A 57,671-nucleotide genomic window follows, 5' to 3' on the forward strand; every position below is an offset into this window, starting at 1 on the left:
TATTCATCCTCCTTGAATGGGAGGAAGTATGTCATATGAGAAAATTAATGGAAGATGCAGCCGTCTGGACGGTTACTTTTATTCTTTCAAGGTCAGGGGCTGAAACGTTGGCAAAAGGGCATTCGCCTATGGCCGGTGAAATCCATATACGGTAGAGGCTTTCTTCTCTTTTCCATGATTTTGCAGATTTATTGGATTCTGCTTGTGGTCGATAGAATTGTGTCCATATTTCATCAAAAGTAATGCCTTTATCTTTCTCTGCCTTTTCGCGGGTTTCTTTTTCCTTGAGGGCGGCGGTGGCCATTTCTTTTTTCTGTTTCAGGGTCTGTGGAAATTTACCTTGGGCCTGACTGACTTTAAGCTCACTCAGAATATTAGCTGCATCCTGAGCTTTGAACCCATTGCTTGCCCAACCTATGGGCTCGGTTTTGGTCTTGCCATCCTTACCTCCATTTTCTGTACAACTCCTGTACAACTTTTTTAAGAGATGGATAATGATCACAAGTGATAATAAGTGAAACTTATCCAGTTAAAAAGTTAGTTAAAACAATGGTTAACTGAATTTTTGAGAAGATGTGTGATTTCTTCTGAAACCCAATAAAACGGACTAAAAACCCGCCGGTAGTAATACCATGAGAGTTCAATTCTCTCTCCCGGTAACAGATAAATCAAGGGTTTACAGTTTAACGACTGTAAACCCTTTTTTTGTGCGTGGTGTTCTGTAGGGTCTACACCAAACAAAGGGGCAGTTGCCTAGTTAGTTATGTTGTATTTCATTTGCTGAAAGAGACCGAAAGCGAACTGAATACCATCACCAGCGATATGGGCAGCCATCTTTAGAAGCGCAGGAACAAAGATTGAAGCAGCAATATCAGAGAATCGCCGAACAAGGGCAAAGGATAGCCGAGTTGGAAAAGGAAGTGCAAGGTTGCCTAGACTTGCAGAGCGGATTGGATGGTGCGTTGAAGGAGTTGGGGCGGTTGTGCGGGCGGTGAGGAAGTCTGTTCGGAGAGGGATGGGGATGTAAGTTGCCGATGATACAGGGCTTCGAAGGTTTTCTATGATTTATCGGCGTTATCTTTAAAAGTTGAAAATAGTTTAATACGTGGACAGTAGAATGGGAGACAGAGTAAAGAATGGCATCATATGGATTTGATTTGAATTTTAAACACAATTTCGGAGATTCTGAGGATGAAAATATTTCTTGTTTCGTGTGTTAAGATAAAACAAAGTGTTCCCTGTGAAGCTGGAAAAATGTACACATCAGACTGGTTTAAGAAAGCCAAAGCGTATACAAAAAAACATTGTGATGAATGGTATATTTTGTCTGCAAAGTATGGCCTTTTGCGTCCTGATGAGATTGTAACGCCGTATGAAGAAACTCTATTAAAGAAAAGGAAAGTAGAACGCTTGAAGTGGGCTGATATGGTAATTACTGACCTTTATAAAATTATATCACCGCAGGATGAAGTAACAATTCTCGCTGGTCTTAACTATCGAGAATTTCTGACTCCATGGCTTGAAGAACGTGGAAACAAAGTTATTATTCCTTTAGAGGGTCTTGCCATTGGGAAACAAAAGAGGTGGTTTAATGAAAATAAATGATCGTGTGGAAGACATTTCAAGACTTTACGGAATTCTTGATGAGCTTGAGGGACGTCTCGGAGGAAAGCAAGAACTTTCAGTATGTAATGGGCGTATGAAGTGGCCGAGACAAGGTGTTTATCTCTTCTTTGAAAAAGGAGAAGAAAGGACGGGCAGTGGGAGCGGGCTCCGGGTTGTTCGTGTAGGTACTCATGCTGTTTCTATCGGTTCAAAATCAAAACTCTGGAATCGTTTGAAACAGCATAAAGGCAATACTGGGAATGGTGGCGGTAATCACCGGGGTTCTATATTCAGATTGAATATTGGAATGGCTCTTCAAAAAACTGGAAGAATAGCTTCTACCTGTTCATGGGGAAAAGGTTTATCTTGCAGCTCAGAAGTGAGGGGTGTTGAACTTGGGGCAGAGAAGATTGTTTCTGAGTACATGGGAGAGATGCCATTTTTGTATGTCTGCGTCGAGGATGAACCCAGCAAAAACAGCGATCGAGCTATTCTTGAAAAGAATCTAATAGGTTTGCTCAGTAATTACGAACATTCGCCAATTGATCCACCAAACAAAACTTGGCTTGGCAGTAGCTGTCCCAAGCCTGAAATTCGTTTGTCTGGGCTTTGGAATTCTAATTATGTCGAATCGGATTACGATCCACTTTTTCTTGATTTGTTGGAGCGTTATGTTAAGGCGATGTAAAACAAGTTTTAGGGGCTGTACCAGATAACTCCTCTAGGTTATCTTTATGGCAATGAGAAAAAGCCGGTGAAAGAAAGAAAAGCAGCTTCGTTTAATAGAGCATTTCGTTGCTGGAACTACAGATCGTTGTGCTGCTGATCTTGTCGGCGTGAACGTTAAAACTGCTGCTTACTATTTTCACATGCTCCGAGAAATCATCACCGAAGAGTCCAAGAATGAAGGATTACTTTCTGGTGAATTCGAGGTGGATGAAAGCTATTTTGGTGGTAGGCGAAAGGGCAAGAGAGGACGAGGCTCAGCAGGAAAAGTTCAGCCTGATAGCATCAGTTTACTCTGACTACTGGCGAGGATATAATGTTTTGGATGTTTCTGAGTTCAAGCACTTTAGAATCAACCACTCAAAACTGTTCGCTGACAGTCACAACCATATCAATGGAATTGAGAAATTTTGGAACCAGGCCAAGCGTCACATGAGAAAATTTAATGGTATCCCAGCCAAACATTTTCCTTTATTTTTAAAGGAATGTGAGTGGTGTTTTAACAACAGTAATTCGCTAAGTTCGTTTAACCAATTGAAACAGTGGCTTAAGATGTATATGGACTAGTTGTCTGGTACAGCCTCAAGTTTTATTATGAGCGGACCTAATTAAAATGTTAAACAAAAAACGGATCGTTTGTTTTTCGTTTAACATTTTAGCATTGTATAGTAATTAAGACTTAGCTAAAATAATAAATATGCCAACCTATCACCCACCCCACACAATAACCCCAACCATCGTAAATCTGATATCCCAGATAAGCGAGGTAGTAGGGCGTTTGACCGTCCTTACCGATAATTCAAAGGAATTGCGGCTAAGGCGCATCAATCGAGTGCGCACTATTCGCGGTTCTTTAGCTATTGAAGGGAACAACCTAAGCGAAGAGCAGATTACTGCGATTCTGGACGGCAAAAGGGTAATAGCCCCGCCCCGTGAAATTCAGGAAGTTCGTAACGCCATTGCTGCTTATGATCAGTTCGGTAGTTGGTCGGTGGAGCGGGAAGCTGACTTGCTTGAGGCACATAGCGTGCTTATGTCCGGACTGATAGATGAGGCTGGTGCTTATCGTCACTCCGGTGTCGGCGTGATTGCGGGTGAAAGGGTAATTCACATGGCCCCGCCTGCGAAGCGAGTTTCTATTTTAATGCAGGATCTTTTTGGATGGCTTGCCGCTACTGACGATCATCCGCTAATAGCAAGCTCAGTTTTTCATTACGAATTTGAATTCATACATCCTTTCGCAGACGGCAACGGTCGTATGGGCCGTTTGTGGCAGACACTTATTTTGAACCGCTGGAATCCTTTGTTTGCAGATATCCCGGTCGAAAGTCTGATCTATGAGCACCAAGAAGAATATTACGACGCTCTACAACAGAGCACAGATAAAGCTGATTCAGCTCCATTCATCGAGTTCATGCTCAGGATGATTTTGGATGCTATTGCATCTGCGACCCCCCAAGTTGGCCCCCAAGTTACCCCCCAAGTTAAGGCGTTGGTAGAAGCCATTTCAGGCGAAATGAGCCGTGATGAGATTCAAGCTGTTTTGGGTCTGAAAGATCGTAAGTCATTTAGAGAGCTTTATCTCAAGCCAGCTCTAGAAGAAGGGCTTATTGAAATGACTATTCCTAGTAAGCCTAATAGTAAGTTGCAGAAGTACCGTTTGACTGAGAAGGGGCAGCGGGCATTTCGTGGTCTATAGTTGCCTCACCATGTGTTATGGCTTTTTCTTGACTTCAAAGTGCTTTCCTCCGAGGTAGATAATTTCATATTTGTAAGTTTTATAGGGAGGCCAGTTTAATTGTCTTATCTGCTGAAAATATGCTTTTATATTATTCCCTCTAACTTCTGGGCATTTTCGCCAAAAAGATGGCGTAATATTGAAATTTGATTGTTCTTCTGTTTCATTGAAAATTAAGGTTATTTTTCCTGCATATTCCGGGTCTATATTCTCAGCTATACATTTGCGTAGTTCAGGAGAGCGAAAGCCATATGTAATGTCTTTTGCTGCTGTTTTCCATGAGGATGCGATCATTTTATTCTCCGTGTAGTGGTTTTCAGTGTTTCTTAGGTGCGAGAAGTTTTTTCTCGTAGAGAGTTTGTACCTTTAATTTGCATCTTTTGATACATATCCCCCACAACCTCACTTGCCTTCATCATGGCATCATCACGCAGGTGTGCATATCTTTGAACCATTGACGGTGTTTTATGGGTGAGCAGTTTTTGCAGAGTGTACATGTCTACTTGTCCCGAACTGGCGAGGGTAGAGGCAAAGAAGTGTCGCAGTCCGTGCATAGGACGAAAATCTTTGGCCAGTCCTGCATTGTCAGATATACGCCGAAAGGGAATACGCATTTCTTTTGTTGGGCCGTTATCTCTACCGGGGAAAATGTATTCGCTGATCAGTTCCATCTTTTGGGTCTTTGAGTGTGATGAAGCCACGATTAAAATCAATGTCATTCCATCTCAGCTTAAATATTTCGCCTTTTCTCATGCCTGTATAGAGGGCCATAAGCGTCATGTTCGCCGCAGGTTTATTCGATGAGGTTTCAATGGCTTCCATGAGTGATGAAAGCTGTCTGGGCGTGAGTTCTTCAGTTTTGATGTTCCGGGAACAGGCCGCGATCCTGTGCTTGCGGCTTTGTTTCCGTTTAAGATAATTAAATTTTATTATGATTGTATTTAGCACTATACCTCTTTAATCTCTCCCATAATGCTTTTTTGTTTGAGAAAGGCTGAAATTAACTTTTATCATGGGGTCGTGAGCTATGAAAAACAGTTTCCGTATACTTGCATCTGTCTTTTTATTTATGTTTTTACTTTCCATTTCAACCATATCTACTGCAACCGCCAAAATGTCCATTCCTGACGATTGCCCATGCAAAGGGTCGATTACAAATCTTATTGATGCGTACAATAGTGATAAGGTCTTTAAGGTGCATATTGATGAAGCATTCAAAAATATGCAGCCCGTCCCGGAAGGATACAGGAAAGGTGGAAATCCTTGGATCGGAAAATCTTTTGCCGACCTGATTCCGTTTTTTGTGGAGTGGAGTTCATTTCTACCGGAAGCAAAAGGCAGTGAGGATAACGCACTTAAATATATCGAACAGATGGATCTGTTTGCGTATAAAAATCCATTTGGCAGAGTGGCTTTCCAGACTTCGCCGGGAGTTGAGATTTTTAACCGCTTTGCGAGTGAACGCGGTGATTTTTTATCCAGCAGTGCTTCTACAAAAAAAGTAGCTAAATGGCTTGCTGATCCCCGCATTGAAAGTGAAGAATACGTTTTGCCTGATCCCGCAGCCGCTGACGGCGGGTTTAAGTCTTATAATGAATTTTTTTCCCGCAAGTTTAAAGATATCAATAAGGTTCGTCCGCAGACTATGCCGGACCGGGATTATATCATTTCTTCACCGACCGATGCTACTGTGAATTCCATCCCTGTAAAAATTGTAGACGGAACCACTAAGCTTAGTACTAAAGGTACTCAGGAACTGAATATTAAGGAACTGCTGGACGGATCACGCTATTGGAAGAAGTTTGTAGGTGGCACGGCTCTGTCTTGTGTCCTGATGCCTAATACTTACCATTATTACCATGCTCCAGTCGGCGGTCAGGTTCTTGAAACCCGTCTTGTGGATGGAGCATTGGTGGGTATGGAAGAGTTTGTTAAATTCGCTCCGGCTCATGGTAATGTAGGGGCTCCCGGAGCAAGTTTCGGTGCGTTTGAAAGCTATGCGCGCGGTTATTTTATCATAGATACCGGAAAATACGGTTTGGTAGGAGTTATTCCGGTAGGACTCAGCACTGTTGGATCAGTTGTGTTCGAAGATAAGTTCCTCAAAGCGGACGGTCCAGTCGCCATCAACCGCGGTGATGAACTGGGACATTTTCTTTATGGTGGGTCTCTGGTCATTTTGGTTTTTGAACCCGGACAATATGGTTCCGATGCTATTAAGGTTCGTTTGGGAAATCAGATCGGTATTTTTGATACCAGCTCAAATAAATAGTGTTTGAGAAATCAAAAACCGAGTACAATAATAAAAAAGCCACTTTCCATACCGGAAAGTGGCTTTAAATAAGAACTATACAGCTAAATACTACATACCTGTCATCGCTTTTACTTCTTCAAGCGATTTTTCCATTTTCTGAAGACCGTCATTCATCATCTGCATGCCGCCGGCAGTACCATTTTTCATCATGCCCATACCTTTCATCATTTCCATCATGCCTTTGTTGGCGTTACCCATGGAATTTTTTATCATGGACTGGTGAGGGTCGCCTTCAGCTCCTGTTTCAATCATTTTCATACCGTTGTGCATCGGCATCATTTCTTTATTCATCATCCCCATACCTTCATTCATTGTGGCAGGATCGTTCATGAGTTTGGCTCCATGTTTCATATGAGCAATCCCTTTTTCCATCATGCCGATTCCGTCATGCATTGAACCTTTCATCTCTTTTTTTCCGTGGTTGGAATGGTCCATATTCATATCCATGGCAAAGGCTGCTGTGGACATCGCAATAATGAATGCTACCAATATGCTGATGTTTAAAATCTTTTTCATTGTTAACTCCCTTAGCGTGTTGAGTTGTTATTTGTTTATTTTTTTGACGACCACAACAGTGAGATCATCTTCTTGTTTGTCTCTTCCCGTAAACGTATGCACAGCTTCGAAAATGCTATTCACAAGTACTTCTGCAGGTGAATTCTTTTCAGAATCAATTACTTCCAAAAGCCTCTGTTTTCCGAAAAAATCTCCCTTTTCATTAGAAGCTTCCCAAATACCATCTGTTCCAAGAATGAGAATCTGTCCTTCCTTCAAATCGGCACAGTAATTCTCCATATAAGTAGCTTCTTCAACAGCTCCGAGGGCTATTCCCTGTCCCTCAAGCTTAATAAAATCATCTTTGCCGGGATCAAATATCAAAGCCGGTTCGTGCCCGGCCCGTACCCAGCGCAATTCGTTCTTGTCAGGGTCCAGTTCAACCATGATCATGGTCATGAATTGTCCCGTTTTATAAGTATCTTCCGCAACCAGCTTGTTAACATCGGTTAAAACTTCTCCAAGAGTTCCGCCGCTTAAAGTCCTTGCGCGCACATAGCCTCGTATGGAGCCCATAAGCATTGCCGCCGGAACACCGTGACCGCTGACATCACCCACGGCAAATCGAATACTCTCTCCAGCTGTGTGGGGCATGATGTAGTCGAAGTAATCACCACCGAGTTCATCACAATATCTGCTTTCACCGAAAATTTCATAAGTCGGGATATTCGGAGAGGTTTGCGGTAGCAAATTTGTTTGTACCTCCATCGCAACATCAAGAGCACTTTTAATTTCAATATGCTCCTGAAGTGCCGGAACCATTTTATTAAAATCTTTTGCGAGTTCACCAACTTCATCTGAACTGGTAAGTTCAACATGGGCTGAAAAATCACCTGAGGCTATACGCTTAACCCCTTTGGCGAGAGTTAAAATGTTTTTCGTGAAACGGCGCGAGAACAGAAAAGCAAGGGCCGATACCAGCAACACAACAGCCACCAAGACATAAGTTGTATTTTTGTATTGTTCCCCGATTGTAAAATTCACAAACGATTTTGTCTTTTCCGCAGGTTCCACAACATCATCATGAGGTAGAATTAAGACTAAAGAAATCCCTCTTTTATCAGGCGCAGAAAAGGCCCATATACTATCGCGCCCCTTATAGGGCATGCTCATCACGCCGGACTTGCCATCTACCAGAAAATTTTTGAAGTTAGAGAACAAAACGGTATCTGTGGATGAAAGCAAAGTCTGCTTTGTGGAAGGTTCCCACATATGCATCATGTGATTTTGTCCGGCAGAAGAAATCTGCTCTGCAATCACCTCAATCCCACTGCTTTCAGTGTTTCCCTCACGACGAACCAGCAAGGAATCTATATTATCTGAAAAAGCACCAAGATGATTATAACCATGTAAAATAGTATCCAGCGGAATATCTATGGACGCTGCCCCGACAGCTTTTCCCCGCACCATTATTCCCAAGGATGCAGTAAGAACGGTCTTTCCTGTTATTGGGTCTTTTTGCGGAAGCGACCAGATAGGGGACAAGTTTCCATTGATAACCGGTACAGTCTGATGCATTGCCATCTTTTTTGAACGGGCTGGATAAGCAAGAGATTCTCCGGAAATAAAAATAGCCTTAATCCATAATGTCAGGTCAGGATTTTTCTTTTCAATTGATTTGAAAAGAGGAGAAATAATATTCACGGACTCTTGAGGAAGGAGTCTGTCTGTTTTTCCCTGATACCCTGCGCTATAGCTTACAGAATTAAAATCGATACTGCCTTTGCCGTGCATACCTGAATTTTGCAGCTTATATTTCTGTTGAAGGCGCTTGCTATTATCTTCTCTCGTAAGTTCTTCGACTCCGATAAAAATCTCGGGCAGCAGAAACTGATCTCCTTCTTCAATCCATGTCGAAAGTTCAGCTGAAAGTTGTTGTAGATTGAGTTCTACAATTCTGCGCTGCTTGGAAAGAACTCTTGCGTGATCCTCCACCAACCTTTTTAATTCAACACTACTTTTATTGACCAGCTCCTTGCGAACCTCTTCGCCGATTTCACCGGAGAGCGAACGCAATGATTCAAGTACCCCGGCCTGAACTATGACCAGTGGGATGATCGAAACCGCCAACAGCAGCAAAAGTAATTTGAATCTTATTTTCATAACCATCCTGTTTTGACAAAACATACCCTTTTTCACCGTCTTCGCCCAACTATTTCATAGGAAGTGATTACATTTAACATTCCAAATGAATATTATACAAATATGTTAGTAGTTTAACAAGTAAACATACCTGCTCATCAGTCGAATTAACAATATATGTGTAAAAACCTGCACTTAGTTTCTATGTTCACTCTCGAACCAGCCAATCCATACCGTTTTAGTATGAATTAGCGGGCGCTTGCATTAAATTTTATTGTGCAAAAAGTGCAAAAGGTTGTTGTAAGTGTCTGAAATAATGATTTTGAACGCGACAAAAATTGCACAAATTATATTATTTAAGACTGGCAGTAGAGGGTAATAATAGGATATGCTCAATTTTAACCGTCTTATCCGGCCCAATAAAGGGCATGGAATAGTAATTGCTCACAGCAAAGACAGCAGCTTTCAATATAAATATATGCAGGAGAATCAATGTCTCGAAAATATACATACACATTACTTATGTTCATAGCTTCGTTATTCCTTTTTCCACTTCATGGAAAAGCACAAGAGGGGGGAAATGAAACGATCGCTGAATACAAAACCAGACAAGGCGAAATAAAAGAACTGACTCAGTACCTTGTTGAGGCTGCGCGTAATAATGATGATCTGTATTCTGCATTCTACGGCTGGAAAGCAGCTTTGCAGCGGGAGACAAGTGTTTCAAGCCTGCCTGACCCCAGATTTAGCTTTGCATGGTTTATTCAGCCGGTAGAAACAAGAACAGGACCGCAAGAATTTAAATACGGTCTGAGTCAAACTCTTCCATGGTTCGGTAAACTGGACCTTAAAGGCGAACAGGCTTTGCGTGATGCAGACATTAAAAAAGCAAAATTCGATGCCTTGAAACTTAAAATATTTTATCAAGTTAAAAGAATATACTACGATTACGCATACCTTGCGCAAGCAATCCGCATTACCCGTGAAAATATCGAGCTTATGAAGTATCTCGAAAACGTGGCCCGCTCCAGATATTCCACAGGGGCAGGTACATATGATGGAGTTATTAAAACTCAGGTAGAACTGGGCAAGCTAGAAGACAGACTTCGTTCGCTGGAGGAGCGCAAAAGACCCACCGTTGCCAAACTTCTTGCCGCTATAAACAGGCCGGACGGACAAACTCTGCCTTTGCCTGCATCTATTCCGGTTATGAAAATAGAAGCTGATCCTCAGCAACTCAAAAAGGATTTTAAAGAAGCCAACCCCAATTTGCTGGCTTTGACCCATAAAATTGATAAAGAAAAACTTTCTGTGGAACTGGCTGAAAAAGATTATTTCCCCGATTTTTCTTTCGGCGTTGAGTACATCCAGACTGGAAAATCCAGATCCCCCAATGTGACTAATCAAGACAGTGATCCTGTTGTTGCAGGTATGTCTATAAACCTGCCCATTTGGCTGGATAAACAGGAAGCCCAGCTCCTTGAGGCTCAGCATAAAGTTAAATCAGCCAGCCGTGAACGGGCAGGACTTGAACGTAACCTTTCTGCCGACCTTGAACTGGAAATCTACCGTTATGAAGATGCCATCCGCAAAATCAGCTTATATCGCGATTCACTTACCCCCAAAGCCGAGCAGTCACTTAGTGTCTCTATCGAAGCTTTCCAAGCAGGCACCGCGTCATCAAGCGATCTGATTGATGCGGAAAGAACTCTGATTGAATTTCAACTCGTTTATTATCAAGCTCTTGCAGAACAAGCCAAAAGGGTTGCCGCCATTGAATATCTGGTGGGCCGTGAAATACCTTGTACTGTTCACGGGTTGGTGGAGAAACCATAATGAATATATTTAAAAGTAAAAAATCAGCATTGACCTCGATCATTATTGTGGCCCTTCTTGCTTTCGGAGCAGGTTACTGGTTTTCCGGTCCGGCTGACCACAGCGCGGGGAAAAACATAGTTGACGAGCATGCTGAACACGGATTGGATGCTGACGTTACTGATGCCGGCGAAGTGGTCTGGACGTGCTCTATGCATCCGCAGATTCAGTTGCCTAAGCCGGGCAAATGTCCCTTGTGTTTCATGGATCTGATCCCTCTTGAAAAAGGGGGGAAATCCGGTGATGAAGCTATAAGTCTCAGGCAGATAAGTTTGACCAGCCAGTCCCGCAAACTTGCCGGAATTGCCACCTCTATAGTTGAAAAACGAAATGTAAGCGTGGAAACCCGTATGGTGGGAAAGGTTGATTATGATGAAACCCGCATCGGTACGATCACCGCATGGACCGGGGGGCGCATAGATAAACTTTACATCGACTACACCGGAAGCTCAGTACGCAAAGGACAGGCAATGGCTTCCATATACAGCCCCGAACTTCTTACTGCTCAGGCGGAACTGATTCAGGCGGTAAAAGCGAAAGAATCTCTGCGTGGAAGTTCCATGAAGGTTGTCAAAGATACTGCCATGCGCACAGAAAAAGCTTCGCGTGAAAAGCTCCGGTTGCTTGGTCTTTCAAAAACTCAGATCGCAAATATCATCAAAAAAGGTAAAGCAGCCCAGCACATGACTCTCTATTCCCCCATGAGCGGAATAGTTATAAAAAAAGATGTTGTTGAAGGGGTTTATGTAAAAACAGGAACTCCCATATACACTATTGCCGACCTTTCAAGAGTATGGGTTATTCTGGAAGCGTATGAATCTGATCTGCCATGGATCAAAATGGGAATGCTCGTAAATTTCACAACTGAAGCCTATCCCGGCAAATCATTTGAAGGGAAAGTTGTTTATATCGATCCGGTTGTTAATGAAAAAACCAGAACAATCAGAATCCGTCTTGAAGTCCCCAACAGGGGGCTTAAGCTCAAACCCGGCATGTTCGTGCGCGGAGTTAGTCAGGTTGATAAAAACGCTGAAAATCAATTGGTTATCCCTGCTTCCGCTCCGCTTATTACCGGTAAACGGGCCGTAGTTTATATTGCCGTGCCTGGAAAAGAAGGAGTCTATGAAGGACGTGAAATCGTTCTCGGACCCAAAGCCGGAGATTTCTACGTTGTTAAATACGGACTGAGCGCAGGTGAGCAGGTCGTTACCAAAGGTAATTTCAAAATAGACAGTGCACTTCAGATTATTGCCAAGCCAAGTATGATGAATCCGGAAAGCGGCGTAAAAACCGTTGTTAATGACCATGGTGAAACTCCCGCCGCACATACGCTGCCCCCGATGTTTGTGTCCAAGCTGGTTTACCTGAAACAGGACTTCAACAAACTTATGGAAACGGCAGAATCCGGCAATGTTGAAGAATCCCGCACATTTTACTCTAAACTTTTTGAAAATATTAAAGAAATAAATAGTTCCGGACTCAAAGGAGATTCCTCACTGGTCTGGAAAGAATTGTCCATGCTCCTTGTTAACGATTCAGTGCTGGGTAGCGGAGTTCAGGATGGGCTCAGGTTAAAATCCATCACAGCTGAAACAGCGAAACATTTTATGCGTCTTGATATGGCATTTGATATTTCAGCTCTTGCCAAGCAGGCTGGAACCACTGTGGAAACACCTGATGTGTTCAAAACTCAATTGGGAAAAGTTTATTCCTCCTATTCAGCGTTTACCGAAGCCCTTGCAGCGGACAATTTGCAAGGAGCGCAAAAACAGGCCGCACTTATGGCGGAGGAACTTAAAAAAATTGATCACGCCTCGTTGAGTGGAGATGCCCATAAGGTTTGGATGAATGCCCTTAAAAATATCAATGACGGAATTGATGCCATACGCGGAGCAAAAGATATTGTCGGCGTTCGCGCGGGGCTTGAGCCGCTTTCGTACGGCATGACCGATGCTATTGAAAAACTGGGAATCAATTCAAAACAGCCTGTTTACGAAATATTCTGCCCCATGGCTTTTGACTTTAAGGGAGCCAAATGGCTGCAAAGTGACGAAAAAGTCCGCAACCCTTACTTCGGGGAAGCCATGCTCCAATGCGGCGAAGTGGAACGTCAGCTCAAAGGCAAGGAATAGGGCGGGATAACCATGAGCGATAACTCCACACCTGAAAAACAGCGTCCCATTCCTCGTACCCTTACGGAAAAGACAATCCTGTTCTGCCTTGAGCAAAAATTGATTGTCGGTATTCTTCTGCTTCTGGTCATCTGCGGTGGTATATTTACCGCACCTTTTGACTGGAAAATTGAAGGTATCGACAGATCTCCTGTCCCTGTGGATGCAATCCCTGATATCGGTGAAAATCAGCAAATTATCTTCACCAAATGGATGGGCCGTTCACCGCAGGATGTGGAGGATCAGATCAGTTATCCGCTGACTGTTGCCTTGCTGGGTGTTCCCGGAGTTAAAACAGTCCGTAGCTATTCCATGTTCGGTTTCTCAACTATTTACGTTATTTTTAATGAAGATATCGATTTTTACTGGTCCCGTTCGCGGCTGCTTGAAAAGCTGAACAGTCTCCCGGCAGGAACTCTGCCTGAAGGGATAAAACCGTCTCTTGGACCTGACGCAACCGCCCTCGGGCAGGTGTACTGGTACACCATTGAAGGACGAGATCCGCAAGGTAACCCCACCGGAGGATGGAACCTTGATGAAATTCGCTCGGTACAGGACTGGTACGTCCGCTATGCCCTGCTGGCTGCCGACGGAGTAAGTGAAGTCGCCTCAGTCGGCGGTTTTGTAAAAGAGTATCAGATTGATGTTGATCCTGATGCCATGCGGGCTGCCAATGTCACACTAAGCGATGTTTACCGGGCTGTTAAAATGTCCAACCTCGATGTTGGTGCGCGGACCATTGAAATTAACAACGCGGAATATGTCATCAGGGGCATCGGTTTTATCAAAGAACTTTCTGACATTGAAAGCTCGGTTGTTAAAGTTGTTAATAACATCCCCATCCATGTCCGCGATGTTGCACGCGTATCAGAAGGTCCGGCCCTTAGACGCGGCGCATTGGATAAAGGCGGAGCAGAAGTCGTCGGCGGTGTGGCAGTCGTGCGTTACGGTGAGAATCCGTTGAAGGTAATTGAAAATATCAAGGATAAAATCAAAGATATTTCACCGGGTCTACCATCTAAAATTCTGCCCGACGGCACCGAAAGCAAGCTTACTATTGTGCCGTTTTATGACCGCTCCGGCCTGATTCATGAAACCCTTGGCACGCTCAATACAGCTCTGACCGAAGAAATATTGATCACCATCATTGTTGTACTTATTGCGGTCATTCATCTCAAAAGCTCACTGCTTATTTCGTCGCTGCTGCCTCTTGCCGTGCTAATGTGTTTCATCGGTATGAGAGTTTTCAAAGTTGATGCAAATATTGTCGCTCTTTCAGGGATAGCCATCGCCATCGGAACCATGGTCGACATGGGAATTATCATTTGCGAAAATATCCTTAAAAAGCTTGAAAAAGCCAAGGAGGGCGTCAGCAGGCTTAAACTTATTTATGATGGAACAACCGAAGTCGGCAGCGCTGTAATGACAGCTGTAGCTACTACAATTGTAAGTTTTATGCCTGTTTTTGCTATGGACGGGGCTGAAGGGAAGCTCTTCAAACCGTTGGCGTATACCAAGTCTTTTGCATTGCTGGCTTCTATTATTGTAGCCCTGACTATTTTGCCGCCCATGGCCCATCTTTTGTTTACTGCACGCAAAAAGTTTCTCAAAAGCAAACAGACATATATCCGCGCAACTCTATATTTTATTTCAGGAATTGCTCTTTCTGTAATTGTAAAGTGGTGGGTAGGACTGTTCTTCATCTACCTTGGTATAAAGCATTTTGTATTGCCCTTTATTCCCGAAAAGGTGCACAAATTTATAGACTATGCGGAGACATGGACAATTGTTGCCATGGTCGCGTGGGTTCTCACTAGTTCATGGCTTCCGCTGGGACCGGAAAAAGGCATGAGCAACAACTATCTTTTTGTAGCTGTAGTCATCGGCGGATTGATGCTCTTCTTTGATATTTTCCGTCGCAATTATACCAGAATGCTGGGCTGGTGTTTGAATCATAAAGTGCTGTTTTTGTCACTGCCTACTTTTATCATTATTTTGGGAATGTCCATCTGGCTGGGATTCGGCAATCTAACTTCATTTTTGCCTGAAACAATCAAAACTTCATCGCCCTATGTAAAATTGTCTCACGCTTTTCCCGGACTCGGTAAGGAATTTATGCCGGACCTTGATGAAGGTGCATTCCTGTTCATGCCGACCACAATGCCCCACGCATCCATCGGGGAAGCGCAGGATGTGCTTCGTAAGCAGGACATGATGATTCAAGCCATTCCCGAAGTTGACTCGGCAGTAGGCAAACTCGGGCGCGCAGAAACTCCTCTTGATCCCGCACCCATATCCATGATCGAGACGGTCATTAATTATAAACCTGAATATGTGATCGATAAATCTGGTGAACGGTTACGCTTCAAATTTGACTCCGATCAAAAAGATTTTTTCCGCAATGTTAAAGGAGACCTCGTTCCGGCACAGGATGGATATCCGTATCTGGTGCAGGGCTATTACGAGCGGGATGAAAATGGAAAATTAATTTCTGATGAAGACGGGAAACCTTTCAGAATATGGCGTTCAGCGCTTAATCCCGGTCTGAATCCGGATCGTAAAAGCTGGAAAGGAATAACTTCTCCGGATGATATCTGGGATGAAATCATCAAAGCCGCAGCAATGCCCGGCGTCACCTCCGCTCCTAAATTGCAACCCATAGCCGCCCGAATTGTCATGCTGCAATCCGGCATGCGTGCGCCTATGGGCATCAAGGTAAAAGGCCCGAACCTCGAAATATTGGAAAAGGTTGCTCTTGATCTTGAAAGATTGCTTAAACAAGTAGGTTCGGTGCAACCGGAAGCTGTCATCGCTGACCGCATTGTGGGTAAGCCTTACCTTGAAATCATTATTGACCGTGAAGCAATTGCAAGACATGGAATAATGCTTTCACAGGTGCAGGATGTCATTGAAGTTGCGGTGGGCGGAAAGGTTGTAACCACAAAAGTTGAAGGGCGTGAACGCTATCCCGTCCGTGTTCGTTATTTGCGGGAACTCAGAGATAATATAGACGACCTTGGCAATATCCTCGTCAGCGCCCCGGCAGGTGAACAGATCCCGCTCAGCCAGCTAACCGAGATAAAATACATTCGCGGACCGCAGGTCATTAAAAGTGAAGATACCTTTTTGGTGGGTTACGTACTTTTCGACAAGAAACCCGGCTTTGCCGAAGTGGATGTAGTTGAACAGGCGCAGGCTTTCTTGGATTCAAAAATAGAATCAGGGGAGCTGATTATTCCTGCCGGAGTCTCGTACGAATTTGCCGGAAGTTATGAAAATCAAATCAGAGCACAAAAGAAACTTGCGGTAATTCTGCCGCTGGCCCTGCTGTTTATCGTGCTCATTCTTTACATGCAGTTCAAATCAATGGCGACAACGCTGATGGTTTTTTCAGGTATTTTCGTTGCATGGTCCGGCGGTTTTCTCATGGTCTGGCTGTATGGTCAGCCGTGGTTTTTAGATTTCAGCATGTTCGGAACAGACATGCGAGAACTCTTTCAAGTTGCGCCTATCAACTTAAGTGTAGCCATCTGGGTAGGTTTCCTAGCCTTGTTCGGAATTGCCTCGGACGATGGTGTAATCATGGCAACATATCTGGATGAAAGTAAAAAAGACCGCAATATGCAAAGCATCCCTGAAATCAGACAGGCGATCATAACCGGGGCACAAAGAAGAATCCGTCCGGCACTGATGACCTCGGCAACAACCATTCTTGCCCTGTTGCCTATTTTAACTTCTACAGGCAGAGGATCAGATATAATGGTCCCCATGGCCATCCCTTCATTCGGAGGAATGACTATCGCTATACTTACCGTGTTTGTGGTGCCGGTGCTTTATTGCGGGGTTGAGGAAATTAAATTTAAAAGCTCTCTGGGCTGACTGAACTAAGTTTTTTATTTTACCATATTGACAATCTGTATTATTCCAACGATAATATCGAAAACGTTTGCGGTTTCGTTTGCGAAACTGTTCGTAAAGATAAATTCAGCATTATCTATGGATGTAATGTTCTGTAATTGAACACTAAAATAGTAAGATAGATAAATATGGTCAATAAACTTCAGGATCTCCCGCATAAGCGCTTTAATCCCCTTACCGGGGAGTGGATATTGGTGTCTCCGCACCGGACTAAAAGACCTTGGCAGGGACGGCAGGAAAGTACTCAAACGAACGTACTGCCCGGCTATGATCCAAAATGTTATTTGTGCCCGGGCAATGTCCGCAATCAGGGGGCGACCAATCCTGATTACAAAGACGTTTTTGTTTTCGACAACGATTTTCCTTCCCTACTTGAAGATTCCGTAAATGAGTTCTGTGATCAGGATGAACTTTTTCAGGTGGAACCCGAAAGCGGTATTTGTCGGGTTGTCTGTTTTTCCCCACGGCATGATCTGACTCTGTCGCGAATGAATCCTGGCGCAGTGCGCAAGGTTGTAGATATTTGGTGTGATCAGTTCACTGAACTTTCAGCCCGTAAAGACATCGGTTATGTCCAGATTTTCGAAAATAGGGGCGATATAATGGGTTGTTCTAATCCTCATCCCCACTGCCAAGTTTGGGCTACCCGTTCCATACCCACTATTCCCGCTAACGAAGATATCCGCCAAGAAAAATATTTACGCGAGAAAGACCAATGTCTGCTTTGTCGTTACGTTGAGCGTGAATTGCAATCCGGCGAACGGATTGTTTTCGAAAATGATTCTTTTGTAGCCCTTGTTCCGTTTTGGGCGGTCTGGCCCTTTGAAACGATGCTGTTACCCAAAGTTCACATGGGGGCAATAACCGATATGAATGACAGCCAGAAAAAAGATCTGGCTGAGGCTCTGGTTCGTATGGGAATACGTTTTGATAATCTTTTTGAAACATCATTTCCTTATTCCATGGGAATCCATCAGCGTCCGGCCCGGGAAAATAGCGGAGATCATTGGCACTGGCACATTCATTACTATCCGCCACTTCTCCGTTCTGCCACAGTACGCAAATTTATGGTCGGTTTTGAAATGATGGGCATGCCGCAACGGGATATTACCGCTGAACAAAGTGCCAAACGATTGCGCGATCTGCCGGAAATACATTTTCAGGATTGGGATGTATAAAATGTTTTCAATAGAGAATATTAGAAAGCATCTTGATAGAGGCGGCTTTGATCAGGATTTTTGCGCCATACATTCATATTCCAGACTTGATGAATCCCGCCTCCGTTTAACTAAACTTTTGGATTGGACAGAAGAATCCTTCAATTCAAAATTATCAGGAATTGCCAGCGCTCCAGGAAGAACCGAGATTGGCGGAAACCACACCGACCATAATAACGGAAGAGTCCTAGCGGCAGCGGTCAATCTGGATTGCCTGTCGATATTTTCTCCAACTTCTGGAGTAGATGAACAGGTCATCACTATTTTATCTGAAAATTTTGAAAAGCCTATTGTGGTTGATCTGACCGACACCTCCCCGCGTTCAAAGGAAGAAGGAACCAGCGAAGCCCTTGTCCGTGGAGTCGCTGACGGTTTTCGCAAATCCGGATTAAAAGCTTCCGGGTTTAACGGTTGTGTTTTAAGCTCCATTCCCGCCGGGGCCGGTCTAAGTTCTTCAGCTGCTTTTGAAGTGCTGATAGGAAGAATTTTCAGCGCACTTTTCAACAATTCCACCGTTAGCCCCTTAGATCTCGCCCGTATAGCAAGACGGGCAGAAAATCTGTATTTTGGTAAGCCCTGCGGGTTTATGGATCAGATGGCCTCTTCTTTTGAAGGCATTCTGAGAATTGATTTTAAGGATTCTGACAATCCGGCAGTCGAACGAGTTTCTCCCGGATTTATTAATGCTGAAACTGGGCGTGAAGGGTTTTACGGAACCGGATATCGTCTCTGTGTAGTTAATACCGGAGGAAGCCACGCTGATTTGACTTCTGAATACGCGGCTATACGCGAAGAAATGCAGCTGGCATCACAGTTTTTCGGGCGTAACGAAGCTCGGGGAATAAGCATGTCCGGGGTGATCGAGAATATGGGGTTGCTTCGAGAAAAAGCAGGAGACAGAGCTGCGCTCAGACTTATGCACTTCATAGGAGAGGACGAGCGGGCAGTACTGCAAGGTAACGCTTTACACGCCGGAGACATAAGAGAGTTTCTCAAACTGGTTGCTGAATCCGGAAATTCCTCCTGCCGACTTTTACAAAACTGTTACAATACGCATTCACCTTCTGAGCAGCCCATTCCGTTAGCTTTGACTTTAACAAAACTTCTCCTCGGTTCAAAAGGAGTTGGCAGAGTTCACGGCGGCGGTTTTGCCGGAACTATTCAAGTTTACGTTCAAGACTCCAGCTTTGATGAATATAAAAAAGCTATGGAAAATGTTTTTGGGGCCGGTTCGGTCATTGAACTGGTCGTACGCCAGCCGGGACGGGAATTTCTGTCCATTTCTCAAACAGAGGCAGAAGGTAAATAATATGGGTCAGATAACTCTTAAAGATCTCGCCCGTAAGCTGGGGATATCAGCATCCACTGTTTCCAGAGCTTTGCACAACCATCCGGACATCAGCGACAAAACTAAACGGCTGGCACTGGAGGCGGCAGAAACATACGGCTATCAGCCGAATCCTATTGCGCAAAGTTTGAAGAAAAAGCGCAGCAATATAATCGGGGTTATTGTCCCTGAAATTCGTCATAATTTTTTTGCCACGCTCATAAGCGGCATTGAGGAAGTTACCTACGATGCAGGCTATATCATCATGGTCTGCCAATCTAATGAAACTCTAAGTCGTGAAATAGCCAATACAAAAGCTCTGACAGCCAACCGTGTCGCTGGGTTGCTTATGGCTATATCCCTTGAGACAACGACCTACGACCATATGAAAAATGTGATCAAGCATGGTATTCCATTGGTTCAATTTGACCGTGTAGTTGATGAACTAGTGACCGGAAAGGTGTGCATTGATGATTTTCGTGCGGCGTACAAAGCCACTGGTCACCTGATTGATTGCGGCTACAAGCGCATCGGTTTTCTTGCCGGACGGGAAGGAATTTCTCTGAATAGCTTGCGTTTTAACGGGTACTTACAGGCACTCAAAAACTATGGCATACCGTATTACCCCGAATTGAACATTAATATCGGAGGCTGTCGCGGGACGAACGGACGGCAGGGAGCTGAGGAATACCTGAAAATGGACAATCCACCGGACGCAATTCTGGCTATTAATGATCCTGTTGCTGTGGGGGCCTTTTGTCGTTTTCGCGAGGCAGGATTGCGCATCCCGGACGATATCGCATTGGCAGGATTCTCCGGTTCACCGGAATCAGCTCTTATTGAACCGGCTTTGACAACTATTTCTCAGCCCGCATTTGAAATGGGCAGAACAGCCGCTTCTCTGCTGTTGAAAGAATTGGCCAGTGCAGAGGGGGAATATACTCCTGAAACCATTATTCTGGAAACGGAGTTGCTTGTACGGGGATCAAGTTGTGCGGGAGGAACTAAGTGAGCATTGAACGCAGGTCATGGGGCAGAACTCCGTCAGGAGAAGAAGTCAGCTTGTACATCCTCAATAATAAAGAGGGTTATTCTGCTGGTATAGCTACTTATGGAGCCACCCTGACGAAGCTTGATGTACCTATTTCTAGGATGTCTATGTTGGACGTGGTTTTAGGTTTTGATGAACTTGATGGTTATCTGAAAGATGATAATTATTTCGGTGCCACCATAGGCAGGACCGCAGGCCGTATTTCTCAGGCTGAATTTGAGTTGGATGGTAAAAAAATTTTTTTAGACAAAAATGAAGGTGAAAACCAGCTGCATGGCGGGGCAAAAGGGTTTCATAATCGTGTTTGGACAGCTTCCCCAGAAGAAGACGCAGAAGGTCCATCTTTAAAGCTTTGTTATGACAGCCCGGACGGGGAATCCTGCTATCCCGGCAACCTGCGGGTATCCGTGATTTATACCTTGATTAAAAATGGACTGCGTATTGATTACAGGGGAGTAACCGACAGTCCCACACCTGTAAACATGACCGCACATCCATATTTTAATCTGAATATAAATGGCGAAGATATAGGCAGTCATGAATTAAAAATTTTCTCAAGCAAGACTCTGAACCTTGATGACAGCCTTATTCCAAACGGTGAAATTATTGATGTAGCAGGTACTGAGGCTGATTTTACTGATTTCTCTTTAATTAAGGGAGCTACGGCCCGGACTTCTCCTTTGAAACATGACAGATTCTATGTCTTGAATTCTAAAAAAGGAGAAATGAACATCGCAGCCATAGTCAGAAGCCGTTCTTTCGATTTGGAACTTGAAGTCGCGACCACACAGTCTGGACTGCAATTTTATTCAGGTGATTCTCTTTCTGTAGGTTACGCTGGAAAATATGGATGTCAATATGGACCCCGCTCAGGTTTTTGCCTTGAGCCGCATGCACATCCTGACGCACCCAACCAACCCAAATTTCCCTCCGTGATATTACGTCCCGGAGAAATATACGAGCATTCAACCGAGTACAGGTTTCGCGAATTTAAAGCGCGAAGCTAAAACCGAGCAAGGCGAGAATAAAGATGGCAAACGTAGAGATTAAAGGCGTCGTCAAGCGTTATGGCTCAGTAGAGGTCATCCACGGGGTGGATCTTTCTGTAAAGGAAAATGAATTTATTGTGCTTGTCGGACCCTCAGGGTGCGGAAAGTCCACTTTGTTACGCATGGTGGCAGGTCTGGAAGACTTAAGCGGAGGTGAGATCAGCATCGGCGGGCGAGTGGTCAACAATGTTTCTCCCAAGGATCGCAACGTTGCCATGGTTTTCCAGAACTATGCACTGTATCCGCATATGACGGTTCGTGAGAACATGGGTTTTTCGCTTAAGATGCGTAAAAAGAGCAAAGAAGAGCAGGACTCCAGAGTAATGGAAGCAGCTAGAATTCTGGAGCTTGAACCATATTTGGAACGTAAGCCTTCTGAACTTTCCGGTGGACAACGTCAGCGTGTAGCCATGGGAAGAGCCATGGTTCGCAAACCGGATGTTTTTCTTTTTGATGAACCCCTTTCAAATCTTGATGCACAGCTCAGAACGCAAATGCGGATGGAGCTGAGAAAGATGCAGCTGCGGTTGAAAACTACCACCATATACGTCACCCATGATCAAATTGAGGCCATGACTCTTGCTGATCGGATTGTCATTCTCAAAGACGGACATATCCAGCAGGTAGGGACACCTATTGAAGTGTTCGAAAAGCCTAATAATGTTTTCGTTGCAAAATTTATAGGGAATCCGCCTATGAATATTCTGGAAGGCGTATGCAGTGTGGTTGACGGCAAACGTTATGCTGTCATTGGCAGCAGTATCTTTCCTCTTCAGGATGGTGTGGCTGAAGGAATTGTAAACGGTTCGCCGGTTCTGGTCGGAATCCGTCCTGACTCTATCAAAATGGGACAGAACATCGAGCGTCTTCCTAAAGAGTGGTGGTGTCAGGGTGAAGTTGTTGTCTCTGAAATTCTCGGTGCCCATTCTCTGCTGGAGATTATTATCGACGGCGAAAACGAACTTATAGCTGAAGTCGAAGGGCGTATTGTGGCTCACCCCGGAGAAACCGTTCCTATTGGTTTCGAGTTTGACCGCATGGTTCTCTTTGATCCGAAAACGAAAATGGCGCTTTATTAGAGAATTCTTTAAAGCGACAAACTATATGCGACTTAAGTAAGAGGTTGATTATTTTAACTTTTTAGGAGGAAACATGAAAATGTCCTTGGCGAAGTTGTTTTTGGTGCTTGCCGTGGCTTTAATGCTAACAGTTCCGCAGGTCTCCATGGCCAAAGAGCTGAACGGTGACCTTGAAATTTTTTCCTGGTGGGCTGGAGATGAAGGTCCGGCTTTACAGGCTCTGATCAAGCAATACAAAGATCAGAATCCAAATGTTAATGTTATTGATGCCACGGTTACCGGTGGTTCAGGAGTTAATGCCAAAGCGGTATTAAAAACCCGTATGCTCGGCAATGAACCTCCTGATAGTTTTCAGGTTCATTCCGGTCAGGAACTTATCGGAACATGGGTAAAAGCAGACCGCATGGAAGACCTTACATTCCTGTTCAAAGAGCAGGGCTGGATGGATTCATTCCCAGCAGGTTTAATTAAACTCATCGGAACCGACAAAGGAATCTGGTCCGTTCCTGTCACCATTCATCGCTCAAATGTGATGTGGTACATTCCTGCTAATCTGAAAAAATGGGGCGTAACCGCACCAAAAACTTGGGCTGACTTTTTGAAAATTGCTCCTAAGCTGCAAAAAGAGGGTATTGTTCCTCTGGCTATGGCTGAAAACTGGACAGTCAATCATCTTTGGGAATCTGTTGCACTCGCATCTTTGGGCGCTGACAAATGGGATGCTCTTTGGGCCGGTAAGCTAAGATTCGACAGTCCTGAAGTTGTCAAAGCTTGGGAACTGTTCGGCAAGATCCTCAAATACACAAACAAAGACGCCTCCTCCCTTTCATGGCAGCAGGCGACTGATATGATGATTGATGGCAAAGCTGCTTTTAATATTATGGGTGACTGGGCAGCCGGTTACATGTCCACCACCAAAAAAATGGCTCCCGGTAAAGACTTCGGTTGGGCTACGTCTCCGGATACCGGTGGTGAATTCATGTTCCTTTCCGATTCCTTCGGCCTGCCAAAAGGCGCACCTAACCGCGACAACGCCATTGCATGGCTTAAAGTCCTTGGATCAAAGAAAGGCAGTGACACATTCAATCCGCTTAAAGGTTCAATTTCCCCCCGCACCGACTCAGATTTAAGCAAGTACAATGCTTACCTGCAATCTGCATCAGCAGATTTCGGAAAAGACAGAGTAGTTGGTTCGTTGGCTCATGGTGTAGCTGCGAATGAAACCTTCATGGGTGGATTCTCACAGATCATGGAAATGTTCCTTAAGACCCATAATGCTAAAGCCGTTTCAATGGCTTGCCAGCAGTTGGCTGACAAATCTAAAATCGGTAAATAGCAAATTGTTTGAAAAAGTTTAAAGCAAGTAAAAGGCGGCCGCGTCGGTTTTCCGGCGCGGCCTCAATAAAGGTATAGGTACGGATATGAGGGAAGCTTCACGGGACAGACTAAAAGCGTTTTTGACGCTTCTGCCTTCCATCATTTTGATTGGGGTATTTGTATATGGTTTTATCGGCAATACCATCTGGATCTCTATGACAGATTGGGGTGGCGACGGAGCTTTGGCTTTGGAGCCTGAGATGGAATTTGTCGGACTGGCAAATTATAGTGATCTTTTTACCGGATTTTTATCCAGTGGCTTCAGGCAGGATCTGGTAAACGCGGTTTATTATTCTGTCATGCTTCTGGCTGGTGCCATAGGTCTTGGCATGTTTATCGCCATTTTGCTGGATCAGAAACCCAAGGGTGAAGATCTTCTACGGACCATTTTCCTCTATCCAATGTCCCTTTCCTTTATTGTTTCCGGTACCATTTGGCGCTGGCTTTTAGCCCCACAGGGCGGAGTCAACGTTTTACCTACGTATGTAGGATTGCCACCTCTTACCTTTCAGTGGACATCCAGCACTAAAGCTGTTTTGGAATTTAACTGGCAGAATCTGTTACAAATTTTTCTGTATATTGCTGCTTTTGCCCTGATTATCATCGGTTTATGGGTGCTTAAGACTCGCCCCCACCGTGCGGTTAAGCTTTGGCTCGGGCCGGGTGTTGTTATCGGTTTGTTTGCATGGCTGGGAGGCAGTTTATTGCCTCAAGCACTTTTCATGGAAGAAACTCATGGCTTCAACCTAGCCACATTAGGGATCATCATGGCAACGGTCTGGCAATATGCCGGCTACACCATGGCCCTTTATCTCGCCGGATTTAACGGAATATCTCAGGACTTGCGTGATGCTGCAATGTTAGACGGAGCCAGCACTACGGCCTATTACCGTCATATCGCAATTCCAATGCTAAAGCCCATAACCATCAGCGCAGTGATTATTCTTTCTCATATCTCTCTAAAAATGTTTGATATTATTTTTGCAATGACCGGGCCGGATAATGCCCAGACAGGACATCCTGCTCTATCCATGTATATGACAACCTTCCGGGCAAATGACTTTGCCAGAGGCGCGGCTATCGCGATTGTTCTATTCATGGTTGCGGCCATGTTTATAGTTCCCTATGTAGTCAGCCAATATAGACAAAGGACCAGAGGATAAACAAATGAGTAAACCTTCAACAGCTACCACCAGTAGATTTACAGTCGGTTCGTTTTTGCTTTACAGCTCACTTTTTTTGTTGGCACTTTTTTTTCTCATGCCCGCATACATGGCTGTGATTACAGCTTTAAAACCACCTGCTGAGATTAATTTATCCACAGCATGGGAGCTTCCTTCCAAGTTGCATTGGTCTAGTTTTTCAGACGCTTTTTCGTTGTTGAAATCCAATGTTGTAAGCTCTGTAATCCTGACCGTTTGCGCCACGATTCTTTCAACGGTGCTTGGCTCATTAAATGGTTATGTTTTCTCAAAATGGAAATTCAAGGGTAGCGAATTTATTTTTACTCTTTTTCTGTTCGGTATGTTCATTCCATATCAGGTAATTCTAATTCCTCTTTTCCAGACACTTAGAGCAATGAATTTGTACGGGGGACTTCCCGGACTGATTCTGGCTCATGTTGTTTATGGATTGCCCATTACTTCACTTATTTTTAGAAATTTTTACTCGCAAATACCTACAGCTCTGGTTGAGTCAGCCAGACTGGACGGAGCAGGTTTCTTTTCCATTTATACCCGCATTGTGTTTCCTCTTTCTATTCCGGGTTTCGTTGTAACCAGTCTTTGGCAGGTTACTCAGATTTGGAATGAATTTCTTTGGGGTATCTGTCTTACCCGTCATGCGGACAATCCCATCACAGTGGGCCTTGCCCAGCTTGCCGGAGGGCAGGCTGTCAGCTGGAATCTGCCCATGGCGGGATCACTAATGGCTGCTGCTCCGGTTCTGGCAATATATATCTTCCTCGGCCGTTATTTCATCCGCGGATTACTGGCCGGATCGGTCAAAGAGTAGGGGGAATAAATGGCTGAATTTCTTATAGCCGGACTTGGTGAAATTCTTTGGGACGTACTTGCTGATTCCGAGGAAATAGGCGGTGCTCCTGTAAATTTTGCATATCATGCCGGAGTACTAGGCGCTGATTCAATTGCTGTTTCGACAATAGGCAACGATGAGCGCGGCAGACGGGCCATAAAAGAACTTACTAGGCGTGGACTAAATCTTGAGGCTGTCAGCATTGATCAGGAGCACGCGACCGGATTTGTTGAAGCAAGCGTGGATGCAGATGGCGTAGCCCACTACATTTTTCCAAACAATATAGCTTGGGATCATTTGACTCTTAATGCCAAAGCCTTAAGCCTTGCTCCGAAGGTTGATGCAGTCTGTTTTGGGACTCTTGCCCAGCGCAGTGAAACAGCACGTGCATCAATTCATGTCTTTTTAAACGAAGCACCGCAGGCCCTGAAAGTTTACGATATGAATCTTCGCCAGCACTTTTATAACGAAAAAATTATTCGACTGTCCCTTGAAAAGGCTCATGTTCTTAAACTCAATGATGATGAGCTTAGAACTGTGGCCCCTATGTTTAATCTTTCCGGCAGTGAGCAAAAGATGCTCAGCGAACTGCATAATAAATTTGATCTCAAATATTCAGTACTCACCAGAGGCGGTAATGGTAGTTTATTGATGGGCGAGGGCAAAGTGGTGGAAAGTTGCGGCGTGGAAGTGCAGAATATGCAGGATACCATCGGTGCCGGGGATTCATTCACAGCTTCGGTGATCATCGGTTTGCTACAGGGCCACAGTCTGGAAGATATCAGTGACCATGCAAATAGGCTGGCGGCTTATGTTTGCTCTTGCAAAGGGGCAATGCCTGCCATTCCGGATGAGTTCAAATTAATAAAATAAATTTCTTAGATACGGAGAAACAGCATGAAAAGAAGTGAAATTAACGGTCTTATCATTAAAGCAAAAGAATTTTACAGCAAGCACCATTTCAACCTTCCCAAGTGGGCTTTCTGGGGTCCTGAAGATTGGAAGGGAACAGGAGACAGTGAAGTTGTCCGTAACTTGCTCGGCTGGGATCTGACTGATTACGGCAAGGGTGATTTTGACAAATTGGGACTGATTCTCTTCACCATCCGCAACGGCAATCTCAAGGCTGGCGATGCCAAGCCATATGCTGAAAAAATCATGATTCTGCGTGAAGGTCAGATTTGCCCCATGCACTTTCATTGGTCCAAACGCGAGGACATTATTAATCGCGCAGGTGGCAATTTGATTATCAAGCTTTACGGATCAGATGAAAACGAAGCTATGTCCGACAAGCCTCTTGATGTAAGCGTGGACGGTTTTATCCGCTCCGTTGAACCGGGCGGGGAAATAGTGCTCGAACCGGGTGAAAGCATTTGTCTTGAACCGGGCATGTACCATTCCTTCTACTGCGAAAAAGGAGCCGGAGACGTCATGGTTGGAGAAGTAAGCGCTGTTAACGACGACAACTCCGACAACCGTTTTTACGAACCATTGCCGCGTTTCCCCGAAGTGGAAGAAGACGAAGCTCCCATTCATTTGTTGGTTAATGATTACGCTAAATATCTTTAAAAATTATAAGGTTGTGGTATTTTTCTGGGAGATGGAACATGGCGAATTTCAAGATAAGTGAGAATTTAATATGTCAGATTTAATTGTTCACGATAATGAGACTTATGAAAATGAAGTCTTTAAATCTTTGGATGTTAGTGATGAGTCGTTTAGGGATGTTTCTTTTTACAATTGTCGTTTTGTAGGATCGTCTTTTCAATTTGCCGACTTAAGGGGATGTGCTTTTGAAAAATGCACGTTTTCTAATTGCAATCTTGCCCTTGCTAAATTTAATAATACTAAATTTATCGGCGCAGTATTTAATGATTCTAAATTATTGGGGATCAATTGGGGCAATACGGGAGTGGTTATTAGTGCTTCTTATGTAAATTGTTTGCTTGATAGTTCTGTTTTCAGCGATATGAATCTTGGTAAAGTTAAGTTTATTTCATGTTCAATGGTCGAAGCTTCTTTTATTAATACCAAGCTGGTTCGTGTTAAATTTGATGATTGTGATCTTAAGAGATGCCAATTTAGTCAAGCGGATTTGAGTTCTGCTGATTTCAGTACTTCAAGAAATTATTATATGAATGCGAGCTCTAATAAACTTCACAAAACTGTTTTTTCATTACCGGAAGCAGTATCGCTGCTTGCAAATCTTGATATTAAGTTAAAATAGTTACCGCTTGCTCCACAGCCACTGAACAACGCAAACAATACCGACAAGAATTCCCAGTAGAAAAAATAACCAGCCTATCGGGATCAAGGCGAAGGGTTCATGCAATATGCCTTCGCTGTCAATTGTTGAACCAATTGTATTGAATGCTATCGCGCAAGCAATGCTTACGCATATAAAAAACAGGCTTGTTTTGAATGAAATAAGGTGTTTGAACATTATATTTCTTGAAAAATTACATGCAGGTCAGTACAGTATTCGACCAGTCCAGCGCTTCTTTGTAACACTTCATTATGTCGGATGCTTCAAGATCCAGAGTTGCCGCCATTGCTCCTACTTTTTCCCAATCTGAGTCTTCCATCGCTTCTACTAAAACCAGCCACGGCCGGAAGTGGGTTTCGCTTCCATCAAGTGTTTGACGGATGTTGTCGTCCAATGCTGAGAGCAGTTGCACTACTCGGTGCATCGGCAGTTCGAGCATTGCGTCCAGTAGAGAAAACAGGCCTACCAGAAATAAGCGTTCATCACTTTCCTGCATGTCGGAATGTGAGCTGAGCATTTCGATAACCTTGGCCCGCTGGAGACTCAGGCGGGTTAATTCCGCAGATTTTCCGGGCTGTTTCATGTCTGTAAGAAGAATTACACGAAGCCAGTGTCTGAGTTGATCTCCGCCTAGGTATACGACAGCTTGCTTGATGGACGAAATTTTAGCTGTGAGGCCGTAGGCCGGAGAATTCAACAGATTCAGAAGACGCGCGCTTAGTGACACATCTTTTTCAATTGTTCTGCTGAGTTCTCCTATGTCGAAATCTTCACTGTTGAGCATTTGCATTAGGTTAAAGCGGAGCATTTCGTTGGAAGAAATTTTACGGGCAACTTCGGTTTTCGGGCGCTTGAAAAAGTATCCTTGATAATAAGCAAATCCGAGTTCTTTCACATATTCGAACTGTTCTGCCGTTTCAACTTTTTTAGCCAGAAATGTCGACTAAGGCGTATAGTTCTTGGTTTTCATACCGTGCTGCATAGTCATCTAATGAAATGGTATAGCCACTGTCTTTGAGCTTATGCATTGTCTCTATTAATTCAGAGGAAACTTTTTCCGGGTCAGTGAATTGTACAATGGTGGATTTAGGATGCAGTGATAACGGGAGGTCTTCGAGAACAGCCTGTTCCGAAAAGTTAATAATGATTTTGGCTGCCTTAAATTTGTCATCAGGACTTAAGGCCAGATTGGACATTACTTCCATGGTAGCTTTGAATTCATCAATATATGTTGCGGAATCAGCCTCTTCATTTTTACGATAAAAGAGCTCATAGCCCCATACTTTCATTTTATTGTTGAATATGGGCTGTCGTGCAAAGAATACGTTATGGTATGCCTTTTGTTGTTTATCTATGCTCATTTTATTCTCAAATTCTTTTTATTAGATTTTGTTATTATAGAAACAGATTTTGTTTTTACCTTGTTGTTTGGCTGAATACATAGCCTTGTCTGCTGCTTTCACTAGGTCCCGTGAAGACTCTGCATCCTGAGGATATAGGGCTATGCCTATACTTGCACTCGTCCGGCAGGGATGGCTTTCGCAGGTGGCTGGTTCTGCTAAGCCTGTGCGTATCTTTTCGGCTACAATTATCACATCTGAAGGGTCATTGTACATTTCAATCAGCACTGTAAATTCATCTCCGCCGATGCGGCAGGCTGTGTCGGATTCCCGAACAGCGGTTGAAAGGCGTTTTCCTATAGTCCTAAGCAGAGTGTCGCCTGCATCGTGTCCGAAATCGTCGTTGACAGATTTGAATCCGTCCAGATCAATGTATAGCAATGCCAGCGTGTACTTGTTGCGTTTTGCCATTGCAATTGATTTTTTAAGCTGTGCATAGAACATATTACGGTTTGGAAGTCCGGTAACCTGATCATGCAGGGCCAGATGTTTAATTTTAGCCTCATAAATTTTGCGTTCAGTTATATCTATAAAAGCTCCGGCTATCCCGGCTATTTTTCCGGATGAGTCAATAAATGGGCTTTTTTTAACTTCAATTTCATGATGCAGTCCGTCCGAAAAAGGAAAGGCTGTTTCGTATTCTTGTTTTTGTCCTGTTTCCAGCATGGCAATATCATGGTTTTTAATGAGCTCAGCAATTTTCTTCGGGACAACTTCTGTTGTTGTTTTGCCTAGAATTTGATCTTTGGGGATGCCCATTATTTCGCTGAAAGCCTGATTGATGTTGCGGTAACGCAACTTTTTATCTTTATAGAAAACCGGTAATGGTATTGCGTCTAGAAACGCGTCCATGAAGTGATAGTTTTGTTCCAGTTTAGCCGTTTGGTTATCTTTTTCAATTTCAGCCCGCTCTACACTGCCCCAGATAAAAGCGAAAGATGATGCTATTAATGCAAAAGAGTAGGTCAGCATATGAATCCAATACGTCAAGGTTGTTTGAAAGTCCTGATACTTCATCATTGCGAAGATTTTAGCGGAAAGGGCGAGAACTAATAGCATACCTGCGAATACGAGCATGTACTGATAGTTTTTTAGTTTTTTGGTTTTACGCAAGGTTGCCCAGATGCAGAGAGCCAGTTGCAGGGAAATCAGTACGGAAAAGGATATTTCGAGAGCTAAAGTGTCTGGAGTTATGAACGTAAAAAAATAGGATGAAGCGAAGATTGCGCAAAGAAGCAGTAATGATAATTTAATTAGCTTATGCGGTATCTGCCGAAAGCGTTCAATGCCTATTTTCATCAATATCAGAGAAGCTAACCCCAGTGTTTTTGATGCAATGATTGAATATTCAGGTAAAAAAGAACGGGAAGCGGACAGCAGGAATGAGATGCTTAAACATAAATATGCTAGACTGATAAGGATGAATCCGCGATATCTTTTGTGGAAAAAAGAAAAGAGCAGCATGATGAATCCAAGCGCAAAAGAAATGAGGGAATTGTCGAAGAGAAGGGCTCTGATTGTGATGTCCATATGTCGACTTCTCCAAGGAAAAGATATTTGTGCGTGAGCGTATACTCTTTATCTATCATACATAACACTGCGCTAATCGGTTGTCGACGCACAGTATAGCATATAATTTATAATTAATAATATATGGAGGGGGCAGGCGAATTATTAATTCGCAAAATAATTATATAGATAGCGGAAGTTTCATTGTGGCAGTTGTGCCCTTGGCTGGTATGGATGAAAATTCGAGTAAGCCATTATGTTCTTTCATAATGTTTGAGGATATGGATAGACCCAGCCCTGTTCCGCCTGTGGACCGTTTGGTGGTAAAGAAGGGATCTTCAATGTTTTTTAAATTTTTTTCAGAAATTCCGCAGCCGTTGTCTTGCACTGTGATGCAGGCGTAGTTCTTCTTCAGGTTTGTCTCGCCGCAAGTTTTGACTGTTACCGTGAGGTAGCCTTCATTTAAAGGTAGAGCGTCGCAGGCGTTTACAATAAGGTTGATAAGTACCTGAATAAGCCGTTGCGGATTTGCTTCTACAACCGGACTTTTTTCCGGGAGGATCAGTTCAAAATTTCTGGTCGAGTTTTTTATTTTGTGACGGACAAAAGTCAGCGCCCCTTTGACCACATCGTTTAGTTCTACATATTCACGTCCGTCTTCGGGATTCTGTCGGGAATAGTCTTTCAATCGCGAGACAATGTCTTTAATGCGTGAAGCCGCTTCCATCATTTCCTGAAGGAGGTAGGGCAGGTGATTGCGCAGTTCGGAATATTCCAGCCCGCCGAGAACAAAATCGCCGTTTTCTTCGCTGAAATCGTCAAGTATTGCCTGAGTATCATTCCAGATATCTTTCAGTAGCGGGAGATTCAGAGTCAGATAGCTGTTGGGGTTGTTTATTTCGTGTGCCACTCCGGCAACGAGAACACCGAGCGAGGCCATTTTTTCAGCCTGCATCATTTGTTGCCGCCGTTGCTCAACTTCTTTTCGGGCGGAGATGTCTGTAAGTTTTCCTTCCACGTAAAGAGTATGCCCGTCTTTGTTTTTTTCACAGCGGGCATTGAATTCAACCCATATGGGAGTTCCGTCTTTTCGGAACATGCGCGTTTCAAAATCTTTGACGACTTCTTCAGTGCGCAGACGGGAAAAAACGGTGTCCCTGTCAACAGGATCGCAGTATAATTGGGAACTTATGTCTGTAATGGAGGTAATCAGTTCGTCAGGAGAGCCATAGCCGAGTATCCGGGCCATTTCGCGGTTGGCTTCAATGAATCGGCCACGTATTGTGGAGCGGTAGATTCCTTCCAGAGCTTTATCGAAAATAGATCTGTATTTGCGGCCTTCTTCTTCTTTTTCGCTCCATTCTGTAATGTCATGTGCCGAGACTGTTCCTGCGACGATTGAGCCGTTTTCAATCACTGGAACATAGGTGTTCTCGTAATACTTGGTTTCGCCTTTGCGCCGTTTATATTTGCGCTTCAGGATATAGGATTCACCCTGTAGAACTCTGTCAAAGTGTTCTCTGGCGGATTGTACTTCTTTGCCTTCAGTAAAAATATCCAGCACGCTCATTCCGGCGCTGATTTCAACACCCCAATTGTGTTTTACGAATTCATAGTGAGCTTGATTGAAAGTTATATAACGATAGGCCGGATCAAAAGAAAATTGCATCACGTTGCGCGGGGCATCTATAAGGGCGCGAAGCTGTTTCAGTTCTTTTTGGAGCTGGGTGTTTTGCTTTTCCAAATTCTGGACGCGTTCTTGAGAGGATGCCATATCAAATCCTATAGTCTGCCTGTTTTTTTGCTATGATTGAGTCTGTTTCATTTTATTGAGACGTTTATTGAGGGCCTGTCTGGATACTCCGAGTATTGCCGCGGCTGTTGCCTGATTATTGTCAGTGCGTCTCATGGTTTCTTCGACCAGTTCATCACAGACTTCTTTTAATGTGGGAAGGCTGGTTCCGAAGGCGACTTTGCCCTCAACTGTTTGTTTCTGAACCTGCTTAGTGATGGCTGGAGCATGGCTGATATGACGTTCCAGTCTTTCAATATTCAGCTTTAATCCATCGGTGCAGCTGAGGGCATCGAGAATAAGAAATTGCAGTTCTCGGATATTCCCGGGGAAATCGTAAGATGAGAGCAGAGCGACGAGGTTTGCAGGGATTTCCGGTTTTTTTTGTCCTTCTTCTTTACATGCTGCGCGCAGGAAATAATCCACAAGCATGGGTATATCTTCTTTGCGTTCCCGAAGAGGCGGAATGTGAACATGATGGGCTTTAAGTCTGTAATAGAGATCGCTGCGGAAACCGGGACCATCATTTAATATATCTGGATCAATGTTGGTGGCGGCAATAATGCGCGCATCGGTTTTGCGGGTTAAATCCGACCCGATGGGCATGTATTCCCGTTCTTGCACAAGTCTTAGGAGTTTGAGCTGCGAAGCGTGGGCGAGGTCACCTATTTCATCCAGAAACAGAGTTCCGCCGGCTGCGTTGACTACAAGTCCTGAGCGGGCTTTGTCTGCTCCGGTGAACGCACCTTTTTTATGACCGAAGAGTGTGTCTGCAAAAATATTATCATCAAGCCCGGCAATATTCACGGGTACGAAATCGCCGCTTTTCCCGCTTACTTTATGAATCGCACTCGCAACGAGTTCTTTACCTACGCCGCTTTCTCCGGTGATCAGTACCGGTTTGGAGGAATCTGCAATCGCTTCAATATATTTGAAGATGGAACGCATAGTCATATTATCGGTGATGATATGATCGAAGGCTTCGGGATGTTCAAGTTTGTCATCCAGAAAGCGGGAGCGGAGACTGGTATTTTCTCTTTTCAGCTCGCGGATTTGAATGGCATGACGGATGCCGGAAACTAGACTGTTTTTATCGTAGGTTTTTACAAAGAAATCGAAAGCGCCGAGTTTCAGACATTGCACGGCTGTTTCAAGCTGATTCATACCTGTAATCACAAGTATGGGAATATCCGGATGCTTGGCGGAAACCAGACGGATTAAGTCTTCTCCGCTGACATTGGGCATGGCGAGATCCGCGGCAATTACTTCTACTGCGGTAGTTTTCAATATAGATTCTACTTCGCGGCTGTCGTTACAGCAAAGGATGTTATCAATGCCTGCTGACTTCAGAGCCAGCGAAAAAGACCGCAACCATGTTTCCTCGTCATCAACGAGAAGCACGGGGTTTTTAGGGAAAGTGCTCTTGTTCATCCTGTCCTTTTGAAATTATCAGTCTTGCATCACTTAAATATGAGTTGAATTTGTTAAAGATAATATATGCCAGCAACAAATGTTGCAACTGTGAAGTTGAAATTTAATCATACGAACGTGTATCTATAAGCGGAGCAGCGCCGTCTTCGATAATTTCATTCTCATCAAGTATCAGCAGGGCAGGTCTGAGTTTAACTTTTTCCTGAAACGCGGGAATAAATTTGCTTTCATCAAGTGGTCCGTCGAGTTGAAGCTTAAGTGTCAGCAGGTCGCGTCCTTTGTCATTGGTGATTATGATTTGATGCTTTTTTATTTGAGGGAAAACCTTTGTAACTTCTGCAACCTGCGCAGGATAAATAAATTGTCCTTTTACTTTGGCGGTGTCGTCTGCTCTGCCGAGTATTCCGGCAAGTTTGGGAGCTGTTCTTCCACATGCACAAGGCCTGTCGATCATGCGGGATAAGTCACCTGTTCCGAAACGGATCAAAGGATATGAAAGAGTATAAGGGGTAACTACTACTTCGCCTACTTCGCCCATCGGCAGGGTATGCCCTGTCTGCGGATCACATATTTCAACATAGCAACGGCTGGAAACGTGCATTCCGCCGAGGTCCAGACATTCGTAAGCAATACAGCCGACATCAGCCGTACCGTATCCCTGTCTCACTTTCATGCCGAAAGCTTCTTCGATTTCATTTCGCAGAGATTCCGGCAAACGTTCCGCCGCAACAAAAGCAACATCCAGTTTGAAATCTTTTTTAAGATCAAGTCCTGCCGCCTGTGCTTTTTCTGCAATAACTTTCAGAAAGCTGGTCATGCCCACAAATCCGGTTACAGGAAGCGTGGTCATCAATTGTGATTGAACAGCAGAATTGCCCGGTCCGGCAGGGATTACAGCGCACCCTATTTCTCGAAGAGGTTCTTCAAGCATCAGTCCTGCCGGGGTGAGGTGATAGCTGAATGTCATCTGGACAAGATCACCCGGGCGGAATCCTGCGGCGTAAAATCCTTCCGTCCAGCCCCAGTAATCTTTTTCCCGTCCTTCGGGATCAAAAAGAGGGCCGGGCGACTGGTAAATTCTGCTCAGCTCACCGGGAGTAGCGGTGAGCAGCCAATCCAGCCCTTTATCCTGTTGCAAATTGAGAAGTTCTTTTTTGCGAAGAACAGGGATTTTGGAAAAACTATCAAGGTCATTTATGTCGTCAGCAGTCATTCCGGCAGAACCCATGCGAGTCTGAAATTCTTTGGATGAATCCATCGCTTTGGAGATAACTGTTTTTATTTTGTCCAGCTGTCTTGCCTTGCGGCTTTCGGGGGTATCATGCTCTATCGGGTCATAAATTTTATTTGATCTGTCCATCGCTAAATCCTCGTCTTTTAGGTCTATTGGCTAGTTAAGAATAGGTAATTGGAAAACCTTGTTAACCTAGCCAGCGTTTACGGCGGCGATAGTGTTTTACATCGCGGTAGCTGCGTTTTTTCCCGCCATGGGAGAGGCCTAGATAGAATTCCTGAACATCCGGGTTATGTAAAAGCTCCGAACCTTTTCCGTCCATAACAATGCGGCCGTTTTCCATGATATAGCCGTAGTCAGCCAGTGAAAGGGCCATGCGGGCATTTTGTTCAACCAGAAGGACAGTAACTCCCTCTTCTTTGTTGATTTTTTTAACTATATCAAAAATTTCTTCGACTAACAGCGGAGCGAGTCCAAGTGACGGTTCATCGAGCAGCAGCAATTCAGGGGAGGCCATTACAGCCCGGCCGATGGCGAGCATCTGCTGTTCTCCGCCGGACATGTAGCCTGCAAGCTGGGCTTTGCGTTCCCGTAGTCTCGGGAAATATGTATATACTTTTTCAAGGTTGCCTGAAAAGTTTTTAGCAGGTTGAGTATAGGCTCCGCAACGCAGGTTTTCTTCGACAGTCAGATCTTCAAAAATACGGCGGCCTTCCATAACTTGAAAAATGCCTTGCCGGACTGTTTTTTCGGGACTTTTACTGCTCATCGGCTGTCCCTTGTAGAGAATTGTGCCCGATGTCGCCTTACCGTCTTCGCCTTCCAACAGCCCTGAAATGGCTTTCAAGGTAGTTGATTTACCTGCCCCGTTTGCACCCAGCAGAGTTGTGATACTGCCTTTGGCGACATTTAAAGAAAGACCTTTCAAAACCAGAACTACATCGTTGTAGACGACTTCAAGATTTTGAACGTTTAGCAGACTCATATGTTTTCCTTGCCTTAGATAATCAGGAGGGCATAAACCCCTCCTGATTGTTCAATAATTCAGGTTTATTTACCCAGCCACTTTGCATCGCGAGGCAGAGAAACTGTCTGCACGAATTCAAGTTTGCCGTTTTTAACAGTACAAACGTTAACAGCCATGCTGGGTCTGTGATCTTCGGGGTAGAAGCTGATTGCAGGGGCAAGTCCCATCGGGTCATAATCACGCATTGTTTCGAGTGCGTTCTTAATGTTTTCCCCTGTTATTTTGCCATTGGCAGCCGCTTTTTTCATTCCTTCAACCATCACCATAGTGGAGACGAATCCGCGCAGGTAATGGGTCATTTGAGGCTGACCTTTGGTTTCTGTTTCAATGATCTTCATGCCCGGAACATCCTGTCCGTAAACAGCCGCGGCCTGCATGCCGAGATTGCCTTCACAGGCTGGTCCGGCCATTTTTGCAAGGTTTTCGTCATTGCCCCAGATGTTTACGAGGAATTTGCCTTTAAATCCGAGCTTTTCAGCGTCTTTCATGAGTACAGCTGTGGAAGGAGTTGTCCCGCCTACCCATACGAAGTCGGCTTTCTGCTTTTTCAGACCGAGGAGCTGAGGAGTTGCATCCATTGCTTTGAGGTCGAGGGTTTCGTCGCCTGTGACTTCAAAGCCGAGTTCTTTTGCGTATTCTTTCATGGCTGGAAGTGGAACGTGTCCGTAAGGCTTGTCCGGGTAGACAAAAGCAATGCGGGGAGCGCGTTTTTCTGTCCATGTGTCTTTGATATATTTTAGCCCTGCACGCCCCTGTGTGGAGTAGTCGGGTGCTATTGTGAAGTTGTATGGAGCTTTTGAAGGATCCATGAGGTGAGGCGAGTAGGACGCAGAAAATACGGGGATTTTATCGCGGGATACAAAACGGACGAGAGCTTCGGTGTCGCCTGTTCCCCATCCCTGCAAGGCAACGATGCCTTTAGATTTAAATCGTTTATACGCAGAAAGTGCCTGCTGCACGTTGTAAGCATAATCAACCTGAATCAGTTCAATTTGTTCGCCGTTGATTCCGCCGTTGGCGTTTACGTAAGCAGCGCAGTCTTTAATGCCCTGAGCGTAAGGGACTCCCACGCTGGAGGTGGGGCCTGTAAGGTCGGAAAGAAGTCCTACTTTTATTGTTGCAAAAGCTGCGGTTGCAAAGAGCATCACTGTCATGACTACCGATGAAATTATGATCTTTTTCATAATCTGGTCTCCTGTAAAATTGTTGAATTATCGTTTATGTGTCTGCCGGCATTTTTTTAATAAGCGAATGGGTAAAGTTTCCAATATGCCTTGATGAGTTTCCATTTACGGACCAACCCTTCCGGTTCGAATATTAAGAAAAGCACGAGAGTCAGCCCGAATATCCCTTCTTTAAGCGGAGCCATTAAGGAGCTGATGTCAGGAGCAAATGAAGATAGCAGGGATGTGGTGGTGTTAAGAACTTCCGGTAGGAGAGTAATAAACACCGCGCCGAAGATTGCGCCTGTAACAGACCCCATTCCGCCGACAATGATCATGGCGAGATAGCTGATGGAAAGGGAGATAGAGAATTGTTCAGGGGTGATGTACATCGTGTAGTAAGCCCACAATCCGCCTGCAATCCCGGCAATGAAAGAGCTTGTTGCGAAAGCTTGCAGTTTAAATTGGAACAGATTCACCCCTACATTTTCGGCGGACTGGTAGAAGTCGCGGATGGCGATAAAAGCTCTTCCCGAACGTGAACGGATAATGTTGCTGATTCCAAGCACACATAAAATGGTTACTCCGAAGATGAGGTAAAACATCTTTTCGTCTGAATCGAATGAAAATCCCATGATGGAAGGAGGATCGACAGGCATTCCGTTTGCCCCTCCCGTTAAGGCGGACCAGTGCAGGAATACATATTCAAGAATCATCTGAGCCGCCAAAGTGGAGATGGCAAGGTAGATGCCTTTAAGCCTCAGCGAGGGAATGCCAAAGAACATACCTGCGAGCGCGGCAAAAGCTCCGCCTCCGAGAAGGCATATAATAAAGGGTAAACCTTTGGAGGCCAGAATTGCACACCCGTAAGCACCGACGCCGACAAATGCGCCGTGTCCCAGTGACATCTGTCCGCATACGCCTGTGAGCAGATTAAGGGAGACAGCCCCAATGGCTGCGATCATGATCAGGTTCATTACTGAAATATAATAAAAGTCGAGGACCTGCGGCGCTATGAGCATTGCCCCAATGAACAGCCCCAGACATGTTTTCTGAAACATGGAGGTAAAAAACTGGTCTTCTTTATTATATGATGTAAAAAAAAGTCCGCATTTAAGCATGTTAAACCCTCTCTATTTCCTTTGTTCCGAACAGGCCGTATGGTTTGACCATGAGAATAATTACCAGCACGACAAAAGAAGCAACCTCTTTAAACCCGCCGAGATTCAGCAGTTCGCGAGCGACACCTTCGCAGACGTTTTCCAGCACACCGATAATCAGTCCGCCGAGGGCTGCGCCCAGAAGGCTGTCCAACCCTCCGAGAATTACAGCCGGGAAGACTTTAAGTCCGAGATGTCCGAGCTGAGAGTTTATGCCGTTGATGTTGCCGAGAATTATTCCGCCGATGGACGAAACTACCGCGGCTATACACCAAGAAAGGGCGAATATGTTTTTAATGCCGATACCCATAGACTGCGCGGCTTGTTGGTCAAATGCTGTTGCCCTCATGGCAATGCCGATGGATGAGTATTTGAAAAACAGAGAGAAGACGGCAAACAGCAGCAGGCAGAGAACAAAGGCGGCTACATATACCGGAGCAATAGGCAGTCCGATAAGTATAAAAGGTTCCTGCGGAAGAATGGGCGGAAAAACTCTGATCTGCGTGCCCCAGAAGACTTGAACCAGAGATTTCAGAATGGATGAAAGTCCGATTGTAACCATTACTACGGATATGATCGGTTCACCGATGAGGGGGCGAAGTATCATTCTTTCTATCACCAGCCCGAGGATTACGGAGAAAGCCAGCGTCATCAGAAAGGCCAGCGCGAAAGGAATCTGGTACTGAACCGTCAGCGCGAAGCAGATGTACGCACCGGCCATGACCATTTCGCCTTGTGCAAAGTTAACAACTTTTGTTGCCTTGTAGATGATAACAAAACCAAGGGCGACCAGACTGTATATGGAACCAACAACAAGGCCGTTGATTATAAGTTGGAAATAATATTCCATGATCAAACCTTCCTTGCGGGGTTGTTTAGTTCGCGAATGGCTATGTCGCCCGACATGGTGCGTTCGGAGCCGTCCTGGTATCTGATGCGGGTGGTGAGATTCAGCATGGAATCCCCGTTATACAATGCGTTTATAAGATCTTCGTATCTCTGTTCGATAACTTTTCTACGAATTTTACGGGTACGGGTCAGCTCTCCGTCGTCTGCATCAAGTTCCTTGAACAGCAGGGCAAATCGTTTGATAGATGTGCCTTTCTGCAAGGTTTCATTGATGGAGGAAACTTCCTTTGCAATGAGGTCGTAAAGGCGTGGATTGGCGGCTAAATCCTGATATGTTGTGTAGGTGAGTTGTTCCTGTTCAGCCCAGCGTCCGGCAATGTCACTGTCGAGACAGATAATGGCGGTGATATAATCCCGCTCCCGTCCGATGACGACAGTTTCCTGCACGTAGGTGGAAAACTTAATTTTGTTTTCAATAAATTGAGGCGAGAAGCGGGTTCCGTCATTAAGTTCCATTACGTCGCTTAAACGGTCGATAATGATAAGTTGTCCGTTATCCTTAAAGTATCCTGCGTCACCGGATTTGAGCCATCCGTCTTCAAGTGTTTCCGCTGTTGCTTCTTTATTTTTAAGGTAGCCGAGGAAAACGGCCGGACTCTTGGAAAGAACTTCTCCTTCGTCAGATATTTTGATCTGTGTTTCTGAGATAGGTTCGCCGACTGTGTCGAAATTGATTTCGCCGTTTTTATGGATGCAGGATATTCCGGCAATTTCGGTCTGTCCGTAAATCTGTTTTAAGTTGATACCGAGAGCGTGAAAGAATGTAAAAGTGTCCGGCCCGAGAGGAGCTCCACCCGTTGATGCAGACCGAATGCGCGAGAATCCGAGTCTGTCGCGCATGGCTCTGAATAATCCTATTTCTGCAAGTTTATAGCCGAGTTCCAATGCGTTGCTTGGTTTTTCGCCGTGAAGAATTTTTTCAGCGTACTTAATTCCGATAGGCATGAGTGTGTTGAAAATCCATCTTTTAAACGGCGTGGTTTCCATTATGCGAACGCGAACTTTTGCGGCCATGTTTTCCCAAACTCGGGGCGGTGAAAATATGAGATGCGGTCCGATTTCACGAATGTTTTCCTGTATGGTGTCCGGTTCTTCCGGGAAGTTGACGCAGAAGCCGAACAGTAAAGCTGAAGCTACCGCCATCATTTGTTCTCCCATCCATGCAAGGGGTAGAAAGGAAACAAATTCATCAGATTCGTTTTTCGGATCGGATATTCCGAGATTGTAAGCCATGGAGAGTAAATTAGTATGCGACATCATCGCCAGCTTGGGGCGGCCTGTTGAGCCTGAAGTTGTAGCAATGATTGCTATGTCGTCTGGTGCTGTCTCTTTGGACCACTTTTCAAAGTCGGATGCAGTGTCGCGGCCCATGTCGCAAATTTCATCAAAGGACATGAGTCCTTCTTCTTTGTATCCGACTAGCCCTTTGGGATCGTGATAGATGATGTGTTTGAGCTGCGGCAGTTCATGGCGGATAGACATGATTTTATCAACCTGTTCCTGATCTTCCGCCACTACCAGTTTCGCTTCTGAAAGTGTGAACACGTAACCTATTTCGTCAGCCGGAGCGTCTTGATAAAGGCCGACGGAGTAACCGCCGATTCCTTGAACAGCCAATTGTGCCCAGAGCCATTCAGGTCTATTATCACCGATGATGATAATGGCATCGCCTTTTTCTATGCCCAGTTTTTTAAGTCCGCCTGCGAATTCGGAGGTGATGGTCAGATAATCTTTGTATGTAAAAGGCTGCCATATGCCGTGATGTTTTTCGCGCATGGCAGTTCGGTCCCCGCGTTCGCGGGCATTCTTGATCAGTAAGGCCGGAAGGGTTGTTTTGTAAATTTTTGTCATATTAACGCCCTTGGTAAAGCCCGTCTTCGTCGCCGAGGTAGGCGCTGATGACTTTGGGATTGCTTTGAACTTCTTCCGGTGTTCCGCTGGCTAAAATTCTGCCGAAATCAAGAACTACGACGTGATCTGAAATGTCCATGACAACACCCATATCGTGTTCAACTAAAAAGACGGAAATTCCCCATTCTTCGTTGATGTCGAGAATATATCTGGCCATATCTTCTGTTTCTTCGAGGTTCATGCCTGCCATAGGCTCGTCTAAAAGCAGAAGTTCAGGCTCGGCGGCCAGAGCGCGGCCCAGTTCGACTTTCTTTTGTACTCCGTAAGGTAAATGTCCGGCAGCTTGATGGCGGTAGGGGGAGAGTCCCAGAAAATCGATAATTTCTTCAACGCGCGCACGGTGTATTGATTCTTCTTTGCGGGCTTTGCCGAAGTAGAAAAGAGATGCGAGTAATCCGTATTTTATGCGGGAGTGCCGTCCGACCATCAGGTTATCAAGTACAGATAATCCTTTGAACAGGGCTATATTCTGAAATGTGCGGGACATTCCGAAATCAGTGCGTTTGCATGCTTTGGTTTCGAGCAGTTCCTTTCCGCGCATGGTGATGGAACCTTTGTCCGGGGTATAGCGACCTGAAATGCAATTGAGCATACTGGTTTTGCCCGCACCGTTTGGACCGATGAGAGACGTTATGCTCCCTTTGGGGACTTCGCAGGAAACACGGGAAAGAGCTGCAACACCTTTAAAAGTAAGCGTAATATTGTTGACGCTCAGCAATGGTTCATTATTCCCATTCATCCCTGAAATCCTCCGGCCCTACAACGTCGTAGCCGTTTTTCTGCAAAGCAGCGGCAACAGATGAAGGATTTTCAGCGTTGATTCGGATAACAACCATTCGGCAGTCATTATGTTTGAAGGTTCCGGTCGAGATAATTGAGTAACCGAGATCGTCAATCAGGCTTGCGACGTGTTTTAACACTCCGGGCCTGTCACTTACTTCAAAAACTATTCTGGAGCCGCCTTCCGCAAACCCCATTTCTTCCGCGAGCACATCAAGTATAACGTTTCGGTTTATATAACCGATAAGCTTAGCGTTGCCGTCCACTACGGCAAGTCCTGCGAGATTCTTTTCGCGCATTTTAGCTGCTGCGGCTTCAATTTCTGTTTCAGGGCTGATGGTGGTGATGTCTGTGCGCATTATTTTGCGTAAGGTCAGTTTGGATAGCAGATAGTTTATTTCATGCTTATCCAGTCCGGTCATCTTGGAAGGCATTGCCGCGCTTACATCTTCAGTGCGGACGTATCCGATGAGCTTATCGTTTTCTACAATCAGCAACATCCACAGCATGTGTTTTTCCATAAGAGCAGCAGCATCTTCCGCAAGAGCATCCGGAGATTGCGGCATGAAATCTTTCAGCATTTTTAGCCCGACGTACATCGTATAGGTTCCTCCTGAAACAAGTATTGTTCAGAACCTATTGGAAAGATTGTGCCAAGTTTTGTGGTGTTGCTTTTGGGGATTATAAAAAATCATTTTTCGGATATGTTTGGCAGTTAAAACAATCTCTTACGGTTTTTATGGAAGAGAAATATTTATTAATAATTTGTTTTTGTTCAACAAAGGCGGAGAATTTAACAGAAGGCACAGTGCAACTTTTGTTTACACGACGCACAGGTTTTACGAAGAATGCGCCTTTTGTTGCGCTGAGGCCGTTTTGCAATAAAAGTTGCACCTGCAATAAAAGTTGTATTTTAACCAAAGAAATTAAATTTATCTGCTTGTTTTGAATAAATATTATCTGTTACATTTAGTCGGATATTTAAAGATAGAATTATGGTTAATGCAGATAGTGTGCTTGTAAGGGAGAAAAATTGTTTTTTAATTCTTTAAGTAAAAGCCGCATTTTTAAAATGCTGAAACACGGGATGTATGTAGTTGTGCTCTCGATGTTTTTTTTGTCCGTTTCGGCAAAAAAATTATACTGTGCCCAAGTTCAAGATAATAAAAAATCTTATGCCGTTTTTAGCGGCGATAAAGTTCGGTATGCACAAAATCCACGTTCTGGAAATGTTCAGAAAACTTCTTCCGGGAATGAATCCTCTCAAAGTAAGTTTAGGAATAAGGCTGATCCGGCATTGGATTTCAGCGTTTTGGGTGAAGTTGTCATTCTTTTGCTGTTTGTCATTCTGTTAATATTTTTTTGGAATCGTAAGCTTTTTAAGTTGAATCAGATTTTAAATGAAGAAGTTGCGCAGCGCAGAAGGATGGAGAGTGTTCAGAGTTCACTGTACCGTATAACTCTTGCTGTTACGGAAGTCTCGGGCATGGAAGAGTTTTATTCTATAGTACAAAAACATATTAACGAGTTTATGTATGCTCGTAATTTTTATATTGCTTTTTATGACCAAGAAAAGGATGTGCTTAGCTTTCCTTATTTTACTGAAGACGTGGAGCCTATTCCTCCTCCAAGGTCTCTCGCAAAGGGTTTTACAGATTATGTGATAAGAACAGGTACTCCTTTGCTGGCGGACAGACGTAAACAGGCTGAGCTTATCTCGCTCGGTGAGCTGGAGATAATTGGAGCTCCTTCGGTTGTATGGCTCGGAGTTCCTCTTATCCATGAGGGGCGCACTATAGGTGTTTTAGCTGTGCAAAGTTATGATGAGTCGGAAATTTTAGATGAAGGGGATTTAGATATTCTCTTGTTTCTTTCTCCTTATGTCGGAATTGCGTTTGACCGGCTTCAATTGCATGAGCAGGCCCGTTTGAAAGCCTTGGCTTTACAAGAAAGTGAAGAGCGATTCAGGACTCTTTTTGAAGAATCATCTGATGCTGTAGTTTTAATAGATAATGAGCTTATCGTTCAGTGTAACCGGGCCGCCTATAAACTTCTGCACATGAATTCAAGTTCAGAGCTGATAGGCTTAAGCCCGAAAGAGGCGGGGCCTGAGTATCAGCCTGACGGAAGTTCTTCTTTGGAAAAGTTTCGCCGTATTGCAGGAGAGTGTTTGCTCAATGGGGCAGATCGTTTTGAGTGGATTCTAAAAAAAGCTGACGGCGAGGTTTTTCCGGTTGAAGTTTTGCTCACCCCGATCATGTATAAAGGGAAAAATATACTCCACGTTGTCTGGCGTGATATTACAGAAAGAAAAAAAGCAGAAGAAGCTTTAATTGAACGGGAAGTAAAATATAGAGCTCTTTTTGATTATGCGAATGATGCAATTGTTTTAATGGATTTAAACGGCAATTTCGTGAGTGCCAACCCGGAAGCTCTCTCCATGTTCCGTTGTCACTCGGAAGAGGAATTTAAATATCTTTCGCCGGCAAATCTTATGCCTAAAATGCAACCGGATGGGGTTTCTTCTGTTGTTTCTTTTGCAGCACATATTCAAACTGCACTTGAGTCAGGAAGTCTGGAGTATGAGGGAGTAGGTAAACGTATAGATGGGGGAGAGTTCTACGTTAATGTTCGAATTCGCCCTCTCGTAGTTAATGGAAAAACTCTTTTGCTTGGGACACTCCGTGATATTACCGAAAAAAGAGCCAGTCGCGCGGAAATTGAACGCTCTGTTTCATTGCTTACCGCAACAATAGAATCCTCAGCTGATGGTATTTTGGCGGTTGACGGATACGGACTGGTTGTCGCGTGGAACAGTCGGTTTGCCAATATGTGGGATATTCCTGAGCAATTTTTAAATGATGGAATCGTAACCGATATTTTTGGGCTTATTCTTGATCTGGTGGAAGGTCCAAAGTCGGCAAGCGACAAAATATGGAACTTTCCATTTGAGTCTGAACCGAATCATGTCGATGAATTTATTCTGAAAGATGGAAGGATTATTGAAAGATATTCAAATTCTCAGCGCATTGGTTCCGAAGTAGTAGGGAGGGTTTGGAACTTTAGAGATGTGACAGATAGGCGTAAAAGTGAAAAGGCTTTGGAAGAATCATATCGTCGCTTAAATGATATAATTGAATTTTTGCCTGACCCTACGATGGTTGTCGATGCCGAAGGAGTCCTTGTCGCATGGAATAAAGCCATGGAGGATGTTACGGGAGTGTCGAAGGAGAATATGGTAGGTAAAGGCAATTATGAATATGCGTTACCTTTTTATGGAGTTCGTAAACCTATTCTGCTCAACTGGGCCATTGATGCAGAAGAAGCTATCCCTTCGGATATGTACGAATATGTTCAGCGTAAGGGAAATGTGTTGTTTGGAGAGGTTTATGCGCCAAAAGTTTTTGGAGGAGAAGGTGCGTATTTTTGGGGCGTGGCTTGTCCACTCCGTGATGCTTCAGGGAAGATTTATGGCGGGATAGAATGTTTGCGTAATGTTACTGATCGCCGCCGAGTTGCAAGAGAACTTAATCGGGCCAAGTTGGACGCAGAAGCTGCGACCCGTGCCAAATCTGAATTTTTGGCAAATATGAGCCATGAAATACGGACTCCGATGAACAGCATCATCGGACTTGGGCATCTGGTATTAAATTCTATTCTTGATACTACTCAGCGGGAGTGTCTGGAAAAAATGATGTCTTCAGCTGATTCTTTGCTTTCGATTATTGATGAGATTCTTGACTTTTCAAAAATTGAAGCAGGCAAACTTGTGCTGGAAAATACCGAGTTTGCGCTTGATAATGTTCTTGATAAACTTTGCAATCTGGTTGCAATTAAGGCTGAACAGAAAGGTCTGGATTTTGTTTTATCAGTTGCTCCTGATGTTCCGCATCGCATAATAGGTGATCCTCTTCGTTTGGGACAAATTCTTACAAATCTTACGAATAATGCAATAAAATTTACAAAGGAAGGAGAGGTTTCACTTCTTATTTCCTGTGTTGGTGAATGTCATAATCCGTCCGATATTTGTCTTAAATTTATTGTCCGGGATAGCGGGATAGGGCTAAGTAAAGAAGAAATAGAAGAATTATTTAAATCTTTTAGTCAGGCAGATGCTTCAACTACCCGCAAATTCGGAGGGACCGGATTAGGGCTTGCTATATCAAAAAGCCTCGTCAATTTGATGGGTGGGGCTATAAGCGTTGAAAGTCAGCCGGGTTTAGGAAGTTCTTTTGAGTTTGATATAAATTTTATAAATGCTGAAACTCAGCCCAGTCTGATTATGCCTTCCAGCACTCACGGAATGAGAGTTCTCGTAATCGATGAGAACAGTACTTCGAGAGAGTTTCTCGGGGCATGGCTTAAGTATTTATCTTTTGATGTCGTTTTAGAATCTTCTACTGATTCAGGTATTGATCAATTACAATCAGATTGGGCCGACGGCGCGAAAACAGATTTAATTATTATGGATTATAATCCTCTTCATACGGATGGTTTTGAAGAAGTTGCTTTGATCCGGTCTCTTCCTGATTTAATTGATATTCCAATTGTCATGATGATTCCTGTCGGGGTGGGAGAAGATGTTCGTAAACAAGCGTCGCTTAGCGGAGTAAATGGGTTTATTTCTAAACCTGTGACACGAGTTTCTTTGTATCAGTCTGTTAAAGCTGCATTCAAATTTGATACGGACCTAAAAAAAGATTCATCTGTTTGGAATAATATGCAGAACATCTCCGGGGTTAAACGGCGTAAAATCAAGGCTCTTTTGGTTGAAGATAATAAACTTAACCAGTACGTGGCAACAAAGATGCTTGAAAGTTTTGGAATCGGCGTGACTGTTGCTGAAAATGGGCGCCAGGCTTTGGATGCTTTGTGGTCCGCTCCGTATGATATTGTATTAATGGATATTCAGATGCCTGAGATGGATGGGCTTACCGCTACACGGATAATCCGTTCGGATGAGCACTATAAAGATCTGCCTATTTTAGCAATGACAGCTCATGCCATGCCGGGTGATCTCGAAAAAAGTTTAGAAGCCGGTATGAATGAACACATAACTAAGCCTATATCTCCCGTAACTCTTTTAGATGTTTTGAAAAAGTATATTAAATCAACTGCTTTTAGTTATGTTCCCATCAGCGGCGGAGAAGAGCAGGATGGTATAGATATTCCTGAAGTTCCGGGAATTGATATTGTAAAAGGACTAAGTAATGTCGGGGGTAATAAAAAAGGGTATCTTCGAGTTTTGAAGGGATTCAGACATTATTACGGGAACTTTGCTGATGATTTAAAAATGTTGATTGATAATTCTGAATTTGAAAAAGCCGCAATTAAAATTCATTCTCTTAAAGGGGTAAGTGGTAATGTCGGAGCACAGCATCTTTATGAATTATGTCGGATTATCGAGGGTGAAATTCATGAATTTGATGAAGACAGAATGGCTTCTTCTTTAAAGCTATTTGCTTCAGAGCTGTTGAAAATCATTAAGGGATTAAGTGTGTTGCCTGGTGCTTATAAAAGTGAAAACAATGAATATATAAATGATAAAGATAAAAGTTTTGAGCTTATAAATGAATTATATAAACTTCTTAAAGAAGGAGATGCCGATTCTTATGACGTGCTTGAAGAATTGGTAAGATTTCTTGATCCTGAACAGTTTGAGGGACAGCTTCAAAAGTTGACGCAGCATATTGATAACTTGGATTTTGATGAGTGCTGCTTGGTTTTGGAAAAAATTGCAGCAGAACTTGGTATCACTCTTAGAAAAAGGTCATGAAATGGATGAAAAAGCAAAAATTTTAGTTGTGGATGATGAGCGCCTGAACCTCAATGTTCTTGCTGACTTATTACGGCAGGACTATAAAGTTATACTGGCAAAAAATGCTAATCAGGCTTTAGATCGTATAAATGCGGAGTTTCCTCCCGACCTTATTTTGCTTGATGTGGTTATGCCGGAAATGGACGGCTATGCTTTGCTGCATAAGATTAAAGAGCAGGAATTATCTAAAAATATTCCGGTTATTTTCATAACAGCTCTTGATTCAAAGCAGGACGAAGCTCGCGGGCTGGAAATGGGCGCTGTTGATTACATTCATAAGCCTTTTCATCCGTCCATTGTAAAAGCCAGAATTAAGAATCACCTCATAATTTCCAGACAGCGAAAACTCCTTGAAGGATTAGCAAATCTTGACGGACTGACGGAGATGCCTAATCGTCGGAGTTTTGAAATTGCGGTGGAAAAAGAATGGCGTAGATGTCTGCGGTCAGGAGATGTAATCTCTCTTGCTATGCTGGATGTGGATTGTTTTAAGCAGTACAACGATAACTATGGGCATGCTGCAGGTGATGAAGCTCTGAGAAACGTCGCCAATGTTCTTACTCGTGAGATAAAGCGTCCGGCTGATCTTGCAGCTCGTTTCGGAGGAGAGGAGTTTGTTATTCTGTTGCCGGAGACTGATGCTGAAGGAGCTAAATTTAAAGCAGAAAAGGTGCGCGCGGCGGTTGAGGCTTTACAAGTTGTTCATGGATTTTCTTCTGCGGGGCAATTCCTGACAGTCAGCATTGGCGGGGTAACGGTATCTCCTTCAATGTCGTCAAAGCCGCTGGATATGACTGTGGGGGCAGATTCTATGTTGTATGAAGCTAAACGCCGCGGTAGAAATATGGTTTTATGGACTGATCTGAGCTGATTGGTTTTGTTACATTGCTTGTAGATTAAAGATATTGTTCTTCAGGTTCCTGCGAACTGTCCGTAGGGAACCAGATGTTGAAGGATGTTCCTTCTCCTAAAGTACTTTCGCACTCGATCCTTCCTTTTAGAGCTCTGGTCACAAGGTTGTATACTAGATGCATCCCCAGTCCCGTGCTGCCGGAGCTTCGCTTTGTAGTGTAAAAGGGATCATATATTTTGAGTAGTTGTTCATTATCCATGCCTATCCCGTCATCTGAATATTTGAAAAGAATTCCATTACCGCTCTTTTTTGCTTCAATTGTTATTAATCCTTGTTTGTTGTTCGGAAAAGCATGAGTCAGAGAGTTGGTTATAAGGTTCGAAATTACCAGCATGAGAGAGCCGGGAGAAATTGTGATATCGATGTCCTCAGGGCATTTTACTTCCAACGTGTGATTATGACCTTTAAGTTTGGGTTTCAGGGATATAAGTATTCCTTGGATATAATCCAGAAGATTAATATTTCGCAGGTCTTCTGATGACTGGTCTACAGCTAACTGTTTGAAGTCACTTATTAATTTTGCGGATCTGTCAAGGTTTTTCACAATGTTTATAAGCGCAACGGAACTCGTAGCGATATATTTTTCAAGGTCTGACTTTTTCAAGGAATTATCTGAAAATTGTGTTTGCAGATTGTCGGTTATTTCTTTCAAGTAGGAAGTTCCAGTTACACCGATACCCAGTGGGGTATTTACTTCGTGCGCTATGCCTGCGACCAGTTCTCCCAGTGAGGCCATTTTTTCTGTTTCAACAAGTTTATTTTGGGTCTGGCGTAATTCATCCATTGATTTTACCAGAGCTGTGTTTGCATTCTCAAGTTCAATTGTCCGCATGGAAACTCTTTCCACCAGCTCCTTATTCATATGCTGGAGTGTGCTTTCTGCTTCTTTTATGCGGGTTATATCCATGGATATAGTAAGAATAGCCGGTGTATTAGTTGCTGTTGATGTATAGGGTACTTTTGTTGTTTCAAGCCAGTGTATATTTCTGTCCTTGTCCAGATAGCTTTCTTCGATTGAAAGCTTTTCATTTCGCTCTACAACTCTTTCGTTATCACCTAATATTCGTGTGACATCATCATGGTTATCTATGACTTCGGTTAAGTTTTTCCCGGTAATATTATCGGTGGATTTCTGCAGTCTTTCAGCTTTGTTTTCATTTACCAGAAGGAATTTGCCATGGATGTCATTTGCAAATATTTCTTGAGGAAGAAGATCAATAATTTGTCTAAGTCTAGCTTCGCTTTCAAGAGCTTTTTTTACCGCATTTTTGTTTTCAGTAATGTCCTGTCCCTGCAGCAATATGAAATTAGCTCTTCCATTCGGGTCCATTTTTACAGGTGAGAAAGTCCACGCAAAAAAAGGTTTCTCTCCTGATTTTGTCAGTATAGGTATTTCAACGATTGGTGGATTTTGTCCCGATGCGGCTCGCGCCAAGTATTGCTCCACATCTTGTGAATACTCGGGAGGGAAGAACTCTATCAGAGCATTTCCATGAAAATTTTTATGTGAAAATTTAGCCAGTTTTTCAGCGGCAGGATTCATATCCATAATTTTACCGTGAAGATCACAGTTGATTATTGGAGCTTTGGCAGATGAAAAAAGTTTGGATATATATGTGCTTTTTTCATGTAGATTTTCAACCATTGTTTCAAGGGTTTCCCCTAGCTGGTTGAATTCCTTTACTTGTCCTTTTATAAAAGAAGCATCGCTGGTTCCTTTTACAACCGAATCAGCGTAATCAGTCAGTTTCTTTAGTGCTGTGAGAATTCGTTTTTGCATTATCCATGCAGTACTGAAAGAGAGTAGTATCGCAAGCGAGAGCATCATCCCCAAGCTTTTCATAAAACCCAGTTTAAGAGATTGAAATGAGGGGTTGATTCGTGAAAAACTGAAAAGCAAAGGGCTTTCAGCCTGATTCGAAAGTAGTTGTATTGTAGAAAATATGAGATTTTCTTTAACTACAAAATTTCCTGGCAAAGCATTATGGGCCCAGCTGATGAGCTCACTGATGGTTTCGCCGGAAGGATTGCTGGTGCTGATCAGTACTCTTTTTTTGCTTATCAGTACCGCGTCAATGGCGGAGGATGTTTTTTTTAAATTGTCTAAAAAAGAAACATTAGAATTTAAGTCGATCCCTCCATAAAGTATTCCAACAACTTCTCCGGTTTGATCATTGGTGACAGGTACAGCACAAACCAGAATTGTTTTAATATTGTCTCGTGTTCTGAATGATAAATGAGTCCACGTGGGTAATGTTGTAAGAGCATTTTTATGTTTTGTTTTGAGCTGAATGACAGGTATTTCAACAATTCCGGCATTAACCCAGCGCTCTCCCCCCTTGAATACGTCAAGAATATCCAAAAGATATCCTTGTTTAGAACTTAGAAAGTTATATAATTGTTGTTCAATAAAATCTGAATCTCCTGTGACAAGCGCTCCCTTGAAGTCTGGAGATATTGATAATTCAATTAAATCATCTTTTATATCCCCAAGAGTGTTATCCAGAGAAAGTCCTATAATACTTTCGGTTTTTTCAATATCAAGAGCCAGCTCATTTTCAAGGGTTGATTTAGAGAGGTAAAAGGACCATGAAAAAATAAAAATTACCATAATAAGAAGCAGTCCAAGCATAGGAATGATTATTTGGGATGTAAGCCTGAGCGGGCCTTTCTTGAGAAGTTTGTTCAAGTTAATCATAAATTAATCCTCAGCACGTCCTGAGTAACGGAAACTTTTATTTTTTAGGAGGTCCAATTTTTGAGGATTGATTCCTTTTTCTATAAGCTCAAGTCTACCTGAAAAAATAAGAGGTAATTTTTTAGATTCTCCTAACATATCAAGAATGACAGCGTCCGCCATTGCAACTCCATTGTCATCGTTTATTCGCATTACAGTTACATCCATTTCTCCTTTCTGGATAGCCTTGAGTTCAGAAGATCCTCCCCCCCATCCGTTAACCATAATTTTCCCGATCATATTTTTTTTGCGGAGGGCCTCTATAGCTCCTAAGGCTATATCTGTAGAACAAGCGTAAATAAATTTTATGTCAGGATTTTTTTCAATGATAGCTAGAGTGGCAAGCCTTGCCTTTTCTTTATTTATTCCAGTTTGATAGACCGAAACAAGCTCAAGATTTGTATTGTTATCCATGTAAGAAACAAAAGTTTTCCCTCTTACTTCGCTGAGATATCCCGGGTCGGGAAGAAGTATTGCATAACGCCCGTTTCCATATGTTTTTTCAGCAAAATATTCAGCAAGCATTTGGGAGCCGGTTACATGGTCAAATCCAATATACATCATGGGTTGTTTGTCGGTCCATGCTTTAAGAGGTGTTGTTATGTTCTGGAGTATTATTTTAGGTTTGTTCTTAATTAAAAGAGGTTCAATCATTCTTTGATGTCTGAGGGTATCAATCGTGAAAATAAGATAATTCGGATCAGTTGCTAATGCTTCTTTGAAGACGGTATTCTGCTCGCGGAATGTTGCTGTGGGTTTTAAGAAAAAAGAGTGTATTTGAGGTGTGATGCCATGTTGCTTCAGACGTAAGAGAAAAGATTTACTGCTTCTGTTCCAGTAATCAGAAATCTGTTTGCCTGGATATACCATTGCGATCGAGACGGTTAAGTTTTTATTTAAGGGAGGAGGAGAGTCTTTTTTAATCAATTCATTAAAATCAGTTGTTTTAGAAATTTCGTCTGAATTTAATTTATAAAAATCTTCAAGAAGATAGTAGTCTGCGGCCTTTGCTGTGGGAAGGTGTATAGCGCTAACCAGTAAGAATACTGTCAGTATTATGAAATAATAGTTTTTATATGATGAGCTCATTGTATTCCCTTTGGGGTTTTAAAGAACGAGCTTATCATATCAGGTTTGCAGTTAAAAGTAATTGTAAGAAGAAAGATGTGTCAAAGATATAAAGACTGCGGACATCCCTTGAGAATGCCCGCAGATATTAAAAGAACCCGTAATTATTATGAAGCGGTGCAGAGCCTGTTCTGCCGCTTAAGAACTGAAACGCCTAAGTAGACTAAGGGGGTGTCTAAAAGAGCTATGGCTGTTTTGGCCATCCATTGTCCCAGAATAATCTCCGTAACCGGTAAAATCCCGTAAAAAGCAATTGTCACGAAAATGGTAGAGTCTATCAACTGAGATGTGACCGTTGACAGGTTGTTTCTCAGCCATAAATGTTTTCCGTCCATTTTTTTACGAAGCAGGTGGAACAGCCAGACATCGTGAGTTTGGCTTACCGAGTATGCTATGAGAGATGCCAGCACAATTCTTGGAGTGTTTGCCAGCACACTGGCAAAGCCGTCCTGACCGTTCCAGAAAGGGGCCGGAGTCCAGTGAAGTGCCGCCCATGACAGGAAGATGGCAGCTAAAAGTGCGATAAAGCCGCAGTGGATGACCTCATTTGCTCTTTCTTTTCCCCATATTTCGCTTATGATGTCAGAAGCGATGAAAGTTAGAGAATAGGCGAGGACTCCAGCTGGAGCGTAAAATCCGAAGATGCTGATTATCTTGGTAGATACTACAGCGGCTATGACAAGTGAGCTGATAAAAAGGCACGTAAGAAGAGTGAACGCTTTGCGTTCAAAGGTTGAGGAGAGCATTATATTCCCTTGTGTTGATGGTTCTTGTCATGAAGCAGAGTCTGCCCGATACGAGCAAAAGGGAGAAAGTCCCGCATCTCGACAGTTCTGCTTCGGGGCCTGAAATTCTTTTCGGAGAGAAGGGTTGCCAGCATTGCAACAAAAAGTCAAAATAGAAAAACAGTCTTGTTTCGTTTCTTTTCGGTGGTTATACGGAGTTTTCTTTTAAGTCATAAGCTGTTATCTGCTCACGGCTTTCAACATTAAAAATAAATAAAAATCAGCTTTGCGCTGAATGAGTATAAAATTACGGGGATTTGTTATGAAAACGACTAAAAGCCAAGACAAGACTGATGCATTGAAAACTCTCGGAAAGGGAGGCGCCACCAATTATAACTATGATTCTCCCAGTCCTGAAATTCTTGAGATCTTTCCGAATAATTTCCCGGGCAGGCCCTATATCATAAGCATAGAATTTCCTGAGTACACTTCGCCTTGTCCTGTAACCGGACAGCCTGACTTTGCGAATATCATCGTGGAATATATTCCTGACGAAGTGTGCGTTGAATCCAAAAGTTTTAAGCTTTACATGGGGGCATACCGCAATCATCAGTCTTTTATGGAAACAATTACCAATAATATTCTGGATGATTTTGTCAGCCGTCTTTCTCCACTGTGGATGAGAGTTAAAGGTATTTTTTCTCCGCGCGGCGGTACGTGTCTTCACGTTTTTGCAGAGCATTACAACGAAGACAGCACACAGTTTGTAAAGGTCTGTGATATTGTCCACGAGTGGAAAATCGAGTCTGGAAGACACCGTTCATAATTATTATAATGAACGGTCATAACTTTTACGGTTAAATCAGTTGACAACTTTGGGGTTATTTCTTATTTTGCCAAATACGAAAGTCAAGGAGGTTCAAGCGTGAATGAATATATTGAAGCTAAGGCGAAAGTGTTTAAAGCGTTGGGCCATCCTAGCAGGCTTGTGATTGTAGAAGCGCTTTGTTCCGGAGAGCTTTGCGTTTGTGACATCGTTCCGCTTGTGGGTCGCGATATTTCTACTGTCTCTAAGCACCTGTCCTTATTGAAAGAGGCGGGAATTCTTAAAGACAGTAAACGCGGGACGAATGTGTATTATAGTCTTTTGATGGATTGTGTTCCCGGGTTTTTGAATTGTCTGAGTGAGTTTCTCGGCAAGAGGCTTGAAAAGCAGGTTAAAGATTACGCTTCAAACTCGATTAAGAAGTTATAAGGACTGCATTCATTTTTACGATGGATCTGTTCTGTTTTTTTGGAGTAATGTTTTCGTATTTGGCAAAATAAACAATGTAGGAGTTTGGCATGGAAGAGTTAAATATTAAGCCTTGTGCATGTTCATCCGGTAATAAACTGGAAGAAATAGGAAGTGTTGGAAAAGTTGAAAAAAAAGAGCCTGGATTTTTTTCGGGGAAAACTCTTTGGGCTGCGTTGTTGGTGACTGTTGTTATCTGGTTCGCGTTGTATTCACAGTTGCTGTCTTTTTCTAAATATTTTTCGTTTGAACTTTTAGGGCTTATTCCGGGAAGCAGAATAGGGGAAACCGTACAATTTTTTGTTTATGATACACCCAAGGTTTTGATGCTGCTCGGGCTGGTAATATTCGGTATTGGAATTATTCGTTCTTATGTCACGGTAGAGTGGACGCGGAAGATGCTTGCCGGACGCAGGGAGTCTGTCGGTAATGTTATGGCGGCTCTTCTTGGGGTTGTTACTCCTTTCTGTTCCTGCTCGGCTGTTCCTTTGTTTATCGGATTTGTTGCCGGAGGCGTTCCTTTAGGAGTTACTTTTTCATTCCTTATTTCCGCGCCTATGGTTAACGAGGTCGCTCTGGTTCTTCTTTACGGGATGATGGGATGGAAGATTGCGACTTTGTATTTTGTAACCGGAATTACCATTGCTATTGTAGCTGGATGGATAATCGGTAGACTGGGCATGGAGAAACACGTTGAAGGCTGGGTTAAACTGGCAACTGCAAATCCTAGCGGTTCATTGGGAGCGATGTCGTTTGAAGAACGCGTCGGCTTCGGCCTGGAATCGGTTAAAGATATTGTGGGTAAAGTCTGGTTGTATATGGTGATTGGGATTGCAGCCGGAGCGGCTATTCACGGTTATGTTCCAGAGGGAATGATGGCCTCGATCATGGGCAAGGGCGCATGGTGGGCAGTTCCTGTTTCCGTATTGATGGGGATTCCCATGTACACAAATGCCGCCGGAGTTATTCCAATTGTGGATGCTCTTCTTGGTAAGGGAGCGGCTCTCGGAACTGTGCTTGCCTTCATGATGAGTGTCATTGCGCTTTCATTCCCTGAAATGGTGATTTTGAGGAAGGTGTTAAAGCCCAAGCTGATTGCTGTTTTTGTAGGAGTGGTTGCCGGAGGAATTTTGATTGTCGGATATATCTTTAATATGATTATTTAATTTTTTTTTATAAATGAAAGGTAAAGCCTGCATCAATTGTATAGCAATTGTTGCAGGCTTTTTTGTTTTTAAGTTTTTTTTGACCAGGTCTTATGGTAAAAGAAGTATCGTATATTTATTGTAGGAGGTTTCTTTATGCTGGAAAAATATGAAACTGGATTTTTTGTTGTAGCATGCTCTGGAGCCTCAAAGGCCGGACAGGCCGCGAACAGTATTGCTGTAAAACTGGATGAAAGCGGTTTTTCAAAAATGATATGCCTTGCCGCAATCGGCGCAGGCGTTGATAACTGTATTACTATGGCTTCTAACGTTCAAGATCTCATAATTATAGATGGTTGTGAAAGGAAGTGTGCTTGTAAAATGATTGAGAAGGCAGGGCTGCATCCCGTCCATGAATTTTGTTTGACTGAACTTGGATTTATAGAATCAGATGACTTTGACGATCCAGAGCTTATTGATGAACTCAGGAAAAAGATTAAGCTTTTGTTCGGGCAACGTCGCGCCGACAGCAAGTATTCAGTTTGCGGTTGCGAAACTTGTCCTAGAAAATGATTATAATTCCCTTTGCTTACTGACCGAGTTAATTTAAAAAAGTGTGTACTCGCTAGAAGGTGATTGTTTTTAAAGAAAGAGAGGACCTTGAAGGTCAAAGCCCTCTTCTTTAAGATTATAAATAAGCCGTCCGATGCAACACCTCTTTTATATTTCATGTTTGCAGTAATTATGATTCAATTTTGACCTTGGTAGACTCACTGGTTTCATTTTTAGGTATAACCAGATTTAGAATTCCATTTTTGAATTTGGCGTTAATTTGGGTTGTTTCAACATTGGAAGGTAAGGACACAGATCTTTGAAAACTGCCGTAGCTTCGTTCGATGCGGTGGTAGTTATCTCTTTTTTCCTCATCTTCAAATTTTTTTTCACCTTTAATAGTTAAGCGACCTTGATTAATCGTTACGTCAATGTCCTCCGGTTTTAATCCCGGAAGTTCCGCTTTAATTGTTATTTCTTTTTCGTCTTCGCAAATGTCTAACGGTGGAAAATCTTCGGCTTCAAACGGGAAGCGATCAAACGCACTTAATGGCCATTTTCCAAGATCTTCCATTAAGTCCAGTAAGTTTGTTGGCCTTTCTCTTAGTCTTGATCTGCGTCTAATTTGTGGCAACAAATCTTTTAACATTTTAATCTCC

46 protein-coding genes and 2 pseudogenes are annotated in these 57,671 nt (G+C 43.6%); 25 read left to right on the forward strand and 23 right to left on the reverse strand.

Annotated features, from left to right (window positions below; genetic code table 11):
- Positions 1-31: 31 nt before the first annotated feature.
- Positions 32-475 (reverse strand): hypothetical protein, encoded by a 444-nt coding sequence (locus JEY82_RS05535; RefSeq protein ID WP_304083524.1) that lies wholly within the window; start codon positions 473-475, stop codon positions 32-34.
- A gap of 716 nt (positions 476-1,191) precedes the next feature.
- On the opposite strand from JEY82_RS05535, the gene JEY82_RS05540 reads away from it, so the two are divergent.
- The 4 genes and pseudogenes from JEY82_RS05540 (at position 1,192) to JEY82_RS05555 (ending at position 4,030) form a co-directional block, all read left to right on the forward strand.
- Entirely contained in the window at positions 1,192-1,605 is a 414-nt protein-coding gene (locus tag JEY82_RS05540) for a DUF6884 domain-containing protein (RefSeq protein ID WP_304083527.1), read from the forward strand.
- On the forward strand, positions 1,592-2,293 hold the full coding sequence (locus JEY82_RS05545) for a hypothetical protein (RefSeq protein ID WP_304083529.1): 702 nt from the start codon (positions 1,592-1,594) through the stop codon (positions 2,291-2,293). Before JEY82_RS05540 ends, JEY82_RS05545 begins: the two co-directional genes overlap by 14 nt.
- Positions 2,294-2,387: 94 nt before the next feature.
- A pseudogene (locus JEY82_RS05550) lies at positions 2,388-2,898 on the forward strand (transposase).
- 211 nt (positions 2,899-3,109) lie between these two features.
- Positions 3,110-4,030 (forward strand): Fic family protein, encoded by a 921-nt coding sequence (locus JEY82_RS05555; protein WP_304083531.1) that lies wholly within the window; start codon positions 3,110-3,112, stop codon positions 4,028-4,030.
- 15 nt (positions 4,031-4,045) lie between these two features.
- On the opposite strand, the gene JEY82_RS05560 is transcribed toward JEY82_RS05555, so the two are convergent.
- Together JEY82_RS05560 and JEY82_RS05565 are read right to left on the reverse strand one after the other, a co-directional pair.
- Positions 4,046-4,363 carry a hypothetical protein gene (locus tag JEY82_RS05560; RefSeq protein ID WP_304083535.1) on the reverse strand — a complete coding sequence of 106 codons (318 nt, stop codon included), beginning with the start codon at positions 4,361-4,363 and terminating at the stop codon, positions 4,046-4,048.
- Positions 4,364-4,395: 32 nt separating this feature from the next.
- Positions 4,396-4,891 (reverse strand): annotated as a pseudogene (locus JEY82_RS05565) (site-specific integrase).
- Positions 4,892-5,096: 205 nt separating this feature from the next.
- On the opposite strand from JEY82_RS05565, the gene JEY82_RS05575 reads away from it, so the two are divergent.
- Positions 5,097-6,341: a phosphatidylserine decarboxylase gene (locus JEY82_RS05575; RefSeq protein ID WP_304083541.1), complete on the forward strand. Its 1,245-nt coding sequence runs from the start codon at positions 5,097-5,099 to the stop codon at positions 6,339-6,341.
- 90 nt (positions 6,342-6,431) lie between these two features.
- On the opposite strand, the gene JEY82_RS05580 is transcribed toward JEY82_RS05575, so the two are convergent.
- Positions 6,432-6,899, reverse strand: a complete 468-nt coding sequence (locus tag JEY82_RS05580) for a hypothetical protein (RefSeq protein ID WP_304083542.1) — start codon at positions 6,897-6,899, stop codon at positions 6,432-6,434.
- Between the two features lie 27 nt (positions 6,900-6,926).
- A complete protein-coding gene (locus tag JEY82_RS05585; protein ID WP_304083545.1) occupies positions 6,927-9,041 on the reverse strand; it encodes a SpoIIE family protein phosphatase in 2,115 nt (704 codons plus the stop codon).
- A gap of 471 nt (positions 9,042-9,512) precedes the next feature.
- Between JEY82_RS05585 and JEY82_RS05590 the strand changes: the two genes are divergently transcribed.
- The 14 genes from JEY82_RS05590 (at position 9,513) to JEY82_RS05655 (ending at position 28,345) form a co-directional block, all read left to right on the forward strand.
- Complete coding sequence (locus tag JEY82_RS05590; protein WP_304083548.1) at positions 9,513-10,856, forward strand: TolC family protein; 1,344 nt, start codon at positions 9,513-9,515, stop codon at positions 10,854-10,856.
- Positions 10,856-13,027: an efflux RND transporter periplasmic adaptor subunit gene (locus JEY82_RS05595; protein ID WP_304083550.1), complete on the forward strand. Its 2,172-nt coding sequence runs from the start codon at positions 10,856-10,858 to the stop codon at positions 13,025-13,027. The genes JEY82_RS05590 and JEY82_RS05595 overlap by 1 nt, the downstream gene beginning before the upstream one ends.
- Before the next feature lie 12 nt (positions 13,028-13,039).
- Positions 13,040-16,945 carry an efflux RND transporter permease subunit gene (locus JEY82_RS05600; RefSeq protein ID WP_304083553.1) on the forward strand — a complete coding sequence of 1,302 codons (3,906 nt, stop codon included), beginning with the start codon at positions 13,040-13,042 and terminating at the stop codon, positions 16,943-16,945.
- Between the two features lie 167 nt (positions 16,946-17,112).
- Entirely contained in the window at positions 17,113-18,162 is a 1,050-nt protein-coding gene (locus tag JEY82_RS05605) for a UDP-glucose--hexose-1-phosphate uridylyltransferase (RefSeq protein ID WP_304083555.1), read from the forward strand.
- A gap of 1 nt (position 18,163) precedes the next feature.
- Complete coding sequence (locus JEY82_RS05610) at positions 18,164-19,510, forward strand: galactokinase family protein (RefSeq protein ID WP_304083557.1); 1,347 nt, start codon at positions 18,164-18,166, stop codon at positions 19,508-19,510.
- 1 nt (position 19,511) lies between these two features.
- Positions 19,512-20,540, forward strand: a complete 1,029-nt coding sequence (locus JEY82_RS05615; RefSeq protein ID WP_304083560.1) for a LacI family DNA-binding transcriptional regulator — start codon at positions 19,512-19,514, stop codon at positions 20,538-20,540.
- Entirely contained in the window at positions 20,537-21,586 is a 1,050-nt protein-coding gene (locus JEY82_RS05620) for an aldose epimerase family protein (protein WP_304083563.1), read from the forward strand. Before JEY82_RS05615 ends, JEY82_RS05620 begins: the two co-directional genes overlap by 4 nt.
- A 23-nt stretch (positions 21,587-21,609) precedes the next feature.
- Entirely contained in the window at positions 21,610-22,707 is a 1,098-nt protein-coding gene (locus JEY82_RS05625) for an ABC transporter ATP-binding protein (protein WP_304083565.1), read from the forward strand.
- Positions 22,708-22,780: 73 nt separating this feature from the next.
- Entirely contained in the window at positions 22,781-24,043 is a 1,263-nt protein-coding gene (locus tag JEY82_RS05630; protein ID WP_304083568.1) for an ABC transporter substrate-binding protein, read from the forward strand.
- Between the two features lie 85 nt (positions 24,044-24,128).
- The gene (locus JEY82_RS05635) at positions 24,129-25,247 is read left to right on the forward strand and encodes a carbohydrate ABC transporter permease (RefSeq protein WP_304083571.1); all 1,119 of its coding nucleotides are present in this window, start codon (positions 24,129-24,131) and stop codon (positions 25,245-25,247) included.
- A 4-nt stretch (positions 25,248-25,251) separates the two neighbouring features.
- The gene (locus JEY82_RS05640) at positions 25,252-26,097 is read left to right on the forward strand and encodes a carbohydrate ABC transporter permease (RefSeq protein WP_304083573.1); all 846 of its coding nucleotides are present in this window, start codon (positions 25,252-25,254) and stop codon (positions 26,095-26,097) included.
- Between the two features lie 9 nt (positions 26,098-26,106).
- Positions 26,107-26,991, forward strand: coding sequence for a carbohydrate kinase (locus JEY82_RS05645; RefSeq protein WP_304083575.1), 885 nt, complete (start codon positions 26,107-26,109; stop codon positions 26,989-26,991).
- Between the two features lie 24 nt (positions 26,992-27,015).
- On the forward strand, positions 27,016-27,687 hold the full coding sequence (locus JEY82_RS05650; protein WP_304083577.1) for a D-lyxose/D-mannose family sugar isomerase: 672 nt from the start codon (positions 27,016-27,018) through the stop codon (positions 27,685-27,687).
- 70 nt (positions 27,688-27,757) lie between these two features.
- Positions 27,758-28,345: a pentapeptide repeat-containing protein gene (locus JEY82_RS05655; RefSeq protein ID WP_304083579.1), complete on the forward strand. Its 588-nt coding sequence runs from the start codon at positions 27,758-27,760 to the stop codon at positions 28,343-28,345.
- Here the strand turns inward: JEY82_RS05655 and JEY82_RS05660 are convergent, their stop codons facing one another.
- The 14 genes from JEY82_RS05660 to JEY82_RS05725 all read right to left on the reverse strand — a co-directional run bounded on the left by JEY82_RS05660 (position 28,346) and on the right by JEY82_RS05725 (position 43,299).
- On the reverse strand, positions 28,346-28,561 hold the full coding sequence (locus tag JEY82_RS05660) for a DUF3955 domain-containing protein (RefSeq protein WP_304083582.1): 216 nt from the start codon (positions 28,559-28,561) through the stop codon (positions 28,346-28,348).
- A gap of 16 nt (positions 28,562-28,577) precedes the next feature.
- Positions 28,578-29,279 (reverse strand): EAL and HDOD domain-containing protein, encoded by a 702-nt coding sequence (locus tag JEY82_RS05665; RefSeq protein WP_304083585.1) that lies wholly within the window; start codon positions 29,277-29,279, stop codon positions 28,578-28,580.
- Between the two features lie 31 nt (positions 29,280-29,310).
- Positions 29,311-29,745: a hypothetical protein gene (locus JEY82_RS05670; RefSeq protein ID WP_304083588.1), complete on the reverse strand. Its 435-nt coding sequence runs from the start codon at positions 29,743-29,745 to the stop codon at positions 29,311-29,313.
- 21 nt (positions 29,746-29,766) lie between these two features.
- Positions 29,767-31,314 (reverse strand): GGDEF domain-containing protein, encoded by a 1,548-nt coding sequence (locus tag JEY82_RS05675; protein ID WP_304083590.1) that lies wholly within the window; start codon positions 31,312-31,314, stop codon positions 29,767-29,769.
- A 160-nt stretch (positions 31,315-31,474) separates the two neighbouring features.
- A complete protein-coding gene (locus tag JEY82_RS05680) occupies positions 31,475-33,067 on the reverse strand; it encodes a PAS domain-containing sensor histidine kinase (protein WP_304083593.1) in 1,593 nt (530 codons plus the stop codon).
- Between the two features lie 30 nt (positions 33,068-33,097).
- Complete coding sequence (locus tag JEY82_RS05685) at positions 33,098-34,516, reverse strand: sigma-54 dependent transcriptional regulator (protein WP_304083595.1); 1,419 nt, start codon at positions 34,514-34,516, stop codon at positions 33,098-33,100.
- Positions 34,517-34,619: 103 nt separating this feature from the next.
- Complete coding sequence (locus JEY82_RS05690; protein WP_304083597.1) at positions 34,620-35,876, reverse strand: phenylacetate--CoA ligase family protein; 1,257 nt, start codon at positions 35,874-35,876, stop codon at positions 34,620-34,622.
- A 61-nt stretch (positions 35,877-35,937) separates the two neighbouring features.
- Positions 35,938-36,735 (reverse strand): ABC transporter ATP-binding protein, encoded by a 798-nt coding sequence (locus JEY82_RS05695; RefSeq protein ID WP_304083599.1) that lies wholly within the window; start codon positions 36,733-36,735, stop codon positions 35,938-35,940.
- A 65-nt stretch (positions 36,736-36,800) separates the two neighbouring features.
- Positions 36,801-37,961, reverse strand: a complete 1,161-nt coding sequence (locus JEY82_RS05700; protein ID WP_304083625.1) for an ABC transporter substrate-binding protein — start codon at positions 37,959-37,961, stop codon at positions 36,801-36,803.
- A gap of 56 nt (positions 37,962-38,017) precedes the next feature.
- Positions 38,018-39,061 (reverse strand): branched-chain amino acid ABC transporter permease, encoded by a 1,044-nt coding sequence (locus tag JEY82_RS05705; protein ID WP_304083626.1) that lies wholly within the window; start codon positions 39,059-39,061, stop codon positions 38,018-38,020.
- A 1-nt stretch (position 39,062) separates the two neighbouring features.
- The gene (locus JEY82_RS05710; RefSeq protein WP_304083628.1) at positions 39,063-39,950 is read right to left on the reverse strand and encodes a branched-chain amino acid ABC transporter permease; all 888 of its coding nucleotides are present in this window, start codon (positions 39,948-39,950) and stop codon (positions 39,063-39,065) included.
- A gap of 2 nt (positions 39,951-39,952) precedes the next feature.
- Positions 39,953-41,860 (reverse strand): AMP-binding protein, encoded by a 1,908-nt coding sequence (locus JEY82_RS05715; RefSeq protein WP_304083630.1) that lies wholly within the window; start codon positions 41,858-41,860, stop codon positions 39,953-39,955.
- Position 41,861: 1 nt separating this feature from the next.
- A complete protein-coding gene (locus JEY82_RS05720) occupies positions 41,862-42,659 on the reverse strand; it encodes an ABC transporter ATP-binding protein (protein ID WP_304083632.1) in 798 nt (265 codons plus the stop codon).
- A complete protein-coding gene (locus JEY82_RS05725; protein ID WP_304083634.1) occupies positions 42,646-43,299 on the reverse strand; it encodes a CBS domain-containing protein in 654 nt (217 codons plus the stop codon). The genes JEY82_RS05720 and JEY82_RS05725 overlap by 14 nt, the downstream gene beginning before the upstream one ends.
- A gap of 434 nt (positions 43,300-43,733) precedes the next feature.
- Here JEY82_RS05725 and JEY82_RS05730 point away from each other — a divergent pair, with 434 nt between their 5' ends.
- Both JEY82_RS05730 and JEY82_RS05735 read left to right on the forward strand, forming a co-directional pair.
- A complete protein-coding gene (locus tag JEY82_RS05730) occupies positions 43,734-48,476 on the forward strand; it encodes a PAS domain S-box protein (RefSeq protein WP_304083637.1) in 4,743 nt (1,580 codons plus the stop codon).
- Between the two features lies 1 nt (position 48,477).
- The gene (locus tag JEY82_RS05735; RefSeq protein WP_304083639.1) at positions 48,478-49,389 is read left to right on the forward strand and encodes a diguanylate cyclase; all 912 of its coding nucleotides are present in this window, start codon (positions 48,478-48,480) and stop codon (positions 49,387-49,389) included.
- 25 nt (positions 49,390-49,414) lie between these two features.
- Here the strand turns inward: JEY82_RS05735 and JEY82_RS05740 are convergent, their stop codons facing one another.
- The 3 genes from JEY82_RS05740 to JEY82_RS05750 form a co-directional block, all read right to left on the reverse strand.
- The gene (locus JEY82_RS05740) at positions 49,415-52,129 is read right to left on the reverse strand and encodes a PAS domain S-box protein (protein ID WP_304083641.1); all 2,715 of its coding nucleotides are present in this window, start codon (positions 52,127-52,129) and stop codon (positions 49,415-49,417) included.
- A gap of 3 nt (positions 52,130-52,132) precedes the next feature.
- Complete coding sequence (locus JEY82_RS05745) at positions 52,133-53,257, reverse strand: substrate-binding domain-containing protein (RefSeq protein ID WP_304083642.1); 1,125 nt, start codon at positions 53,255-53,257, stop codon at positions 52,133-52,135.
- A gap of 146 nt (positions 53,258-53,403) precedes the next feature.
- Entirely contained in the window at positions 53,404-54,042 is a 639-nt protein-coding gene (locus JEY82_RS05750; protein ID WP_304083645.1) for a queuosine precursor transporter, read from the reverse strand.
- 301 nt (positions 54,043-54,343) lie between these two features.
- On the opposite strand from JEY82_RS05750, the gene queF reads away from it, so the two are divergent.
- The 4 genes from queF (at position 54,344) to JEY82_RS05770 (ending at position 57,033) form a co-directional block, all read left to right on the forward strand.
- Positions 54,344-54,847 carry a preQ(1) synthase gene (gene queF / locus JEY82_RS05755; protein ID WP_304083647.1) on the forward strand — a complete coding sequence of 168 codons (504 nt, stop codon included), beginning with the start codon at positions 54,344-54,346 and terminating at the stop codon, positions 54,845-54,847.
- A 99-nt stretch (positions 54,848-54,946) separates the two neighbouring features.
- Complete coding sequence (locus JEY82_RS05760; protein WP_304083649.1) at positions 54,947-55,276, forward strand: helix-turn-helix transcriptional regulator; 330 nt, start codon at positions 54,947-54,949, stop codon at positions 55,274-55,276.
- An 89-nt stretch (positions 55,277-55,365) separates the two neighbouring features.
- Complete coding sequence (locus JEY82_RS05765) at positions 55,366-56,481, forward strand: permease (RefSeq protein ID WP_304083652.1); 1,116 nt, start codon at positions 55,366-55,368, stop codon at positions 56,479-56,481.
- Between the two features lie 135 nt (positions 56,482-56,616).
- Positions 56,617-57,033: a putative zinc-binding protein gene (locus JEY82_RS05770; RefSeq protein ID WP_304083655.1), complete on the forward strand. Its 417-nt coding sequence runs from the start codon at positions 56,617-56,619 to the stop codon at positions 57,031-57,033.
- 169 nt (positions 57,034-57,202) lie between these two features.
- Here the strand turns inward: JEY82_RS05770 and JEY82_RS05775 are convergent, their stop codons facing one another.
- Positions 57,203-57,661 (reverse strand): Hsp20/alpha crystallin family protein, encoded by a 459-nt coding sequence (locus tag JEY82_RS05775; protein ID WP_304083658.1) that lies wholly within the window; start codon positions 57,659-57,661, stop codon positions 57,203-57,205.
- Positions 57,662-57,671 lie beyond the last annotated feature (10 nt).

The organism is Maridesulfovibrio ferrireducens (assembly GCF_016342405.1).
In the GTDB taxonomy this organism is placed as follows: domain Bacteria; phylum Desulfobacterota; class Desulfovibrionia; order Desulfovibrionales; family Desulfovibrionaceae; genus Maridesulfovibrio; species Maridesulfovibrio ferrireducens_A.

Coding starts and splice junctions, on each gene's coding strand:
- JEY82_RS05540 (WP_304083527.1), top strand. CDS start 1,192: ATGAAAATATTTCTTGTTTCGTGTGTTAAGATAAAACAAAGTGTTCCC.
- JEY82_RS05545 (WP_304083529.1), top strand. CDS start 1,592: ATGAAAATAAATGATCGTGTGGAAGACATTTCAAGACTTTACGGAATT.
- JEY82_RS05560 (WP_304083535.1), bottom strand. CDS start 4,363: ATGATCGCATCCTCATGGAAAACAGCAGCAAAAGACATTACATATGGC.
- JEY82_RS05575 (WP_304083541.1), top strand. CDS start 5,097: ATGAAAAACAGTTTCCGTATACTTGCATCTGTCTTTTTATTTATGTTT.
- JEY82_RS05580 (WP_304083542.1), bottom strand. CDS start 6,899: ATGAAAAAGATTTTAAACATCAGCATATTGGTAGCATTCATTATTGCG.
- JEY82_RS05585 (WP_304083545.1), bottom strand. CDS start 9,041: ATGAAAATAAGATTCAAATTACTTTTGCTGCTGTTGGCGGTTTCGATC.
- JEY82_RS05590 (WP_304083548.1), top strand. CDS start 9,513: ATGTCTCGAAAATATACATACACATTACTTATGTTCATAGCTTCGTTA.
- JEY82_RS05595 (WP_304083550.1), top strand. CDS start 10,856: ATGAATATATTTAAAAGTAAAAAATCAGCATTGACCTCGATCATTATT.
- JEY82_RS05600 (WP_304083553.1), top strand. CDS start 13,040: ATGAGCGATAACTCCACACCTGAAAAACAGCGTCCCATTCCTCGTACC.
- JEY82_RS05605 (WP_304083555.1), top strand. CDS start 17,113: ATGGTCAATAAACTTCAGGATCTCCCGCATAAGCGCTTTAATCCCCTT.
- JEY82_RS05610 (WP_304083557.1), top strand. CDS start 18,164: ATGTTTTCAATAGAGAATATTAGAAAGCATCTTGATAGAGGCGGCTTT.
- JEY82_RS05615 (WP_304083560.1), top strand. CDS start 19,512: ATGGGTCAGATAACTCTTAAAGATCTCGCCCGTAAGCTGGGGATATCA.
- JEY82_RS05625 (WP_304083565.1), top strand. CDS start 21,610: ATGGCAAACGTAGAGATTAAAGGCGTCGTCAAGCGTTATGGCTCAGTA.
- JEY82_RS05630 (WP_304083568.1), top strand. CDS start 22,781: ATGAAAATGTCCTTGGCGAAGTTGTTTTTGGTGCTTGCCGTGGCTTTA.
- JEY82_RS05635 (WP_304083571.1), top strand. CDS start 24,129: ATGAGGGAAGCTTCACGGGACAGACTAAAAGCGTTTTTGACGCTTCTG.
- JEY82_RS05640 (WP_304083573.1), top strand. CDS start 25,252: ATGAGTAAACCTTCAACAGCTACCACCAGTAGATTTACAGTCGGTTCG.
- JEY82_RS05645 (WP_304083575.1), top strand. CDS start 26,107: ATGGCTGAATTTCTTATAGCCGGACTTGGTGAAATTCTTTGGGACGTA.
- JEY82_RS05650 (WP_304083577.1), top strand. CDS start 27,016: ATGAAAAGAAGTGAAATTAACGGTCTTATCATTAAAGCAAAAGAATTT.
- JEY82_RS05655 (WP_304083579.1), top strand. CDS start 27,758: ATGTCAGATTTAATTGTTCACGATAATGAGACTTATGAAAATGAAGTC.
- JEY82_RS05660 (WP_304083582.1), bottom strand. CDS start 28,561: ATGTTCAAACACCTTATTTCATTCAAAACAAGCCTGTTTTTTATATGC.
- JEY82_RS05670 (WP_304083588.1), bottom strand. CDS start 29,745: ATGAGCATAGATAAACAACAAAAGGCATACCATAACGTATTCTTTGCA.
- JEY82_RS05675 (WP_304083590.1), bottom strand. CDS start 31,314: ATGGACATCACAATCAGAGCCCTTCTCTTCGACAATTCCCTCATTTCT.
- JEY82_RS05680 (WP_304083593.1), bottom strand. CDS start 33,067: ATGGCATCCTCTCAAGAACGCGTCCAGAATTTGGAAAAGCAAAACACC.
- JEY82_RS05685 (WP_304083595.1), bottom strand. CDS start 34,516: ATGAACAAGAGCACTTTCCCTAAAAACCCCGTGCTTCTCGTTGATGAC.
- JEY82_RS05690 (WP_304083597.1), bottom strand. CDS start 35,876: ATGGACAGATCAAATAAAATTTATGACCCGATAGAGCATGATACCCCC.
- JEY82_RS05695 (WP_304083599.1), bottom strand. CDS start 36,735: ATGAGTCTGCTAAACGTTCAAAATCTTGAAGTCGTCTACAACGATGTA.
- JEY82_RS05700 (WP_304083625.1), bottom strand. CDS start 37,961: ATGAAAAAGATCATAATTTCATCGGTAGTCATGACAGTGATGCTCTTT.
- JEY82_RS05705 (WP_304083626.1), bottom strand. CDS start 39,061: ATGCTTAAATGCGGACTTTTTTTTACATCATATAATAAAGAAGACCAG.
- JEY82_RS05710 (WP_304083628.1), bottom strand. CDS start 39,950: ATGGAATATTATTTCCAACTTATAATCAACGGCCTTGTTGTTGGTTCC.
- JEY82_RS05715 (WP_304083630.1), bottom strand. CDS start 41,860: ATGACAAAAATTTACAAAACAACCCTTCCGGCCTTACTGATCAAGAAT.
- JEY82_RS05720 (WP_304083632.1), bottom strand. CDS start 42,659: ATGAATGGGAATAATGAACCATTGCTGAGCGTCAACAATATTACGCTT.
- JEY82_RS05725 (WP_304083634.1), bottom strand. CDS start 43,299: ATGTACGTCGGGCTAAAAATGCTGAAAGATTTCATGCCGCAATCTCCG.
- JEY82_RS05735 (WP_304083639.1), top strand. CDS start 48,478: ATGGATGAAAAAGCAAAAATTTTAGTTGTGGATGATGAGCGCCTGAAC.
- JEY82_RS05740 (WP_304083641.1), bottom strand. CDS start 52,129: ATGATTAACTTGAACAAACTTCTCAAGAAAGGCCCGCTCAGGCTTACA.
- JEY82_RS05745 (WP_304083642.1), bottom strand. CDS start 53,257: ATGAGCTCATCATATAAAAACTATTATTTCATAATACTGACAGTATTC.
- JEY82_RS05750 (WP_304083645.1), bottom strand. CDS start 54,042: ATGCTCTCCTCAACCTTTGAACGCAAAGCGTTCACTCTTCTTACGTGC.
- queF (WP_304083647.1), top strand. CDS start 54,344: ATGAAAACGACTAAAAGCCAAGACAAGACTGATGCATTGAAAACTCTC.
- JEY82_RS05765 (WP_304083652.1), top strand. CDS start 55,366: ATGGAAGAGTTAAATATTAAGCCTTGTGCATGTTCATCCGGTAATAAA.
- JEY82_RS05770 (WP_304083655.1), top strand. CDS start 56,617: ATGCTGGAAAAATATGAAACTGGATTTTTTGTTGTAGCATGCTCTGGA.
- JEY82_RS05775 (WP_304083658.1), bottom strand. CDS start 57,661: ATGTTAAAAGATTTGTTGCCACAAATTAGACGCAGATCAAGACTAAGA.